The sequence below is a fragment of the Streptomyces sp. NPDC047108 genome, from assembly GCF_040643575.1.
Classification (GTDB): Bacteria; Actinomycetota; Actinomycetes; order Streptomycetales; family Streptomycetaceae; genus Streptomyces.
On sequence record NZ_JBEYUP010000004.1, the window covers coordinates 343,930 to 401,600 of the forward strand.

The following is a 57,671-nucleotide window of genomic DNA, read 5'->3' on the forward strand; positions in this document are numbered from 1 at the left end:
ACGCGGCGGCCCAGCTCACCGCGCCGCTCATCGAGGTGCACATCTCGAACCCGCACGCGCGCGAGGAGTTCCGGCACACCTCGGTCGTCGCCGCCGTGGCGACGGGCACGATCGCGGGTTTCGGCATCGGCTCGTACCGGCTGGCGCTGCGTGCGCTGGCGGACGAGTTGCAGCGCTGAGCCGCGCTGACGGGCTGATCCGGGAGCGGTGGATTCAGCCGGGGTGACGGGCTGAGGTCAACTCCGCACCGCTGCCGGGCACTTCTGCACGCTCCCGGCCGTTCCCCACGGGAGTGGCCGGGGTCCGGCACTCCGCTTCCACCGCTCGCCCCAGGCTCGTCCACGCGCCGGCGGCATTCGGCTGTGGAGCGGGGGAGTTGGGCCCCTGCGGGCGGCTCGGGGTCTGGCGCCCCCTCCCGGCGCGACCGGGATGGGCCCGCGCCCTCGGGGTAGCCGGGGTGGGGAGCGCTCGTCCCCTCGCCGCGAGCAGCCGGTGCCGGGGCGTGGCACCTCGCTGCGGCCGGGGGTGGGGGTACCTCCCGGCGGTGGCGGGGGATAGCGTTCGGGCCACCGGCCGCGACGGCCGTTCGGCCACACGCCGTTCGACCGGATGGGGTTCGGCCCCATGCAGTTCGACCTTGAGACGGAGAGGCAGCGGATGCAGCACGCAGTGGGAGCTCCGCTGCCACCGCCCCACGGGCCCGGGGGACGGCCCGGGCCGGGCTGGAATCCCGTACCGCCGCCGCATGCGCAGGGTGCTCCGCCGCCGCATCCCGGCCGGGGTCCGCACCCGGGCGCCCCGGTCCCCGCGGGCCCGCCGCCGGTACCGGCACCCGCAGGGCCGCCGCCCGGTCCGGCCCACGGCCCGCCGCCCGGAGCCGGTCATGGGCCCGGCTGGTCCGGGCCGCCGCCGCGGCACCCGTCCGCGCCGCCGACCGACACCGGCCACATCCGTCTGCCCCCGGGCGGCCTCGTACCGATGCCGGGCCCGCCCCCGGGCACGGCGGCACCCGACCCCACGCAGGCGACCATCGCGGTGCTCCTCATCGGGCCCGCCGGCGCCGGCAAGACGACCGTGGCCCGCCACTGGGCGGACACCCGCCGGGTGCCGACGGCGCACATCAGCCTGGACGACGTACGCGAGTGGGTGCGGTCCGGTTTCGCCGATCCGCAGTCGGGGTGGAACGACCACTCGGAGGCGCAGTACCGGCTCGCCCGCCGCACCTGCGGCTTCTCCGCCCGCAACTTCCTCGCCAACGGGATCTCCTGCATCCTCGACGACGCCGTCTTCCCGGACCGTCCCGTCGTCGGACTGGGCGGCTGGAAGCGCCATGTGGGACCGGGGCTGCTGCCGGTGGTGCTGCTGCCGGGCCTGGAGATCGTCCTGGAGCGCAACGCCGAGCGCTCGGGCAACCGCAGGCTGTCGGACGAGGAAGTGGCCCTGATCCACGGCAAGATGGCCGGGTGGTACGGCTCCGGGCTGCCGATCATCGACAACTCCCAGCTCGACGTCCCCACCACCGCCCGCATCCTCGACGACGTCCTGGCGCGCAGCATCGCGAGCCCGCCGAGCTGGTAGCCGTAGCGGCGGGCGGAGCTCCGCAGGCCGTGCCCCGACAAGCACCGTCCGCCCCCGCGCACCCGGCTGCCACTCGCGTACCCGCTGCCGCCGCGTGCCGCCTCCTCCCTTCCGCCCGTGTGTTCACGGCCCCGCCGCCCGTACGGCGGTGCTCACCGGGCCGGGTCCCGCCGCCGCTCGTAGGCTCGGAGGCATGGCAGAGGTGCACGCGGCCAGGCGTACGCGCCTGCGTGACATGTGTGCGGCGGCCGGACGGGCCGCCGTACTGGTGTCGCGACCGGCGAACGTCCGTTATCTGGCAGGTGCGGCGCCGCAGGGCGCGGCCCTGCTCCTCGGTCCCGCCGAGGACGTGCTGCTCAGTCTCGGCCCCCCGACCGGTGACCCGGCCGAGGGCCGTCTCGCCGAGGACCTGCGGGTCCTGGCCCTCTCCGAGCCCACCGCGGACGCGGCCGTCGCCGCCGCGGGACTCGCGGCGGACGCCGGAGCCGACTCCCTGGCCGTCGAGGAGCACCACCTCACCGTCTCCCGGCACCGGGCGCTGGGCGAGGCCGCCCCGCAGGTCCGGCTCGCCGACCTCGGCCGCGCCGTCGAGCAGCAGCGGCTGATCAAGGACGACGAGGAGATCGCCTGCCTGCGGATCGCCGCCGAGATCTCCGACCAGGCCCTGGGCGAGCTGCTGGAGTCGATCCTCGTCGGCCGTACGGAGCGGCATCTCGCGCTGGAGCTGGAGCGCCGCCTCGTCGACCACGGCGCGGACGGCCCGGCCTTCCCCACATCGGTCGCGACGGGGCCGAACGCCGGTGCCGACGGTCATCTGCCCACGGACCGCCGCGTCGAGGAGGGCGATTTCCTCAGCGTCCGGCTGGGTGCGAACTACCGCGGCTACCGCTGCGAACTGGGCCGTACGTTCGTCATCGGCACCTCGCCCGCGGGCTGGCAGATCGATCTCTACGAGCTGGTCTTCGCGGCGCAGCGGGCCGGGCGCGAGGCGCTCGCACCGGGCACCGCGTACTGCGAGGTGGACCGCGCGGCCCGTCACATCCTGGACTCGGCCGGCCATGGGGACGGCCTCGCGCCGTCGACGGGGCACGGTGTCGGACTGGAAATCGATGAGGAGCCTCAGCTCTCCCCGACCGCCATGGGTAAACTGGACGCTTGTGTGCCGGTCACCGTCGAACCCGGGGTTCACCTTCCGGGCCGGGGCGGTGTCAGGATCACCGACACGCTCGTCGTCCGTCCCGAGGCGGACGGCGGACCTGAGCTACTCACCATTACGACCAAGGAACTGCTCGCGCTCTAGCATGCGGGCGCGCATCCGAGGTCTACCGCCAGCCAGTCCAGGAGAATTACGCAACCGTGGCCAGCACGAACGACCTGAAGAACGGCATGGTGCTCAAGCTCGACGGGGGCCAGCTCTGGTCCGTCGTCGAGTTTCAGCACGTCAAGCCCGGCAAGGGCCCTGCCTTTGTCCGTACCAAGCTGAAGAACGTGCTTTCCGGCAAGGTGGTCGACAAGACCTTCAACGCCGGCGTGAAGGTCGAGACGGCCAACGTCGACAAGCGCGGCATGCAGTTCTCGTACAAGGACGGCAGCGACTTCGTGTTCATGGACATGGACACCTACGACCAGCTGCACATCCAGCCGGAGACCGTGGGTGACGCCGCCAACTTCCTGCTCGAGGGCTTCGAGGCCGTCGTCGCGATGTACGAGGGCAGCCCGCTCTACGTCGAGCTTCCCGCCGCCGTCGAGCTGGTGATCGAGTACACCGAGCCCGGCGTCCAGGGCGACCGCTCCACCGGTGGCTCCAAGCCGGCCCGTCTGGAGACCGGCTACGAGATCGGGGTCCCGCTCTTCATCACCACCGGAGAGAAGATCAAGGTCGACACCCGCTCCGGCGAGTACCTCGGCCGGGTGAACAAGTAATCGTGGCTGCCCGCAACAAGGCCCGGAAGCGCGCATTTCAGATCCTCTTCGAGTCCGATCAGCGCGATGTCGCTGTGAAGACGGTGCTCGCGGACTGGCTGCGCCTCGCCCGGACCGACGACCGGCAGCCGCCGGTAGGCGAATACACGATGCAGCTCGTCGAGGGGTACGAGGGGCGTGCGGAGCGTATCGACGAGCTGATCGCCACCTACGCGGTCGGCTGGACGATCGACCGGATGCCGGTGGTGGACCGCAACATCCTGCGGCTCGGCGCCTACGAGCTGATCTGGGAGGACGACGTCCCGGACGCAGTGGTGATCGACGAGGCGGTGCAGCTCGCCAAGGAGTTCTCCACGGACGAGTCGCCGGCCTTCGTGAACGGGCTGCTGGGGCGCCTCAAGGACCTCAAGCCCACTCTGCGCCGAGACTGATCCCGCGCGCGGGCTCGCTCCTCGCGAGCCCGCCGGGGAGCAGTGCGAGCGACCCGCACCCGTACGGCACCGGGCCCGGAACGGAAAGCATCGGCTTTCCGTTCCGGGCCCGGTTCGTTCGTCCCGGCGCCCTCGGCGGTGCCGAGGGCGGTCGGCGAAGGACGTGACGTTTCTGCTCCGGACCGGCGCTTCACCGGCTCCGGATCAGGCCGAGAACGAAGGTCAGGCGTCCTCGTGCTGCACGGCCCGGCGTGCGTCCGCGTCCAGCACGCCCCAGCTGATGAGCTGCTCGGTCAGGACCGAGGGCGACTGGTCGTAGATCACCGCGAGCGTGCGGAGGTCGTCCTGACGGATCGACAGGACCTTCCCGTTGTAGTCACCGCGCTGGCTCTGGATCGTCGCGGCATAGCGCTGCAGCGGACCCGCCTTCTCGGCCGGCACATGCGCCAGGCGCTCCAGGTCCAGTACCAGCTTCGGCGGCGGTTCGGCGGCACCGCCGGGGGTGGTCCCCGGCAGCAGCTCCTGAACCGGGACGCCGTAGAAGTCCGCGAGCTCTGCGAGACGCTGCACGGTCACGGCACGGTCGCCACGCTCGTACGAGCCGACGACGACGGCCTTCCAGCGCCCCTGCGACTTCTCTTCGACGCCGTGGAGGGAGAGCCCCTGCTGTGTACGGATGGCGCGAAGCTTGGCCCCGAGCTGTTTGGCGTATTCGCTGGACATATAGCTCCCCGGACGAAGGATGGTAACTCACTGTGAGGTTACGCAGCGTAATCCCACCTCGTCAAGCGGAACGGGTCCACACCTGTTGTCATGGGAGGTCAGAGGGGCTGAGGGGGTGCTGAGGGGGCTCCGGCAGCCTCCTGGTACCGTGGGCCCTGCACATCCCGACGTCCTTTAAGGTCCGTCCCGTGAGGCGGAGAAGGAGGTCCGTTTCGTATGGACACAACAGGCCCGGAAGGCCCGCTCTCCGCGCGCCCCGTGCTCGAGGCACCCGACATCGGCCGGGTCCTCACCCGCATCGCCCACGAGATCGTCGAACGCGCCAAGGGCGCCGACGACGTGGTGCTTCTCGGCATCCCCACCCGCGGCGTCTTCCTCGCCCGCCGGCTGGCCGCCAAGCTCGAGGAGATCACCGGGCGCCCCGCGCCCGTCGGCTCGCTCGACATCACCATGTACCGCGACGACCTGCGCCTGCGCCCCGCCCGCGCCCTCGCGCGCACGGAGATCCCCGGTGACGGCGTCGACGGCCGCCTGGTCGTCCTGGTCGACGACGTGCTCTTCTCCGGCCGCACGATCCGCGCCGCGCTCGACGCCCTGGGCGACATCGGCCGGCCCCGCGCCGTACAGCTCGCGGTCCTCGTGGACCGCGGCCACCGCGAACTGCCCATCCGCGCCGACTACGTCGGCAAGAACCTCCCGACGTCGTTGCGGGAGACGGTGAAGGTCCAGCTCACCGAGGAGGACGGGCGCGACAGCGTGCTTCTCGGCGAGCGAAGCCAGGCGGGGGTCCCCTCGGACGAGGTCCGGGGGAGCGAGCCCGCCTCCGCAGTCGAGCAGTAGCAACCTGCCCACGGACCCGGTGACCCCGGGTGCCGCGGTCACGCGCGCCCGCCCGCACACCTCAACTCCCACCACGGAGCCACCAGATGAAGCGTCACCTCATCTCGGCCGCCGACCTCACCCGCGACGACGCCGTCCTCATCCTCGACACCGCCGAGGAGATGGCCCGGGTCGCGGACCGGCCGATCAAGAAGCTGCCGACCCTCCGCGGCCGGACCGTCGTCAACCTCTTCTTCGAGGACTCGACCCGGACCCGTATCTCGTTCGAGGCGGCGGCCAAGCGCCTGTCGGCGGACGTGATCAACTTCTCCGCCAAGGGCTCCTCGGTCTCCAAGGGCGAGTCGCTGAAGGACACGGCGCTGACCCTGGAGGCGATGGGCGCCGACGCGGTCGTCATCCGCCACCACGCCTCCGGCGCCCCGCACCGCCTGGCCACCTCCGGCTGGATCAACGGCTCGGTCGTCAACGCCGGCGACGGTACGCACGAGCACCCCACGCAGGCGCTGCTGGACGCGTTCACCATGCGCCGCCACCTCGCGGGCGCACCGGACGGCGGCCCCACCCGCCACCAGGGGCCCGGCGACGGAACCGGGCGCGACCTCTCAGGCCGCCGCATCACCATCGTCGGCGACGTCCTGCACAGCCGCGTCGCCCGCTCCAACGTCCACCTGCTGCACACCCTCGGCGCCGAGGTCACCCTGATCGCGCCGCCCACCCTGCTGCCGATCGGCGTCGAGAACTGGCCCTGCGAGGTCGGCTACGACCTGGACGCCGTCCTGCCGAAGTCCGACGCCGTGATGATGCTGCGCGTCCAGCGCGAGCGCATGAACGCCGCCTTCTTCCCCACCGAGCGCGAGTACGCCCGCCGGTACGGGCTCGACGGCGAGCGGATGAGCCGTACGCCCGAGCACGCGATCGTCCTGCACCCCGGCCCCATGAACCGCGGCATGGAGATCACCGCCGAGGTCGCCGACTCGCCGCGCTGCACCGCCGTCGAGCAGGTCGCCAACGGCGTCAGCATCCGGATGGCCGTTCTCTACCTGCTGCTCGGCGGTGCCGAGCCCGCACCGTCGACCCCCCGCACCGAGGAGAGCAAGTGACCGTGAGCGAACCGAAGAAGACCCTCCTCCGCGGTGCGCGGATCCTCGGCGGCGAGCCTGGGGACGTCCTCATCACCGGTGAGACCATCACCGCGATCGGCGCCGATCCGGCGGTCTCCGGCGCCGAGGACGCCACCGTGATCGACGCGGACGGGCAGATCCTGCTGCCGGGCCTGGTCGACCTGCACACGCATCTGCGCGAGCCGGGGCGCGAGGACTCCGAGACCGTCCTGACCGGCACCCGCGCGGCCGCCGTCGGCGGGTTCACCGCCGTCCACGCCATGGCCAACACCTTCCCCGTGGCCGACACCGCCGGCGTCGTCGAGCAGGTCTTCCGGCTCGGCCGCGAGTCGGGCTACTGCGACGTCCAGCCCGTCGGCGCCGTCACCGTCGGCCTCGAGGGCAAGAAGCTCGCCGAGCTGGGCGCCATGCACGACTCCGCCGCCGGTGTCCGCGTCTTCTCCGACGACGGCAAGTGCGTCGACGACGCCGTGATCATGCGCAGGGCCCTGGAGTACGTGAAGGCCTTCGACGGCGTCATCGCCCAGCACGCCCAGGAGCCCCGCCTCACCGAGGGCGCCCAGATGAACGAGGGCGTCGTCTCCGCCGAGCTCGGCCTCGGCGGCTGGCCCGCCGTCGCCGAGGAGTCGATCATCTCCCGCGACGTGCTGCTGGCCGCCCACGTCGGCTCCCGCGTGCACATCTGCCACCTGTCCACCGCGGGCTCGGTCGAGATCGTCCGCTGGGCCAAGTCCAAGGGCTGGAACGTGACCGCCGAGGTCACCCCACACCACCTGCTGCTCACCGACGAGCTCGTACGGTCCTACGACCCCGTCTACAAGGTGAACCCGCCGCTGCGCACCGAGGCCGACGTCATGGCCCTGCGCGAGGCCCTCGCCGACGGCACCATCGACTGCGTCGCCACCGACCACGCCCCGCACCCGCACGAGGACAAGGACTGCGAGTGGGGCGCGGCGGCCATGGGCATGGTCGGCCTGGAGACCGCGCTCTCCGTCGTCCAGCACACGATGGTCGACACCGGCCTGCTCGACTGGGCCCAGGTCGCCGAGCGCATGTCCTTCCGCCCGGCCGCCATCGGCCGCCTGGAGGGTCACGGACGTCCCGTCTCGGTGGGTGAACCGGCCAACCTGACCCTCGTCGATCCGGCATACCGTGGTCTCGTGGACCCCGCGGGCTTCGCCTCCCGCAGCCGCAACACCCCGTACGAGGGCCGCGAGCTGCCGGGGCGCGTCACCCACACCTTCCTGCGGGGCCGGGCAACGGTCGTGGACGGGAAGCTGGCGTGACACCACACATCCGACTCGCCGCCGAGCTGGCCGCCGAGCAGAAGTCCCAGGACGTCACAGACCTCGCCGCACGCCTGGGCTGGGTCGTTGGCCTGCTGCTCTTCGTCGCGCTGCTCTACTGGCTGATGCGCGAGGGCTGGAAGTGGCGCGCCACGCTCCAGTCGGGCATCCCCGATCTGCCCGAGGCCCCGGAGACCGCCGGTGAGCCCCGGCTGACGATGACCGGCCGCTACCACGGCTCGACCACCGCCGGACAGTGGCTCGACCGGATCGTGGCCCACGGTCTCGGCACCCGCAGCCGCGCGGAGCTGACGCTCACCGACGAGGGCCTGTCGGTCCTGCGCCCCGGTGCCCGGGACTTCTTCGTGCCAGCCGGCGCCCTGCGCGGCGCCCGGCTCGACAAGGGCATCGCGGGCAAGGTCCTCACCGAGGGCGGTCTGCTGGTGATCACCTGGCAGCACGGCGACACCCTGATCGACTCCGGCTTCCGATCCGACCGCTCCGAGGAGCACCGGGCCTGGGTCACCACGCTCGACAGCACCACCACCCACCAGGAAGGCGCACGATGACGACCTCCACCCGGGGGGCCAGGACCCCCGCCGTACTCGTCCTGGAGGACGGCCGCATCTTCCGCGGCCGTGCCTACGGGGCCGTGGGGGAGACCTTCGGTGAGGCCGTCTTCTCCACCGGCATGACCGGCTACCAGGAGACGCTGACCGATCCCTCGTACCACCGCCAGGTCGTCGTCATGACCGCGCCCCACATCGGGAACACCGGCGTCAACGACGAGGATCCGGAGTCGAAGCGGATCTGGGTCGCCGGGTACGTGGTCCGTGACCCGGCCCGTCTGCCGTCCAACTGGCGCTCCGTGCGCGGCCTGGACGAGGAGCTGGCCGCTCAGGGCGTGGTCGGGATCAGCGGGATCGACACCCGCGCGCTGACGCGTCACCTGCGGGAGCGCGGGGCGATGCGCGTCGGGATCTTCTCCGGTGCGGCGATCGGCGACGATGCGGCCATGCTGGCGCGCGTCCAGGCGGCGCCGCAGATGAAGGGCGCGAACCTCAGCGCCGAGGTGGCCACCACCGAGACATATGTCGTCCCGGCCATCGGGGAGAAGAAGTTCACCGTGGCCGCGGTCGACCTCGGCATCAAGGGCATGACGCCGCACCGCATGGCCCAGCGCGGCATCGAGGTGCACGTCCTGCCCGCGACCGCGTCGGTGGAGGACATCTACGCGGTGAACCCGGACGGGGTGTTCTTCTCCAACGGTCCGGGCGACCCGGCCACCGCCGACCACCCCGTCTCGCTCATGCGCGGCGTGCTGGAGCGCAGGACGCCGCTGTTCGGCATCTGCTTCGGCAACCAGATCCTCGGCCGCGCGCTCGGCTTCGGCACGTTCAAGCTGAAGTACGGCCACCGCGGTATCAACCAGCCGGTCCAGGACCGCGCCAGCGGCAAGGTCGAGGTCACCGCGCACAACCACGGTTTCGCCGTCGACGCGCCGCTCGACCGCGACTCCGAAACCCCCTTCGGGCGCGCCCAGGTCTCCCACGTCTGCCTCAACGACGGCGTGGTCGAGGGTCTGCGGTGCCTCGATGTCCCGGCCTTCAGCGTCCAGTACCACCCCGAGGCGGCCGCGGGTCCGCACGACGCCGCGTACCTGTTCGACCGCTTCGTCTCCCTCATGGAGGACCAGCGTGCCCAAGCGCACTGACATCCACTCCGTCCTGGTCATCGGATCAGGACCGATCGTCATCGGCCAGGCCGCCGAATTCGACTACTCCGGCACCCAGGCCTGCCGTGTCCTCAAGGCCGAGGGCATGCGCGTGATCCTGGTCAACTCCAACCCGGCCACGATCATGACCGACCCGGAGATCGCCGACGCCACGTACGTCGAGCCGATCACCCCGGACATCGTCGAGAAGATCATCGCCAAGGAGCGCCCCGACGCGCTGCTGCCCACCCTCGGCGGCCAGACCGCGCTCAACACCGCGATCTCCCTGCACGAGTCGGGCACGCTCCAGGAGTACGGCGTCGAGCTGATCGGCGCCAACGTCGAGGCCATCCACAAGGGCGAGGACCGCGACCAGTTCAAGCACGTCGTCGAGGCCGTCCGCGCGCAGACCGGTCACGGTGAGTCCGCCCGCTCGGTCATCTGCCACTCCATGGACGAGGTCCTCGCGGGCGTCGAGGAGCTGGGCGGCTACCCCGTCGTCGTCCGGCCGTCCTTCACCATGGGAGGCGCGGGCTCCGGCTTCGCGCACGACGAGGAGGAGCTGCGCCGTATCGCCGGCCAGGGCCTCACGCTCTCCCCGACCACCGAGGTGCTCCTGGAGGAGTCGATCCTCGGCTGGAAGGAGTACGAGCTGGAGCTGATGCGCGACAAGCACGACAACGTCGTGGTCGTCTGCTCCATCGAGAACTTCGATCCGATGGGCGTGCACACCGGTGACTCGATCACGGTCGCCCCGGCGATGACGCTGACCGACCGCGAGTACCAGATCCTGCGGGACATCGGCATCGCCGTCATCCGCGAGGTCGGCGTGGACACCGGCGGCTGCAACATCCAGTTCGCGGTCAACCCGGCGGACGGCCGGGTGATCGTCATCGAGATGAACCCGCGGGTCTCCCGCTCCTCGGCGCTCGCGTCGAAGGCGACCGGCTTCCCGATCGCGAAGATCGCGGCCAAGCTCGCCGTCGGATACACCCTCGACGAGATCCCCAACGACATCACTCGCGAGACCCCGGCGTCGTTCGAGCCCACGCTCGACTACGTGGTCGTGAAGGTGCCGCGGTTCGCGTTCGAGAAGTTCCCCGCCGCCGACGCCACCCTCACCACCACCATGAAGTCGGTCGGCGAGGCCATGGCCATCGGCCGCAACTTCCCCGAGGCGCTGCAGAAGGCGCTGCGCTCCCTGGAGAAGAAGGGCAGCCAGTTCGCCTTCACCGGCGACCCGGGGGAGCGGGGTGTCCTGCTGGAGACCGCCTCCGTCCCGACCGACGGCCGGATCAACACCGTGATGCGGGCCATCCGCGCCGGCGCCACCCCGGACGAGGTCTTCTCCTCCACCAAGATCGACCCCTGGTTCACCGACCAGCTCTTCCTGATCAAGGAGATCGCGGACGAGATCGCCGAGGCCGACGAACTCGGCCCCGAGCTGCTCGCCGAGGCCAAGCGCTACGGCTTCTCCGACGCCCAGATCGCCGAGATCCGGGGGCTGCGCGAGGACGTCGTCCGCGAGGTGCGGCACGCGCTCGGTATCCGCCCGGTCTACAAGACCGTCGACACCTGCGCCGCCGAATTCGCCGCCCGTACGCCGTACTTCTACTCCTCCTACGACGAGGAGACCGAGGTCGCGGCGCGCGAGAAGCCCGCGGTGATCATTCTCGGCTCCGGCCCGAACCGCATCGGCCAGGGCATCGAGTTCGACTACTCCTGTGTGCACGCCTCCTTCGCGCTGCACGACGCGGGCTACGAGACCGTCATGGTCAACTGCAACCCGGAGACCGTCTCCACGGACTACGACACCTCCGACCGGCTCTACTTCGAGCCGCTCACCCTGGAGGACGTCCTGGAGATCGTCCACGCCGAGACCCAGGCCGGCCCGGTCGCGGGCGTCGTCGTCCAGCTCGGAGGGCAGACCCCGCTGGGACTGGCCCAGGCGCTGAAGGACAACGGCGTGCCGATCGTCGGCACCTCGCCCGAGGCGATCCACGCCGCCGAGGACCGCGGCGCGTTCGGCCGGGTCCTCACGGAGGCCGGGCTGCCCGCGCCGAAGTACGGCACCGCCTTCTCCTTCGGCGAGGCCGGGCGCATCGCCGCCGAGATCGGCTACCCGGTCATGGTCCGCCCCTCGTACGTCCTGGGCGGCCGCGGCATGGAGATCGTCTACGACGAGCCCTCGCTGGCTGAGTACCTCACCCGCCACGCCGGCCTCATCTCCGAGCACCCGGTCCTCATCGACCGCTTCCTCGACGACGCCATCGAGATCGACGTCGACGCGCTCTACGACGGCCAGGAGCTCTACCTCGGCGGCGTCATGGAGCACATCGAGGAAGCCGGCATCCACTCCGGCGACTCCGCCTGCGCGCTGCCCCCGATCACCCTCGGCGGCTTCGACATCAAGCGCCTGCGCACCTCCACCGAGGCCATCGCCAAGGGCGTCGGCGTCCGCGGACTGATCAACATCCAGTTCGCCATGGCCGGGGACATCCTCTACGTCCTGGAGGCCAATCCGCGCGCCTCCCGCACGGTCCCCTTCACCTCCAAGGCCACCGCCGTACCGCTGGCCAAGGCCGCGGCCCGGATCTCGCTCGGCGCGACGATCGCCGAGCTGCGGTCGGAGGGTCTGCTCCCGGCCGCCGGGGACGGCGGCACGCTCCCGTTGGACGCGCCGATCTCCGTCAAGGAGGCCGTGATGCCCTGGAGCCGCTTCCGGGACGCCTCGGGGCGCGGCGTGGACACCATCCTCGGCCCGGAGATGCGGTCCACCGGCGAGGTCATGGGCATCGACTCCGTCTTCGGCACCGCGTACGCCAAGTCGCAGGCCGGGGCGTACGGCGCGCTGCCCACCAAGGGCCGCGCCTTCGTCTCCGTCGCCAACCGCGACAAGCGCTCGATGATCTTCCCGGCCCGCGAACTGGTCGGCATGGGCTTCGAACTCCTCGCCACCTCCGGCACCGCCGAGGTCCTCAAGCGCAACGGCATCAACGCCACCGTCGTACGCAAGAACAGCGAGGGCGAGGGCCCTCACGGCGAGAAGACCATCGTGCAGCTCATCCACGAAGGTCACGTCGACCTGATCGTCAACACCCCGTACGGCACCGGCGGCCGTCTCGACGGCTACGACATCCGAACGGCCGCGGTCGCCCGCGGTGTCCCCTGCCTGACGACGGTCCAGGCGCTCGCCGCCGCCGTCCAGGGCATCGAGGCGCTGAGCCGGGGCGACGTCGGGGTCCGCTCCCTCCAGGAGCACGCGGAGCATCTGACCGCGGCCCGTACGGCCTAGGCCCTCCTCCGCCCACCCGCCCCCGCCGGCGGGTGGGCGGACTTCCGGTCACCCCGGTCCCCGGACATCCCTGCTCGCCGCGGAAGGCCCCGCCCACCATGTACTCCCTCCTGTTCCGACTGATCTTCCGGCGGATGGACCCCGAGCGGGCCCACCACCTGGCGTTCTCCTGGATCCGGCTCGCTGCCCGCGTCCCCGTCCTGCGGACCCTCGTCGCGGCCGTCCTGGCACCGCGGCAGCGGGCGCTGCGGACCGAGGCCCTGGGTCTGCGCATGCCCGGGCCCTTCGGTCTCGCCGCCGGCTTCGACAAGAACGCGACCGGGATCGACGGGCTGTCCATGCTCGGATTCGGCCACGTCGAGATCGGCACGGTGACCGCGCAGCCGCAGCCGGGCAACCCCAGGCAGCGGCTGTTCCGGCTGGTCCCGGACCGCGCCCTGATCAACCGCATGGGCTTCAACAACGACGGTTCGGCCGCCGTCGCCGCCCGGCTCACCGCGCGCCGGGCGGTCTTCCCGGCCGTCGTCGGCGTCAATATCGGCAAGACGAAGGTCGTCCCGGAGGCTGAAGCCGTCGGCGACTATGTGACGTCGACCGAACGCCTCGCGCCCCACGCCGACTACCTCGTCGTCAACGTCAGCTCACCGAACACACCCGGACTGAGGAATCTGCAGGCCGTCGAGCACCTGCGTCCGCTGCTCGCGGCAGTCCGCGAGGCCGCCGACCGTACGGTGACCTCCCGCCGCGTCCCGCTGCTCGTCAAGATCGCCCCGGATCTCGCCGACGAGGACGTCGACGGCGTCGCCGATCTCGCGGTCGAGCTGGGCCTCGACGGCATCATCGCCACCAACACCACCATCGCCCGCGACGGCCTGGGCCTGGCCACCGGGAAGCCCGAGATCGAGGCCATCGGCGCCGGAGGGCTCTCCGGCGCCCCGCTGAAGGCCCGTTCCCTGGAGGTCCTGCGCCGGCTCTACGCGCGCGTGGGCGACCGGATCACGCTCGTCGGCGTGGGCGGGATCGAGACCGCCGACGACGCCTGGGAGCGCATCCTCGCCGGCGCAACGCTCGTCCAGGGCTACAGCGCCTTCGTCTACGCCGGCCCCTGGTGGTGCCGCACGATCAACGCCGGGCTCGCCGACCGCCTCGCCCGGAGCCCGTACGCCACCCTCGCCGACGCCGTCGGCGCCGAGACCCGGAAGGCTGCCGCCTGATGACCGAACCGGAGCCCTTCGGCGCGCGTCTGCGCCGCGCCATGGACACCCGCGGCCCGCTGTGCGTCGGGATCGACCCGCACGCCTCGCTGCTCACCGGCTGGGGGCTGGCCGACGACGTCGCGGGTCTGGAGCGGTTCACCCGTACGGTCGTCGAGGCCCTGGCCGATCGTGTGGCCGTCCTCAAGCCGCAGTCCGCGTTCTTCGAGCGCTTCGGCTCCCGCGGCATCGCCGTCCTGGAGCAGGCGGTCGCCGAGGCCCGCTCGGCCGGGGCCCTGGTGCTCATGGACGCCAAGCGCGGCGACATCGGCTCCACCATGGGCGCGTACGCCGCCACCTATCTGCACCAGGACAGCCCGCTGTTCTCCGACGCGGTGACGGTCAGCCCGTACCTCGGCTTCGGCTCGCTGCGACCGGCGCTGGACGCGGCGTCCGCGGCCGGCTGCGGGGTCTTCGTCCTCGCGCTCACCTCCAACCCCGAGGGGGCCGAGGTGCAGCGGGCCGCCGCCGCGGACGGCCGGTCCCTCGCGCAGGTGATGCTCGACCACATGGCGGCCGAGAACGCGGGCGCGGCTCCGCTGGGATCCGTCGGCGCGGTCGTCGGCGCCACCCTCGGCGACGCGGACGCCGACCTCGCGATCAACGGCCCGCTGCTCGCGCCCGGGATCGGTGCGCAGGGCGCGACGCCGGCGGATCTGCCGGGTGTCTTCGGCGCGGCGGTGGGCAACGTGGTGCCCAGCGTCAGCCGCGGGGTGCTCCGCCACGGTCCCGACGCGGCGGGGCTGCGGGACGCGGCGTCCCGGCTCGCCGACGAGGTACGGGCGGCCGTGCGGGGAAGCTGACGGGACCGGTTCCCGCCGCGGGTCGCTCAGGGAATTCCCTACAGATCGGGTGCGGGCGGAACCGGTGCGGGAGCCCGGACGCGCCCTGCGGGGCCGTCTTTCCGCGGTCGTGCAGGTCACGCTGTTGAACAATTTCGAGGGAAACCAGGGGCTATTTGTCCTAAATGTCCCAGTCAAGCGAGGCTGACCAGGACTTTTCCGCCGTTCTCGCTGACTCAGGCGCCCTTGGCCGCTAGTCTCCGTCGCAGAGCCAACGTGCAAGCGCGTTGCTCGTTGCTCCGCAGGTGTGGGGCGACTAGGTTCCTCACCGGTCCGTATCCGACAGTTCGACATCCGAGGTGACGTAGGCGTGGCTCTTCCGCCCCTTACCCCTGAACAGCGCGCAGCCGCGCTCGAAAAGGCCGCCGCGGCTCGCCGGGAGCGGGCCGAGGTCAAGAATCGACTCAAGCACTCCGGTGCCTCGCTGCACGAGGTCATCAAGCAGGGTCAGGAGAACGACGTCATCGGCAAGATGAAGGTCTCCGCTCTCCTGGAGTCCCTTCCCGGCGTCGGCAAGGTCCGCGCCAAGCAGATCATGGAGCGGCTCGGCATCTCCGAGAGCCGTCGTGTGCGCGGTCTCGGGTCCAACCAGATCGCGTCCCTCGAGCGCGAGTTCGGCGGCGCCACCTCCTGATGTTCCCGGGGACTCCCGGGAACCTGGATAATCGCCCCATGGCCGCTACATCCCGGGGGACGCACCGTCCCCTCGAGACGCCGGGGGAAACCCCGGCCCCTCCGGACGCACGTCCGCGACTGACCGTGCTCTCCGGCCCCTCCGGGGTCGGGAAGAGCACGGTCGTCGCCCATCTGCGCAAGGCTCATCCCGAGGTCTGGCTCTCCGTCTCGGCGACCACCCGCAAGCCCCGCCCAGGGGAGCGGCACGGCGTCCAGTACTTCTTCGTGGAGGACGAGGAGTTCGACAAGCTCATCGCCAACGGTGAGCTGCTGGAGTGGGCCGAGTTCGCAGGGAACCGCTACGGCACGCCCCGAAGAGCCGTCCTCGATCACCTCGACGCCGGTGAACCGGTGCTGCTGGAGATCGACCTCCAGGGCGCGCGGCTGGTCCGCGAGTCCATGCCGGACGCGCAGCTCGTCTTCCTCGCCCCGCCGAGCTGGGACGAGCTGGTCCGCCGGCTCACGGGCCGGGGCACCGAGCCGCCGGAGGTCATCGAGCGCCGGCTCCAGGCCGCGACGACGGAGCTCGCGGCCGAGTCCGAGTTCGATACCACCCTGGTCAACACCTCCGTCGAGGACGTGGCCCGCGAGCTGCTATCTTTGATGCGAGTTTCCTGATCTTCTCCCCTTTCGGAAGGTAGAGCGTGTCCTCTTCCATCACCGCGCCCGAGGGCATCATCAACCCGCCGATCGACGAGCTTCTCGAGGCCACGGACTCGAAGTACAGCCTCGTGATCTACGCGGCCAAGCGCGCGCGCCAGATCAACGCGTACTACTCCCAGCTCGGCGAGGGTCTGCTCGAGTACGTCGGCCCTCTCGTGGACACCCACGTGCACGAGAAGCCGCTCTCGATCGCTCTTCGTGAGATCAACGCGGGTCTGCTGACCTCCGAGGCCGTCGAGGGCCCCGCGCAGTAGCAGCAACCAGCAGTACCGGATCGTTTCGACCCAGGCCCGGCGGCGCGTCCGCCGGGCCTGTGGTGTGTCATGGGTGGGTACAGGCCCGTACGAGGTCACGGTGTGGGGAGAGCGATGGACAAGCCCAAGGTCGTTCTGGGGGTCAGCGGCGGGATCGCCGCCTACAAGGCATGCGAGCTGCTGCGCCGTCTGACCGAGTCCGGCCATGACGTACGCGTCGTTCCGACTGACTCCGCGCTCCACTTCGTCGGTGAGGCGACCTGGTCGGCGCTGTCCGGCAACCCCGTGTCGACCGAGGTGTGGGAGTCCGTCCACGAGGTGCCGCACGTCCGAATCGGGCAGGAGGCCGACCTCGTGGTGGTCGCCCCCGCCACCGCCGACCTGCTCGCCAAGGCCGCCCACGGCCTCGCCGGCGACCTGCTCACCAACACCCTCCTCACGGCGCGATGTCCGGTGGTCTTCGCGCCCGCCATGCACACCGAGATGTGGGAACACCCGGCCACACAGGAGAACGTGGCGACGCTGCGCCGCCGCGGCGCCGTCGTCGTCGAGCCGGCCGTGGGGCGTCTGACCGGCGTGGACACCGGCAAGGGCCGGCTCCCCGAGCCCGCCGAGATCTTCGACGTCTGCCGCCGCGTCCTGGCCCGCGGGGCCGCGGCCCAGCAGCAGGACCTCGCGGGGCTCCACGTCGTCGTCAGCGCGGGCGGCACCCGCGAGCCGCTGGACCCCGTCCGCTTCCTCGGCAACCGCTCGTCGGGCAAGCAGGGCTACGCCCTCGCCCGTACGGCCGTGGCCCGCGGCGCGCGGGTGACGCTCGTCGCCGCCAACACCACCGGCCTGCCGGACCCCGCGGGCGTCGACGTGGTGCCGGTCGGCACCGCCGTGCAGCTCCGTGAGGCCGTGCTGAAGGCAGCCGCCGACGCGGACGCGGTGGTCATGGCCGCCGCGGTCGCCGACTTCCGGCCCGCCCGGTACGCCGAGGGCAAGATCAAGAAGAAGGACGGCGCGGAGCCCGAGCCCATCGCCCTGGTGCGGAACCCCGATGTGCTCGCCGAGATCTCGGCCGAGCGGGCGCGGTCCGGCCAGGTGATCGTCGGCTTCGCCGCCGAGACCGACGACGTGCTCGCCAACGGCCGCGCGAAGCTGGAGCGCAAGGGCTGTGACCTGCTCGTCGTCAACGAGGTGGGGGAGCGCAAGACCTTCGGTTCGGAGGCGAACGAGGCGGTCGTGCTCGGCGCCGACGGTACCGAGACACCCGTGCCGTACGGGCCCAAGGAAGCCCTGGCCGAGATCGTCTGGGATCTGGTGGGGCAGCGCGTCCGCTGATATTTTCCGATCGTTCCGCGTTGGTCCGGAAGCGGACGACACGCCCGACTCATGGAGGGGGAACGGAGGACGAACGACCCGTGAACGGTCGGTTCCGCAGGTCATAGCGCTCCCACAGAGCGAGATGCCCTGTCCGTTCGCCGGAAGTGACCGATAAACTGGTGCCGGATCCGCGTCGGGCGCAGCCCCCGCACGGGTCCAGCCATGATCAGCCAGCAGCCGCTGCAACCCCAGGGAGCGATGTGTCCCGCCGCCTGTTCACCTCGGAGTCCGTGACCGAGGGCCACCCCGACAAGATCGCTGACCAGATCAGCGACACGATTCTCGACGCGCTGCTCCAGGAGGACCCCACGTCGCGGGTCGCCGTGGAGACCCTGATCACCACGGGCCTGGTGCACGTGGCAGGTGAGGTGACGACCAAGGCGTACGCGCCGATCGCCACCCTCGTCCGCAACAAGATCCTCGAGATCGGCTACGACTCCTCCAAGAAGGGCTTCGACGGCGCCTCCTGTGGCGTCTCGGTGTCCATCGGTGCGCAGTCGCCGGACATCGCGCAGGGCGTCGACGCCGCGTACGAGAAGCGTGTCGAGGGCGATGAGGACGAGCTGGACCGGCAGGGCGCCGGCGACCAGGGCCTGATGTTCGGGTACGCCTGCGACGAGACGCCCGAGCTGATGCCGCTGCCGATCAACCTGGCGCACCGGCTCTCGCGCCGGCTCTCGGAGGTGCGGAAGAACGGGACCATCCCGTACCTGCGCCCCGACGGCAAGACCCAGGTCACCGTCGAGTACGACGGCGACAAGGCCGTCCGCCTCGACACCGTCGTGGTCTCCTCGCAGCACGCCTCCGACATCGACCTGGACTCGCTGCTGGCGCCCGACATCCGGGAGTTCGTCGTCGAGCACGTCATCAACCAGCTCACCGATGACGGCATCAAGCTCGACACCAGCGGCTACCGCCTCCTGGTGAACCCCACCGGGCGCTTCGAGATCGGCGGCCCGATGGGCGACGCCGGGCTCACCGGCCGGAAGATCATCATCGACACCTACGGCGGCATGTCCCGCCACGGCGGCGGCGCCTTCTCCGGCAAGGACCCGTCCAAGGTCGACCGCTCGGCGGCGTACGCGATGCGCTGGGTCGCGAAGAACGTCGTGGCGGCCGGGCTGGCCTCCCGCTGCGAGGTGCAGGTGGCGTACGCGATCGGCAAGGCCGAGCCCGTCGGTCTCTTCATCGAGACCTTCGGCACCGCGACGGTCGACGTGGAGAAGATCGAGAAGGCCATCTCCAAGGTCTTCGACCTCCGCCCGGCCGCGATCATCCGCGACCTGGACCTGCTGCGCCCGATCTACGCCCAGACCGCGGCCTACGGTCACTTCGGCCGCGAACTCCCGGACTTCACCTGGGAGAGGACGGACCGCGTCGACGCGCTCCGCGCCGAGGTGGGGCTGTAGCCTCAGGCAGATCACGGCGGCGGCCCCGGACCGAGCGGTCCGGGGCCGCCGCCGTCGCGCGGGCGTGCGCCCGTACGGCGTCCGGGCCGTGAGGTGTCGGTCCCGTCTGGTAGGACGGTGGGTGTGAGCAGCGAGAACGGGCCGCCGGGCGAGGACCCGCGGCAGAAGTCCCCCGGCGCGGACGCGCAGGGCGGCGAGCAGCTCGCGCTCATCCGCGAGACCGTGCGCACGGCGAAAGTGCCGAGGGCCAAGCCCCGCACCTGGCGCGGCGCGGCGCTCGCCGAACACCACCCCGTGGCGCGGGTGCTCGTCGACAAGGGCCTGATCCACCTCGACCAGTTCTTCGACTACGCCGTGCCCGCCGCGATGGACGCCGAGGCCGTGCCGGGCGCCCGGGTCCGCGTCCGGTTCGGCGCCCGCGTCGTCAAGGGCCGCCGCGAGGGCGGTGAACTGCACGACGGGTTCATCGTCGAGCGGCGCGCGGAGAGCGACTACAGCGGGCCGCTGGCCCCGATCGCCCAGGTCCTCTCCCCGGAACCGGTCCTCGGACCCGCCCTCCTCGCCCTGTGCCGGGCGGTCGCCGACCGGTACGCCGGTGCGCTCGCCGATGTCGTCCAACTCGCCGTCCCCCCGCGCCGCGTACGCCCCGAGGGCGAGCCCTTCACGGACCCGCTGCCGTCGCCCCCGCCGCCCGGGCCCGGCCCGTGGACGCGTTACGCCAACGGCCCTGGTTACCTCCAGGCCCTCGCGCGGGGCGACGCACCCCGGGCCGTCTGGGCCGCTCTGCCCGGACCGCACTGGGCGGACGAACTCGCCCGCGCCGCCGCTGCCACGCTCGCCTCCGGGAGGGGCGCGCTCGTCGTCGTGCCGGACGGACGCACGGCCGCGCGCGTCGATGCCGCGCTCACCGCCCTTGTCGGCACCGGCCGCCATGTGCTGCTCACCGCGGACAGCGGCCCCGAGGAGCGCTACCGCCGGTGGCTCGCGGTGAACCGGGGCAGCGTGCGTGCCGTGATCGGGACCCGGGCCGCCATGTTCGCCCCCGTACGGGACCTCGGTCTCGCGGCGATCTGGGACGACGGGGACTCCAGCCACAGCGAGCAGCACGCGCCGCAGCCGCACGCCCGCGAGGTGCTGCTGCTGCGCGCCGCGCACGAGAAGGCCGCCTTCCTGCTCGGCGGGGTCGGCTGCACGGTCGAGGGCGCCCAACTCGTCGAAACGGGCTGGGCGTTGCCGCTCGCGGCACCGCGTGAGCAGGTCCGGTCGGCCGCGCCGCTGATCCGTACCGTCGGTGACGCCGACCAGGCCCGCGACGAGGCCGCGCGCGTCGCCCGGCTGCCCACCATCGCCTGGCAGGTGGTGCGCGAGGGTCTGCGGAGCGGGCCGGTCCTCATCCAGGTACCGCGCCGGGGGTATGTGCCACGGCTCTCCTGCGAGCGGTGCCGGACCCCGGCGCGCTGCCGGCAGTGCTCGGGGCCGCTCGAAGGGCAGGACGAGGGCGGGCTGCGGTGCGGCTGGTGCGGGCGTACGGAATCGGACTGGCACTGCGCGGAGTGCGGGGGAGCGCGGTTGCGCGCGCAGGTCGTGGGGGCGCGGCGCACGGCTGAGGAACTGGGTCGCGCCTTTCCCTCCGTCCCGGTGCGGACCTCGGGGCGCGACCACGTCCTGGACACCGTGCCCGGCGGGCCCGCCCTGATCGTCAGTACCCCCGGCGCGGAGCCGGTCGCCGACGGCGGCTACGCGGCGGCGCTGCTGCTCGACGGCTGGGCCATGCTCGGCCGCCCCGACCTGCGGGCGGGGGAGGAGGCGCTGCGGCGCTGGCTGGGCGCGGCGGCACTGGTGCGGGGCCAGGACGACGGCGGCACGGTCGTGGTCGTCGCCGAGCCGACGCTGCGGCCCGTACAGGCCCTGGTCCGCTGGGACCCCGCAGGTCACGCGGTGCGCGAACTCGCGGAACGGGCCGAACTCGGCTTCCCCCCGGTCTCCCGGATGGCGGCGCTCGTCGGCCGCCCGGACGATGTGACGGATCTGCTCGACGCGGCTCAACTGCCGGAAGGGACCGAAGTGTTGGGGCCGGTACCGCTGCCCGCCCCGCCTCCGGGCCGACCGCGGCGGGCGGGCGATCCGCCGCCGGCCGCGCAGGGCGGATCGCGGACGGGGGAGAACTGGGAGCGCACGCTGTTGCGCGTCCGCCCGGGGAACGGCGCGGCGCTGGCGTCGGCGCTGAAGACCGCGCAGGCGGGGCGTGCGGTGAGGCGCGAGGGGGAGCCGGTGCGCGTCCGGATCGACCCGCCGGATCTGGGCTGAGCCGGCCGCACTCCTGCGGAGGGAGGAGCAAGGGTGCCGGTCCGGCCGTCGCCCATCCGCGGGTTCGGGGTGCTCGTGGGTGCGGAGATGCGCTGTCCCTCGCCCCGTTGAGAGGCGCCGCTGATGGTGTGGCCGTTGACGGAGGCTGTTGACGAAGGGCCTGTCGGGCCGTGTCCAGGCGTCGCGTCGTACGCACCCCCGACACGCAGCGCGGGCCGCCGATCTGCACCAGGTGCAGTGGCGGCCCGATGGCGCGTGACGCGGCGGGATCGGCGTCGAACGGCCAGGCGCCGACGCGGACCGAATCCGAGGTGACGGACGACGTCAGCCGTGGCGTGGGCCCGGCAGGGCGGTGGTGCGGGAGTCCTCGCGCACCGGGGTCCCGGAGGCGGTGTGGGGCGCCACGGACCGGGCCGCGGGCACGGCCGGCTGGGCTGCGCCGTGCCGGAGCGCGGACGGCGAGGGCGTGACGGGCAGCGCGGGGCTGTCGGTCGTACGGACCGGGGTCTCGCTGCCTTCGCCGGTGCTGGTGGCGGTCGTGCGGCGGGATCCGTAACGGCGGTGCACCGCCTGCTTGGTGACCCCGAGGGCGGAGCCCACCGCGTCCCAGGAGAAGCCCAGGGAGCGGTCGAAGTCGACGGCGGCGGTGACGAGGGTCTCGACGCTGTCGCGCAGTTCCTGGGCGAGCCGCACGGTCGGCGCGGGTGCCCTTCCGTAGACGACGAAGCCCGCGGACGGGCCGCTGCGCCGCGGGCGGTAGACGTTGCCCAACTGGGCGGTGAGGGTGCGCAGTGCGTCCACCTGCCGGCGGACCCGCTCGATGTCCCGCACGAGGAGGTGCAGACTGGCACGAGCCTGGGCGTCGTGGGTTGCGTGGTCGGCCATGAAGAAGCCTCTCGAACCGGCGTTGAATAGGATCGGGCCGCAACTGCGGCCCGATTTCGGTCAATCTCTCTTGACCGGACCAACGCGTCATCTGCCGAAGTGGTCACGGTCCGGTGAGCGTGAGCCTGTTGCCAAGGGGCGCGCGGGAGTGCGCGTCGCGCCGCCGACGCGGGCCCCGCGGTGAGTCCACGGGGTCATAGACTGAAGTGCTCCGCCGCGGCCGGCGGCCCCGATGCCGTCGATCCCGCCGGTACCGGACCGAGCACCACCCGAGCACCGCCCGAGTTCCGCGCCGAGTCCCGTCCGAGCCCGCCCGAGAACCGCCTGAGAGGCTGCGCATCACCGATGAAGCTCGTCTTCGCCGGCACCCCCGAGGTCGCCGTACCCGCACTTGACGCCCTGATCGCCTCGGAGCGCCACGAGGTCGCCGCCGTCGTCACCCGGCCCGACGCGGCCGCGGGGCGCGGGCGCCATCTGGTGGCCAGCCCCGTCGCGCAGCGCGCGGAGGAGGCGGGCATCGAGGTGCTCAAGCCGGCGCGGCCGCGCGAGGAGGACTTCCTCGCCCGCCTCAGGGAGATCGCCCCCGACTGCTGCCCGGTGGTCGCCTACGGCGCGCTGCTGCCCGGGACCGCGCTCGGGATCCCCGCCCATGGCTGGGTGAACCTGCACTTCTCGCTGCTGCCCGCCTGGCGCGGCGCCGCCCCCGTGCAGCACGCCGTGCTCGCGGGCGACGAGGTCACGGGCGCGACGACGTTCCAGATCGAGGAGTCCCTCGACTCCGGTCCGGTGTACGGCGTGGTGACCGAGAACGTACGGCCCACCGACACCAGCGGTGATCTGCTGACCCGCCTCGCCTTCGCCGGCGCGGGCCTCCTCGCCGCGACGATGGACGGCATCGAGGACGGCACGCTCAAGGCCGTGCCGCAGGCCACCGAGGGCATCACCTACGCGTCGAAGATCAATGTCGAGGACGCGGAGATCGACTGGTCGGCGCCCGCGCTGCGCGTCGACCGGCTCGTCCGCGCCTGCGCACCCGCGCCGGGCGCCTGGACGGTCTTCCGCGGGGAGCGCCTGAAGGTCATGTCGTTGACCCCGGCCGCGGACCGTACGGACCTGGCGCCCGGCGACCTCGCCGCCGCCAAGAAGACCGTCCACGCCGGGACCGGTTCGCACGCCGTCGAGCTGCAGTGGGTGCAGCCTCAGGGCAAGAAGCCGATGCGGGCTGCCGATTGGGCGCGCGGGGTGCGTATCGCGGGCGCGGAGAAGCTGGGCGGCTAGCGGAGCCCCGCGCCCTGGGCCGGTGCGGATCCGCGTCCGTTCCGGTCCGGATCCGCGTCCGATCCGGTCGCGCTCGAGCTCCGATCCGGTCCTGATCCGGCCAGATGCCGGGGCGCGGTCCACGGGACGTAGGCTGGTGGGCACGAGTCCCCATGCATACCCGGAGCACATTTCCCGTGAGCGACCAGCGCCGTCGTGGCCGTCCCGGCAAGCCGTACCGCCGCCCCAAGAAGGACCCCGTCCGCGTCCTCGCCTTCGAAGCGCTGCGGGCGGTCGACGAGCGCGACGCGTACGCCAACCTCGTCCTGCCGCCGCTGCTGCGCAAGGCGCGGGAGAGCGAGGGGTTCGACGCCCGCGACGCGGCGCTGGCGACCGAGCTGGTCTACGGCACGCTGCGCCGCCAGGGCACGTACGACGCGATCGTCGCCGCGTGCGTGGACCGGCCGCTGCGCGAGGTCGACCCGCCCGTCCTCGACGTCCTCAGCCTCGGCGCGCACCAGCTCCTCGGCACCCGTATCCCGACGCACGCGGCCGTCTCCGCGACCGTCGAACTCGCGCGGGTCGTGCTGGGCGACGGGCGGGCGAAGTTCGTCAACGCCGTGCTGCGCAGGATCGCGGACGACGACCTGGACGGCTGGCTCGACCGCGTGGCGCCGCCCTACGACGACGACCCCGAGGAGCACCTGGCCGTCGTCCACTCGCATCCGCGCTGGATCGTCTCGGCGCTGTGGGACGCGCTCGGAGGCGGGAGTGCCGGGATCGAGGACCTGCTGGAGGCCGACAACGAGCGGCCCGAGGTGACACTCGTCGCCCGGCCCGGCAGGTCGACGACCGATGAGCTGCTGGAGACCGTCGGCGAGGAGGCCGGACTGCCGGGCCGCTGGTCCCCGTACGCCGTGCGGCTGGCGGACGGCGGTGAGCCCGGCGCTCTCGACGCCGTACGCGAGGGACGTGCCGGTGTGCAGGACGAGGGCAGTCAGCTCGTCGCCCTCGCGCTGGCCGAAGCACCCGTGGACGGGGAGGACGCCCGCTGGCTGGACGGCTGCGCGGGGCCGGGCGGCAAGGCCGCACTGCTCGCGGCGCTGGCCGCCGAGCGGGGCGCGGCGCTGGTCGCGGCCGAGAAGCAGCCGCACCGGGCGCGCCTGGTCGACCGGGCGCTGGAGGGGAACCCCGGCCCGTACCAGGTGATCACCGCGGACGGCACCCGGCCTCCGTGGCGGGCCGGGACGTTCGACCGGGTGCTGATGGACGTGCCGTGCACCGGTCTCGGGGCGCTCCGCCGCCGGCCGGAGGCCCGCTGGCGCCGCCGCCCCGAGGACCTCGACGGCTTCGCGCCCCTGCAGCGGGCGCTGCTGCGGGAGGCCCTGGCGGCCGTGCGCGTCGGCGGCGTGGTCGGGTACGCGACGTGCTCGCCTCACCTGGCCGAGACCCGCGCCGTCGTCGACGACGTGCTGAAGGGCCGCGGCGGGAGCGCCCCGGAGGCGGAGTGGATCGACGCCCGCCCGCTGATGTCCGGCGTACCTGCTCTGGGTGAGGGCCCGGACGTCCAGCTCTGGCCGCATCTGCACGGCACGGACGCGATGTACCTGGCGCTGCTGCGGCGCACGGGCTGAGGCCCGGGAGCCGTCGCGTCCCGGATGGGCGTGCCCCGTTCTCATGTCGGGTTCTCACGTCGGTCGGCCACTGCGATTTCTCACGTCGGCCACTGCGGTTTCTCACGTCGATCGGCCACTGTCCGGCCCCATGGCCACGGACGTGGGACGGGTGTTCGTTCGCCGCCTCGCCGACATGGGTGGGCACTCGGGTGCGCTCCGCCCGCGACCTACGGGAGCCCACGTCCGATGGGGCGGCCGGGGCGGTCCTGTCGTGGAACAGTGGAGGGAAGGAGCCCTGCGGAGGTGCGTACCGGGCGAAGGTGAGGACGCAGTGAGCCAGCCTGTGGTCGTCGGCATCGACGGGTCCGAACGCAGTTCGGCGGCAGCCGACTGGGCGGCGCGGGAAGCGGCGTCGCGGGGTGTTCCGCTGCACCTGCTCCATGCCACTCCACCGCTTCCGGACGGCGGCGCCGTGCCGCGTTCGGCAGTGGAGCGGCTGCACGCGATGGGTGAGTGGATGCTCGGGCGGGTGGTTGCCGACCTCGGCGAGCGGCACCCGGACATCGAAGTGCGGGCCGAGCAGGCCGATGACGCCCCCGCCTCGGCTCTCCTCGCCTCGGCCCGCGACGCCGGGCTCCTCGTCGTCGGTACCCGCGGGGCAGGCGGCTTCGCCGGTCTCGCGGTCGGCTCGGTGGCTCTGCGGCTGGCGGCAGCAGCCTCCTGCCCTGTCGTCCTGGTGCCCCAACCGCCCGGCGCCCTCGAGGAAGGGATACGCGAGGCACATGGCAGCGCCCGGATCGTGGTCGGGTTCGACGCGCGTCACCCGGTCCGTGAGGTGGCGGAATTCGCGTTCTCGGCCGCCGAAGCACGCGGTACGCGGCTGCGGGTGGTCCAGGCATGGGCACTTCCTGCCGAGGCGGTCTCCGCGCGGACGCTGGTGGTGACGGAGGAGGACCGCGCCATGTGGGAGGACCAGGAAGTCCTGCGGCTCTCCGACGCGGTGCGCGCCTGGCGGGAGAAGTACCCCCGTGTGCCGGTCCGCACCGGTGTCGTGCTGCTCCATCCCGCGGAAGGGCTCTTGAACACCTCCGGCGACGCGGCCCTGATCGTGGTGGGCCGCCGCACCGATCCGTATGCGGCCGAGGGGCGGCTGGGCCCGGTCACGCACGCCGTACTGCACCACGCCCGCTGCCCGGTGGCGGTCGTACCGCATGCCGGTTCCGACGGATGACGGTCCGTCGCGCGGCGGACCGGCAGGCCCGGTGTGCACCAGGCGAACTCCGGGGCAGTCAGCCGTAGAAGACCTCGAACTCGTCGTACAGTCGCGCGTCGACCGTCTTGGTCTGCGCCGTGGCGTCGGCGAGAGGTCGGCGGACGATCTCGGTGCCCTGCAGGGCGACCATGACGCCGAAGTCACCCTCCTTGACGGCGTCGATGGCGTGCAGTCCGAAGCGCGTGGCCAGCCACCGGTCGAAGGCGCTCGGGGTGCCTCCGCGCTGGATGTGGCCCAGAACCGTGGTGCGGGCGTCCTTGCCGGTGCGTTCCTCGATTTCCTGGGCCAGCCATTCTCCGATGCCTGACAGGCGCACATGGCCGTACTCGTCCAGCGTCTGGTCCTTGAGGACCATCTGCCCCTCCTCGGGGGCCGCTCCTTCGGCGACCACGACGATGGGAGCGTAGTTGATCTTGAATCGGCTCTTCACCTGCTCACAGACCTGATCGATGTCGAACGGTCGCTCCGGGATGAGGATCACGTTGGCACCGCCCGCGATGCCGGCGCGCAGGGCGATCCATCCGGAGTGCCGCCCCATCACCTCGACCACCAGGGTGCGCATATGGGACTCGGCGGTGGTGTGGAGCCGGTCGATGGCCTCGGAGGCGATGCCGACGGCGGTGTCGAAGCCGAAGGTGTAGTCGGTACCGGACACGTCGTTGTCGATGGTCTTCGGCACGCCGACGAGATGGATCCCCTCCCGGCTCAGCTCGGTGGCCATTCCGAGCGTGTCCTCGCCGCCGATCACGACGAGCGCGTCCACGTCGTGTGCGGCGAGGGTGTCCTTCACGCGCTGCACCCCGTCCTGGTGCTTGAACGGGTTGGTGCGGGAGGAGCCGAGGATGGTGCCGCCGCGGGGGAGAATCCCTCGCACGCTGGGGATGTCCAGCGGGATGACCGTGTCCTGGAGCAGACCGAGCCAGCCGTCCCGCACGCCGACGAACTCGTATCCGTACTCCTGGACGCCTTTGCGGACGACGCTGCGGATCACGGCGTTGAGGCCCGGACAGTCACCGCCGCCGGTCAGTACTCCGACCTTCATGGGCTCCTCCCATCCGCTGGTCACCCCGCCTGGTCGCGGCCTTCAGGTGATCGGGAACCGCTGTCGGGGCGCATCGGGTCACCTCCTCCAGCGTCCCTCGGTTCGAGCAGCAGTGACCACTTCAGGCGCGCCGGGTCGGCCGGATCAGGGCGGATCGGCCGGGTCGGCCGGATCAGCCGGGTGGGCCGGATCAGGGCGGATCGCTCGCGGGGGTTCCCGTCTCGCTCGCCAGGGTTTCCGTCCGGCCTGCTGGTCGTCCGGGAGTCCGCTGGGCAGGAGCGCACACGGCAGACCCGTGGGGACGCCCTGTGGCTCGGCCCGGTGCTCATGCCGCAGCGCCCCGAGTACGGCTTCCCCCTCCCCTCGGAGCGCAGATCCGGCCCTCGAACGGTCGCCCAACTCGGCTGGGATCCCTGGTGCTTACCGAGCTCTTAGGTACACCCCGTAGGGTGGCGCCCCATGGCTACTGAGAGCACCAAGATCACTGAGACCACTGACAGCAACACCGAGGGTGAGCAGGACGAGACGCGGGATCCGAAGCAGCTGCGGGAATCCCCCGTCGACGAGGCCGTCGAAGGGGAGGGAGAGGACGCTGACGCCTCCGGCGAGGCAGCCGACGACGACGTCCTGGACACCTCGGTCGACACCGCCCCTGCCGGGGGCTTCGCGGCCGGGGCGGTCGCCGTCGTCAGCGCCGGGCTGGGGCTCTGTTCCCTCACCGGCACCCCCCTCGGCGACATGCTGCGCGCCCGCAAGGAGCTGATCGGTCAGATCGAGGCCAACACCGGTGGTGCCGGTGGTGCCGGTGGTGACCAGATCGATGCCTTCTACGGCGCTCCCTGGCACACCGCGGCCTTCATGAACGGCGTCTTCGCCCTCGCCGCCGTCGTCATCGGCGGTGTGCTGCTGGCTCTGCACGCCGGGCGGGCCGACACCCGGCCGTGGGTGAAGGCCGTAGCCCTGGGCGGCCTCGTGCTCGGCGCGATCGGCCTGCTCGTAGCGGGCGGTATGTACTTCGACCTCTTCGCGAGCAAGCCCGAGCTGCCCCAACGGACCGGCTGAGTACCCTTCCTGCGCCGCCAGTTGAGCCACGTGCTTCCCGGACGTGGAAGGCCCACGCTCATCCCTCGAGTGGGGCGAGATCGCCGGCCGGATCGTCGACCGTATCTGCCGACACCGCGCACGCGTCTCCGAACCGGCTCACTGGCGGGCCGTGGGGGCGTCGCCGCAGCCCATGGTGACCACGGGCCCCGCTCAGCCATGGCATTGATTCGACATATGTCAAACTTCAAGTGTGGCGACGACCGTGAAGACCCTCCCCCTGGCAGCGCCGGATGCGGTGCCCTGCTGCCCTCCGATCACGTCGGCCGAGCTCTCCGAGGCCGATGCCGTGCGCATGGCGGCGATGTTCAAGGCGCTGTCCGACCCGGTCCGCCTGCGGCTCTTCTCCAGGGTCGCCGCCCACGAGAACGGGGAGGCGTGCGTCTGCGACATCGCCGACGTCGGTGTCTCCCAGCCCACGGTCAGCCACCACCTGAAGAAGCTCAAGGACGCGGGACTGCTCACGTCCGAGCGGCGCGGCACGTGGGTCTACTACCGCGTCGAACCCTCGGTGCTGGCCGCGATGGGGCAGATGCTCGCCACCGGGCCCTGATCGTCGTGTCCTGCCAGGCGCAGGGGCATGGCTGCCTGCCGTGACCTGTTCCGCGACGGTCCCGGCCTCCCGATGACGTCACCCCGAAGCGACGACATCGGCAGCTGGTGAAGTCTCCCCGGCAGGGCCCGCACGCGGGCAACTTCCTGCACGCCGGCAGCCGACGCCGCACTCGTGAACGCGATCAGCGGGCCTTGCGGCCCACGAGGCGAACGCGATCACGGGTACGACGAACATCGAACGGACGGCGGTGGCGGTAGGTGCCCCCCCCCGCGTCCAGCCTCCGCCGACCCCCGCCCGTCGTACGGTCGCCCGGTGGCGCCACCACGGTCCGGTGGCCACCGCCGCGATGGCGGCCGTCGCCGCAGCGCTCCGCCGGGCCGGATCGGCATCGGGTACGCCGTCCGGGTCCAGTGCCGTCGAGCCGGTCGAGCGCACGCTCAGAGGGTGCGCTCTCGCCTGTGTCCCGAGCCGAACCGGGCACATCGGCACGGGACTTGAGGTAGCCGCTCCCGCGCCCCGCCCACGGGGCCGTCCCGCACATGCGAGTCCGCCGCTGCGGGCCCACGTCTGTTCCATGAATCATGCAGGATGTGTGATTGATGTCATCGCGAGGCTCGTTTCATACGTCATGTGTGATACACCTGAAAGGGCAATCACACGTACTGGATGATTCGGGTGACCTGGCTGGCCCGAGGCCCCGTGCCCTGACCTCCTGAACAGCGAACCACCGAGAGGAACATGACATGAAGGCCGCTCAGATCACCGCCTTCGGCGCACCGGACGTCCTGCGGATCAACGACGTCGCCCGTCCCGCCCCCGGAGCCGGCGAGGTCGTGGTGACGGTGGAGGCGTCCAGCGTGAACGGACTCGACACGATCGTGCGCGCGGGCGGCCTGCGGATCGTGACCGGACGCCGGTTCCCGATCGGTGTGGGACTGGACTTCGCCGGTGTCGTCGCCGCGACCGGAACCGACGTCCGTCAGCACCGCGTCGGCGACCGGGTCTGGGGCACGGTGCATCCCATGAAGCGGCACACCGTCGCCGGAGCCGCCGAGTGCGTCACGGTCCCCGCGGACCGCATCGGACCGGCACCGGAAGCCCTCTCATCGGTGGAGGCGGCCTCACTGGTCGTCGCGGGGACGACGGCCCTGACCGCACTGCGGGACACGCTCCGCCTCACGAGCGGCGAACGTCTCCTCGTACGGGGCGCCGCCGGCGGAGTCGGCACGGCCGCCGTGCAACTCGCCCGTGCGACGGGCGCGCACGTCACCGCCCTGTCCCGCGGCCGTCACGCCGAGGCGCTGCGCGAGCTGGGGGCTGACGAGGTCTTCGACTACGGCACGACCACGCCGGAGCGCATAGGGCCGTTCGATGTCGTTCTGGACACCGTCGGTTCGGACATGAACGGTTTCCGGCGCCGGCTGGCCCGTCACGGCAGGATGGCCACCATCGCCCTGTCGGCGTCCTCCGTGGCCGCGATCGCCGCGTCGAGCGTGCACGGCGGGCGCCGCATCCGCGCGCTGAACTCCAATCCCGACACCGCGCTGCTGCGTGACCTCGCCGGCCATGTGACGTCCGGCGGGCTGCGGCCCGTCATCGACAGTGTGTTCCCGCTGGCGGACATCGCCTCGGCGCATCGGGCGTTCGAGCGGGGCGGTGTGGTGGGCAAGCAGGTGGTCGCCGTGTCCGATGCGTAACCGGGGACGTGCCCTCTCCGGCCCGGCGGCAGTCTGCGGCGTCCCGTCTCCGGCCCGGGACACAGTGCGATGCGCGCGCATGACAGGGTGAATCCCATGACGCCGCTGCACCAGGACACCTCCGGCCACCCCCCTGCGTCCGCCGGGCCGTGGCCGGACGGCGTCCCGGTGCACGGAGCACTCCTCGCGGCGAGGAGGCGCGTCTACGACCCCTGCGGATTCCGCTGCACGCTGCCGGTGCCCGAGGCCGAGAGCGCCGAGTACGCGGCGCACGTCTTCACCCTCGACGGTCGCTCCGTCCGGTTCCGCGCCGCCAGGACGACCCCGACGAAGGTGGGCCAGTTCGTCACCGTATGGAAGCGGACCCCGGGCGGCGGGCCGATTCAGCCCTTCGACGCCGCGGACCCGGTCGACCTCTTCGTGATCGCCTGCGGAGACGCGGACCACTCCGGGCAGTTCGTCTTCACGACGGACACGCTCCGGCGGCAGGGCGTCGTATCGGTCGGCGGTTCCGGCGGGAAGCGGGCCGTCCGCGTGTACCCGCCGTGGGTGACCACCACGAGCCGACAGGCCGGTCGTACGCAGGCGTGGCAGCTCGAACACTTCCTGCCGCTGCTGGAGGGCGCCCCGGTCGACCTCGATCGTGCGCGGGAGCTGTACCTCCGGTAGGCGGGCGGCGGCACACCCGGCACACCCGGCACACCCGGCACGCCCGGCACGCCCGGCGCGCCCACCGGCGCGGCTGAGGTCAGGACATCGAGGCGTCCGACGCCGTCTCCTGTACGTCCCCCCAGCCCAGCGGATACGTCTGCGTGCCGTCCGCATCGAGCGGCGATTCCCCGCCCGCCTCACTGAAGGCTGTCAGCGCCTCGATCAGGGCCGCCCGCTGCTCCGGGGCGAGACGCGCCACGATCGAGGCGATCTCGCGCCGGCGCCTGACCATGACGTCGTCGACGAGGCTGCGCCCCTCGTCGGTCAGCCGCAGAAGGGTCTCGCGGCGGTTGTCGGGGTTGGTTCGGCGGTCCGCGAGGCCCGCAGTGATCAGACGGTCGATCATCCGCATCGCCGTCGACGGATTCACCCCGAGCCGGTCGGCGAGCGTCACGAGCTTCGCCGAACCGTGCGTGGACAGCACCACGAGCAACCGGAACTGAGCGAGGGTCACGCGGTCCTCGACGGCCGCCAAGGACCGTGCCGACACCCCGACCAGCAGCCGCGACGCAGCGAGTACCGCACGCGTCACCGCGTCGACGTCGTCGGTCTCCGGCGAAGGCGGCGAAGGCTCGGTCATACCTCCTTTCTATCGCGCCCCGGTGCGCTCCCCGTCCGCCGCGGCCCCTACCCGCGGCGCCGGTCCCCGCACCCCCCCCGCGGCCGCGCGGGCCCCCGCCGCTTCCGGCGGGTACGTTCGATCAGCTCGCCGTGTGGACGCCGAGATCCTCGGCATGGGATTCCGGACGAAGCGATCGGTGAACAGCGGGGCTGGGTAGGACAGTTGGAGAACGCGTTCGGGCCCGAGCTCGACCGGCTACGCCGACCTGCCGCACCGCGCGACGAGGCCGTGGCGCCGACGAGCAGGGGCCGAAGCGGCGGAACCGGGCGAGGAGGGCGGCGCCACGCGCCTCAGCCCCTGGACCTGACCTTTGCACTGTGCAATCCTCTCCTGCGAGGAGGGCCCGGCCGTCCGGCACCGGCCCATGCCCGGGATCGCGGCACCGTCACGGTGACGCGACTCGCCACGGCACGCGACCGGACCGTCGACCGGAGTTCTCCTCGGCGCTCGGGTAGGCGCCGGCGCGAGCCGTCCGGCACGTCGGGGGAGTCGGGTGGCGCGCCCCGGCGCCGCGTCGCCCCCGGCCGCCAGTGCCGCCGGTCCGCCGTCTCCCGTACGAGGCGCGCAGTCGGACGAGGCCCCGCGTGCCGTGCGACCTTCAGTGCCGCCGGTGGGAGGCCGCCCTCACGAGCCGCCGTCGACCTCGCGCCAGAACGCGTCGACCCGGGCGTTGAACGCCTCCGGGGCCTCCTGGAAGGGCTGGTGCGCCTCCTCCTCCATCACCTCGAAGCGGGCGCCGGGAATGGCGTCGGCGACGGCGCGTCCCAGGCGTGGAGGGGCGGAGATGTCGACCCCGCCGGCCAGGACGAGCGTCGGCACGGCGATGTCCGGCAGACGGTCCGTGGTGTCGTGCACCGCGAAGGCGTCGATCATCCCCTGTACCGCCTCGAGCGACGGCTGGTACGGGAAGGCGAGCACCTCGTCGATGATCCGGTCCACGGTCCCGTCGGCGTGCGCGCGCGGTGTGTAGATCCACGCGTAGAACGCCTCCAGGAAGGCCCGTTCGCTCGGGGCCAGCTCTGCCATCCAGCGCCAGGAGGTGACCATGGCGCGGGCCAGCGCGTCGCACCGGGCCCAGGTGCTGACCAGGACGAGGCTCCGTACGAACTCCGGGTGACGCAGCGTCAGCTCCTGGGCGATGATGCTGCCGCCGGAGAACCCCGCGACATGAGCGGACGGGATGTCCAGCGCCCGCAGCAGCCCTGCCGCGTCGTCGGCCAGAGCGGACACCGTGACGGGCTCGGGGCGCATCGGGGAGCGTCCCATGCCGCGGTTGTCGAAGGCCGTGAGGTGGTACCGGTCGGAGAGGCCGTCGAGCTGGGCCCCCCACGCCTCGACGGGGTCGCCGAGGCCGGCGATCAGCAGCACTTCGGGGCCCGTCCCGCGCCGGTCGGTCCAGAGGTCGATGTCGGCGGTGCGTACGCGTTCCCCCATGGCGCATTCCTCGTCCCGTAGGGGCAGTCATGACCATTCTCCGCCCCCGCGCCGGATCGGCACGTCCGCGGCGAGGGTCAGGGCGCAACGGGTCGGGACGCGGTGGGGATCAGGGTGCGGTGGGCGTTCCCGGCGGGGGTGTGCTGCCCGGGCCCGGCGGGGGTGTGCCGCCCGGCGCCTGCGGCGGCCCGGGTGGCGCAGGTTCTTCGTGGGCCAGCCGGTTCGGCCACCACATCCGCGGCCCGATGTCCAGGAACAGCGCGGTGACCAGCACGGACCGTACGACGAAGGTGTCCAGCAGGACGCCCAGCGCCACCGCGAAGCCGATCTCGGCGAAGCCCACCAGCGGCAGCGTGCCCAGGGCGGCGAAGGTGCCCGCCAGCACCAGGCCGGCCGAGGTGATGACGGCACCGGTCGCGGCCAGGGCCGTACGGGCCCCAGGCCGCGTGCCCTGCCTGCGGGCCTCCTCGCGGACACGTGTGGTCAGGAAGATGTTGTAGTCGATGCCCAGGGCGACCAGGAACACGAAGACGAACAGCGGGAACGCGGGGTCCTCGCCGGCGTAGTCGAAGACGTACCGGAACGCGAGGGCGCTGATGCCGAGGGCCGCCGCATAGGACAGCACCACCGTGGCGATCAGGACCAGCGGGGCGATCAGGGCACGCAGCAGCGCGCACAGGATGATCAGCACCACGACCAGGATGAGCGGGATGACGACCTCGTTGTCCCGGGCGGAGGCGTTCTCGGCGTCGAGCAGCGTGGCCGTGGTGCCGCCCACCTTGGCGTCGGCGTCCGGGACGGCGTGGACCGCGTCCCGTACCCGTTCGACGGTGTTCTTCGCCGACGTGCTGTCCGAGGGATCGGTCATCGTCGCCTCGAAGAGGACCTTGCCGTCCTTCTCCGGCGCGGCGCCCACCGGCACGGCGATCGACCGCGGCACCACGCCGGGCGTGGTCGCGACCGTACGGCCGACCTCCCGGGCCTGGTCGGCGTTGGTGACGACGACGAGCGGGTCGCCGCTGCCCGCGGGGAAGTACCGGGCCGAGATCTCCTGGCCCTTGATCGAGTCCTGCTCGTCGGTGAACGCGTCCGCGTTGCTGATCCCCTCCGCCCGCAGCACGAGGATGCCGAAGGACAGCGCCGCCAGGATCACTGCGGTCGTCGTCCACACGGCACGCGGCCGGTGCGAGATACGGGTTCCCGTACGCGCCCACATCCCGCGCTCGGTCGGCTCGGCCGAACCCTCGTGAGGGATGAGCGGCCAGAAGATCCAGCGCCCGCAGATCACGAGCAGGGCGGGGAACAGCGTGACCATCGCGATCAGGGCGACCAGCACGCCGACCGCACAGACCGGCCCGAGCCCGCTCGTGGAGTTCATCTCCGCGACCAGCAGCACCAGCATGCCCGCGCAGACCGTGGCACCACTGGCGATGACGGCCGGGCCCGCCCGGTGCAGAGCCAGGGCCATCGCCTCGTGCCGGTCCGTATGGCGGCGCAGCTCCTCGCGGTACCGGGCGGTCAGCAGCAGCGCGTAGTCCGTGCCCGCGCCGAAGACGAGGACGGTGAGGATGCCGGCGCTCTGCCCGTTCACCGTCAGGTCGGCGTAGCGGGCGAGGAGGTAGATGATCGCCTGGGCGGTGAGCAGGGACGCGATGGCCGCGACCACCGGCACGAGCAGCAGGGTGGGGCTGCGGTAGGTGATGAGCAGGGCGACGATCACGACGCCGAGCGCCGCCACCAGCAGCGTGGAGTCGATGCCCTCGAAGACCTCCGCGAAGTCGGCGTTGGTGCCGGCGGGGCCGGTCACGTACACCGAGAGACCGCCGCCGCCTTCGCCGACCTCGGCGCGGATGTCGTCGACGGCGTCCGACAGCCGCTCCCAGCCCTCCTCGTCGACCGTGACCGGGACGAAGATCTCCGCGGCACGCGGATCGTCCGGCCGGTCGAAGACCGGGCCGCGCGTCTCATCGCCCCGGATCCCGTTGGAGGTCAGGTCCTTGAGCTGGGCCGCGTCCTGTTCGATGGTGGCGCGGTCCTGCGTGGTGAGCCCGCTGTCACGGGCGTAGACGACCACCGCCGGGATGGTCTCGGGCCGGAAGTCCTCGGACAGATTCAGGACCTGGGTGGATTCGGCGTTGCCGGGGAGCCAGGACGTCGCGTCGTTGTCCTGGGCGGACATGAGCTTCCCGGCCAGCGGACCCAGCAGGAAGATCGCGATCACCCACAGGACCAGGACCAGCCACTTCGTACGGCGTCCGCAGACCAGCCACGCCACTCCCTGGCGCTGTCCATCCGGCATGGGGCTCCTCGGATTGTGTCCACCACGGTCCGTCAGCAGCCGTCGGCCATGGCAGGCTTGTGCCATGGCCGTTCAGATCAGCCCCAGTATCCTGTCCTCCGACTTCTCGCGCCTCGCGGACGAGGCCCGCGCGGTGGAGGGAGCCGACTGGCTCCACGTCGACGTGATGGACAACCACTTCGTGCCCAACCTGACGCTCGGCGTGCCGGTCGTCGAGTCGCTCGCGCGGGCCGCGGACACGCCCCTGGACTGCCATCTGATGATCGAAAGCCCTGATCGCTGGGCTCCCGCGTACGTGGAGGCCGGCGCCGGATCGGTCACCTTCCACGCCGAGGCTGCCGCCGCGCCCGTACGCCTGGCGCGCGAGATCCGGGCCAAGGGGGCCCGCGCGTCCATGGCGCTCAAGCCGGCGACGCCGGTTGAGCCGTTCGAGGACCTGCTGCCCGAACTCGACATGATCCTGATCATGACCGTGGAGCCCGGCTTCGGCGGCCAGGACTTCCTCGACATCATGCTGCCCAAGATCCGCCGCACCCGTGAGCTGATCGCCAAGCACGGCCTGGAGATGTGGCTGCAGGTCGACGGAGGCGTCTCGGCCGACACCATCGAGCGGTGCGCCGAGGCGGGGGCGGACGTCTTCGTCGCGGGCTCCGCCGTCTACGGCACGGACGACCCCGCCGCGGCGGTGCGCTCGCTCCGCGCGCAGGCGCAGGAGACCACCGCGAGCGCGGCGTGGGCCTGCAACCACTGAGCGTCAGCTCGGTGAACGCGGAGGCAAGAGCTGATCGGCCACCGCCGCTTCTGACAGGATGAGCAAAGGGGACACCCCCAGCCGACCACGCCGGGGGCGCCCCGATGCGGGCTGGGGATTGCCCAGCAAGGTGCACTAGTGAAGGAGAATGCGGTGTCTGCTATGTCGGCGGGTCGGCCTGCCCTGCGGATGGGACCCGCGGAGCTGGTGCAGGCGGCGGCCATGGCCCGCCGCTTCTACCTCGAGGGCAAGTCCAAGATCCAGATCGCCGAGGAGTTCGGCGTCAGCCGCTTCAAGGTCGCGCGCGTGCTGGAGACGGCGCTCGAGCACGACCTCGTACGCATCGAGATCCGTGTCCCGGCCGAGCTGGACGCCGAGCGCTCCGACGCGCTCCGCGCCCGCTACGGGCTGCGCCACGCGGTCGTCGTCGAGTCCCCGGCGGACGCGGAGGCCGACGCGCCCGACCCGGAGAACCTCGGCGAGGTCGCGGCCGACCTGCTCGGCGAGCTCGTGACCGAGGGCGACGTCCTCGGCCTGGCCTGGGGGCGGTCCACCATCCATATGGCCGCGGCGCTCGACCGGCTGCCGCCGTGCACGGTCGTCCAGCTCACCGGTGTCTACGACGCCGGGACCGCCGAGCGCGGCTCCGTCGAGGCCGTACGCCGCGCCGCCCAGGTCTCCGGCGGCGAGGCGCATCCCATCTACGCGCCGATGCTCCTGCCCGACTCCGCAACGGCCGACGCGCTGCGCGGCCAGACGGGGATCGCCCGCGCCTTCGAGTACTTCGACAAGGTGACCGTCGCCTGTGTCTCCATCGGTTCCTGGGAGGCGGGCATCTCCACGGTCTACGACATGCTCAGCGAGGAGGAGCGGGAGCACTACGCCTCGCTGGGCGCCGCGGCCGAGATGTCCGCGCACCTCTTCAACGCCGAGGGCCGCCGCATCGGCCGCGACCTGGGCGAGCGCTGCATCACCGTCGAGGCCGACCGGCTGCGCCGCATCCCGGAGGTCGTGGCCATCGCGGGCGGCGGCCGCAAGGCCGAGGCGATCGGCGCAGTCCTGCGCTCCGGGCTGGTCACGAGTCTGGTCACCGACACCGCGGCCGCCGACCATCTGCTGCACGAGGCGACGCCCGGGCTGCGCCCGGCGCTGGAGCGTACGGACCCCGACGGAGCCTGAGCCGGAGCGTTCCCGGACGGCGCGTTCTACGCCCCTGCGCCCCTGCGCCCATGTCGGGCGCCGGGATGGCGGCCCTGCGCGCACCGGTCCTGCGCCCCTGCGCGCACCGGGGTCGCCGCGCGGCCGGGCTCGGTCGGCAGAGCAGCCGGATGGCTAGGGAAAACATCCGCGTGAGGCCGTTCCGGCAGGTGCGGTTTCCATGGCAGAGTGCCCCGAAACGATCGTGGGCCGGGCACGGTTCGCGCGGCGCACGGGCGGCGGGAGGCGGACCGGGCGCCCCCTTCGGAAGGGCCTCATCCGGAAGTCGGAGGGGGCCGCCGTCAGAGATCAGACCACCGGCGGACTCCATGGAAACCCCGGTCGGACGCAAGGGAACGGCGCCGACCGCCACCCTGGTGCGCCACGGGAAGCCCATCACCAGGTGACGGAGATGACCACGTGAGTCTCGGGGAGCCACAGAGCGCGTGCGGCAGGGACTGGCCCCTGGTCGGCCGGGACGGCGCGACAGCCCAACTGGACGAGGTGGCAGCACAGGTCCTCGTCGGCCGCTCCACCGTCGTACAGATCGAAGGGCCGGCCGGGATCGGCAAATCGGCCCTGCTCAGCAGCTGGTGCGGCCGTGCGGATTCCTTCCGCGTGCTGCGCGCCCGGTGCCATCCCCTGGAGAGCGAGTTCGCCTTCGGCGCCGTACGGCAGCTCTTCAAGCCGCTCGTCGACCCGGCAGGAGAGGCCGGGCAGGAGGCGTTGCGGGACGGGACGGCCGCGGCCGCGCTGCGCGTCCTCGACGACCGGGCCGCCGGCGGTCCGCCCGAGGGCGCCGACGTCGTGGCCGCGGCGCTCAGCGGTCTGGACGGCCTGGCCCTGGCCGTCTCCGCCCGCCGGCCCCTGGTGCTGGCGATCGACGACCTCCAGTGGATCGACGCGCCCTCCCTGCGCTGGCTGACGCACTTCGTCCGCCGGGCCGGCCGGCGCTCCGTCCTCGTCGTCGTCACCAACCGGACCACCGAACTGCGCAAGCCCGATCCCCTGGTCGCCGAACTCGTCCACCCGACGAACTGTCACACGGTGACCCTGGAGCCCCTCGACGCCGCCGCCGTACGGGAGTTGGCGCAGGCGGTCTGGGGCGAGGGCGAACCCGAGGCGTCCTTCTGCGCCACCTGCCACGCGGCCACCGGAGGGCACCCGCTGTTCGTCCGCGCCCTGCTCCACCAGGCACGGATCCGCGGGGTACGGCCGACGGCGGAGTACGAGGAGCGCATCCCCACGGTCAATCTCTCCGTCCTCGGCCGGGAGATCATGCACCGTCTCTCCCAGGCCGGCGAACCCGCCGTGCAGCTCGCCCGCGCCCTCGCCGTCCTCGGTGACCGCAAACCGCCCCAACTCCTCGCCGCCTACTGCGAGAAGGGGGAGGCCGTGGTGCAGGCGGCCGCCTCCGACCTCCGCGCGCTGGGCCTGCTGCGCGCGGAGGGGCAGCGCTTCGTCCACCAGGCCGTGCGCGACACCGTGCTGGCCACCCTCTCGCCCGAGGAGCTGGGGCGCGAACACGCCCGCGCCGCGCAGGTGTCCTACCTCGGCGGGCGGCCCGACGAAGAGGTGGCCGCCCATCTCCTCGCCGCGGGACCGGTGGAGGGCGAGTGGGTGCTGCTGGTGCTGCGAAGAGCCGCCGACGCCGCGCTCGTCCGGGGCGCGCCGGAGGTCGCCGTCACCTATCTGCGCTCCGCCCTCAACCAGCCGCTGCAGTCCGCCGAACGCGGTTCGGTGCTCTTCCAGCTCGGCATCGCGGCCGGGCACTACGACGCGGCGCTGGCCCTGTCGTACATCACGAACGCGCTGGAGACCCTGACCGACGAGAGGTCCCGGCAGGAGGCCCTCGGGGTGCTCACCTACTCGCTGCTCTTCTCGCACCAGTCGCCCACGATGGTCTCGAACATGGACCGCGTCATCGCTGAGCTCAGCAGCCAGGCGGACCTCGGCTGCGGATCCGACCGCGAAGTCATCCTGCGGGTACGGGCGTTGCGTGCCTGGATGGAGTACGAGCGGCCTTCCGCCCGCACCCTGGAACCGCTGTCCGACGCCGCCGATCTGGCCGGACGGTCCTCCGGGGAGCGCCAGCTCCTCGCCCTGCACGCCTTCCACGCCCTGCGGCAGGCCCTTCCGGCCCCGTACGTCCGCGAGTTGGTGAACCTCGCGTCCGTCAGCCTGCCCGTTTTCTCCTACGACCTGTATCCGCTGCACTACTTCGTCGTCCAGACGCTCTTCTATCTGGACGACCTCACGGCGGCCGAGGCCCTGCACGAGGAACTGGCCCAGGAGACCAGCGACAAGGGCATGGACATCGTCGTCTCCGCCCTGACGGTCTATCAGTCGGCGTTGTCGCTGCGGCGAGGCAACGTCCCCGACGCGCTCGCCGCCGCGAACCGCGTGGTCTCCGCCCCGGGCAACGGCGCGGTGCCGTACGGGACGGCGCTGGACATCATCAGGATCGACTCGCTGCTCGAACAGGGCCGGGTCGACGAGGCCGATCGGATCGCCCTCGCGCACACGGCGGGAGGGCCCACGGGCGCCGCGTGGGAGCGGCCGCTGTTCCACATGTGCCTGGGCGGACTGAGGCTCGCGCAGGGCGACCTCCGAGCCGGGCTCTCGCTCATCCGGGAGTGCGGTCAGGAGGTGCAGGAGGCGGGCACGGTCAACCCGGCCATCGTTCCCTGGCGTTCGAAGGCCGCCGCGGCTCATCTCCGTCTCGGCGAGCGGTCGGTGGCGCAGGAACTGATCGAGCAGGAACTCGACCTGGCGCAGCGCTGCGCGATTCCCCGTGCCCTCGGTGTGGCCCTTCGGACGGCGGGCAGTGTGACCGGCGGCGCGGCCGGCCTCGACCAGCTCGCGCAGTCGGTGGATGTGCTCTCCGGCACCCCCGCCCGCCTCGAACTCGCCCATGCCCTGCACGACTTCGGCACCGCGTCGCTGCGGCGGGAGGACCGGACGGGGGCGCGCCAGGTGCTCCGGCGCGGGCTGCGGGTGGCCGGTGAGTGCGGCGCGACCGCGCTCGCCGACCGGCTGCGGGACCGGCTGCACGAGGCGGGCGGACGCGTCACCCGGTCGAGCCTGAACGAGGGGCCCGCGCTGACGCCGGGTGAGGAGCGGGTGAGCACCCTGGCCGCCCAGGGGTACCGCAACAAGGAGATCGCCGAACGGCTCTTCGTCTCGCTGCGGACCGTGGAGACCCATCTCACCGGCGCCTACCGGAAGTTGGGCATCGAGGGGCGCAGCGGCCTGGCCGCCGCCATGACGCAGCGGACGGCACCGCGGAACGGCGGAGGACCGGGTGACGCGTCCTGAAGGACGGGCACTGTTCGGCTGTGTGACGGACGGTGCTGCCGCGGAGGTGCCGGTGCGGCCGGAATCATGAAAGAAAGGACTCCGTTCGAACGGCAGCGGAGAACCAGTGGGTAGCGGATGCGGGACACACCTCAGGCGGCGTACGCGACCGATGGAAGCGACTTCCGGGGCGCGGTGAAGCACCGCTACGGGATCGCGGTGAGAAGATTCCTGGCGTTCTTTCCGGCCTTCCTGGTCATGTGGGTCCAGTTGTTCGTGTGGCAGATCGATTCCTTGCTGCCCTTGGCCATCCTCGGATTCATCGGCGGCATATGGACGTTGATGCTGTTCTGGGGCCGGATGGGCCGGGTCCGGAGGTGCTCGCGCGTCCTCCGCACCTACCCCCTCGCGCTCCGCGCCCCCGTGGAGAGGGTGGGCGAAGAGGGTTCTCTCACCGTCTTCCTGCGTCTGGGAGCACAGGACGGCGGCTCATCGACGATGCGCGCGCAGGACACCGTGGGGTCGAAGCGCCGGCCCGTCGACGTCACGTCCGGATTGTGGTTCGCGGGGGACGATCCCTTCGGTGGTGCGGCGATCGTGCCGGGCAGCGGCGAGTTGCTGTTCCTGCAGCCCAAGGACTGGGCGGTCAGGGCCGGGGAGCGGAGCAACGCCGGGGAGGAACGGCTCTGCGCGGCGAGGAGGGCGGGCATCACACGGCCCGCCCGCTTCCGGTAGCGCGCGACAACACGCCACGACCGGTCACGGCCGGTCACGACCATGCACCGGTGGAGCGGCCCCGGAGCGGCCCGCGTATCCGTTGAGTAGCCCTTGAACAGCCGTTGAGCAGCCCTTGCCCTGGAACGGTCCCGGACCGGTCCTGGAGCGGTCCAGGGGCGGCGCTCCGCCGGGCCCGCCGCGGGTCGGTGCGGAACGGGAGGGCCAGTCATGGCTCCTCCCTGCGGGCCACCACCCGGTAGGCGTTGGAGAGGCCCCACCGGTGTGCCACCGGCCTCAGCAGCAGGTCGAGGAGATGGGCGACGACCACGAACGGCACCCCCGCGCCCAGGACCGCACCGCGGAGCACCCGGCGGAGCGTGCCGGGCGCCTCGGCGTACCAGGGTTCGTCCCGGCGCGGTGCCACGCGGTTGACGGCCAGACACGTGGCGGCCACCAGGTCCACGGGATCGTGTGCCGCGGCGTGCTCCTCGGCGACCACCGTGAACCCGTGGTCGGCCAGCCGCCGGCGCAGATTGCCCACGGGGAAGAGGTGGAGATGCTGGGGCTGCAGCCAGGGCAGCCACCAGCGTCCCAGCAGCCGGGCGAACCGGGACGCCGGATCCGGCACCTCGACGACCAGCAGCCCGCCCGAGTGCAACACCCGCCGGGCGGCGTCCAGTTCGGCGTCCGGATCGGCGCTGTGCTCCAGGTAGTGGAACATGCTGATCACGTCGTACCCGTCGGTGGCCAGCTGCGGAGCGAGGCCGGTGAAGCTGCCGCGGTATCCGCGGCGCAGCAGGCCGCGCCGCTCCGCCGATCCGACACCCGCTCCGATGTCCAGCCCGTCGAAGACCGTCCCGGGCAGCACGGTGCGCGCGGCCTCGCAGAAGTGCCCATGGCCCGTCCCCACGTCCAGCCAGGTCTTCGGTGCGCGGGTGAAGGGCAGGACGGACTCGGCCCGGGGGCGGTGGAAGCGGCCGTGCGAGCGGAAGAGGCCCGCGAGGTTCTCCTCGCCCAGCCCGTCGTAGAAGTCCCGGTAGTAGAAAGCGAGTCCGTTCTCGTTGAGCTGCGGGTTCTGGAAGACATGGCCGCAGGTGTCGCAGGCGTCCAGGACGAACTGTCCGGGCTTGTGCTGGAGCAGGTCAGTGGTCCGCAGCCGTACGCGCAGCCGCCTCGACCCGCACCACGGGCAGTCCTCCCGCCTGGGAGCGAAGAACCGCTCGGTCCCGGCGGCCAGTTCGGCCTGGTACTGGTGGCGGCACGCCGCCACCAGCGCTTCCCGGGAGCCGGGCGCCGCTGCCTGCGGTGACCCGGGCCCGGGGTCGGGCGCCTGCCGTGGCCCGGGCCAAGGACCCGGCACCTGCTCCGCCTGCCGGGTCCTGCTCCCGCGCTGCCGGTTCGGTGCCACCGTCAGAACCTCCCCGAGAGCGCGCGCGACCGTACGAGCTGTTCCAGGTGGACCGCCGCGACCGCCGGGCCCCCGGACGCCCGCAGCGAACGGCCGACCCGTACGGCGGCGGCCCGGAAGCCCGGCTCGTCGAGGACGGTGTCCAAGGCCGTGCCCAGATGGTCCGCGGTCGCGCGGTTGAACCGGACCCGTACGCCGGCGCCCGCGTCGACGACCTGGCCGGCGATGGTGGGCTGGTCGTCCCGGATGGGGGCGACGACCAGGGGCCGGCCGTGCCACAGCGCCTCGCACACCGTGTTGTGCCCGGCGTGGCAGATCACGGCGTCGCACCGCTCCAGCAGGGCGAGTTGGGGCACGCCGCGCCGCACCAGCACACGCTCTCCCGTCCCGCTCACCGTGCCGGACGGGTCCACGACCACGGCCTGCATCCGGTCCGACCGGGCCCCGACCGCTTCGGCGCAACGGGTGAGGAAATCCCCGCCGGCCTCCCCGTTGGCCGTGCCGAGTGTCACCAGGACGGTCGCGAGTCCCGGGTCCAGCCACTCCCACGGAAAGCCGGACGTGACGGGCCGGGAGGAGACCGACGGGCCGACGAACCGCACCTGGCCGCCGAAGTTCCCCGGCCCCACCAGCTCACGGGAGCTGAAGGTGAGCACCAGGCGGTCGGACAGCCGGGGATCCACCGTCCCGGCCGGGTCGCCGATCCGCCGCCGCAGGCCCTGCAGCACCTCGGCGATCCACTCCTCCACTTTCGGCAGATCGGCCAGCGCGGTGAACCCCGCCGACGTGGTGGCCGATGTCGCCCACGCGACCCCGAGCTGCTCGGCGACCAGCCCGCCGGCGACGGCCTGCTGATCGGCGATCAGGACATCGGGCCTGAACTCCCGTACCGCCGAACGGATTCCGGGAGCCATCGCCTCCGCCAGCGGTACGAGGAACCGTTCCCAGAGGAACTTGAGTGCCGCAGGACCGCGGAGCGAGGGCGGTCGCAGCAGCGCCGGGTCGTTCAGCGGGGGAGCGGCGCACCGGTGGACGGCCGCCTGCTCGCCCACGAGGGGTTCCACGACCTCCGGCACGCCCGCCCAGGCCACCTGGTGGCCCCGCCGCGTCAGCTCCGCCGCCACGCCCACCGTCGGATTGATGTGCCCGACCAGAGGCGGCACCACGAAAAGGAACCTGCTCATCGCCCGTCGACCTCCGCTTCCGGTGCGCGGTCGTGCTCGCGGATCCACTCCAGGACCAGATCGCTCACCAGCGCCGTCGCACCCATCAGCACCCAGTGCTCCTGGTCGGGCACCACGACCGTACGGCAGTGCGCGAGCAGCGACTTCAGCCACGGCTCCTGGGCCGCGAGGTCCGACTCGCTGCCGTAGATGGCCAGCACGGGGCAGCGCAGCGACCGGAGCTGCTCCTCGTCCATCAGACGGCTGGCCGGGACGTCGCGGGCCATGGTGCTGGACTCCAGCAGCCGCGACGCCGATCTGACGCGCTTGGTCACATGCGGCCCGTGCTCCTCGGCGAGCCGGCGGTGGAGGTCCGGGCGGGCGAACTCGGTGGCCGCGCGCTCCAGATTGGCCGCCATCTTGCGCGACCAGGCGTCGGTGGCCGGCTCGGACTCGATGACCGAGATGCTGGCCACCCGGTCCGGACGCAGGGCCGCGTAGCCGAACGCGACCGTCCCGCCGTAGGAGTTGCCGACGAGGTGGACCGGGCCGGGCACCTCCAGTCCGTCGAGCAGCGCGTCGAGGTCCCCGAGGAAGTCCTCCACGGTGTATCCGGTCGGCAGCCGCTGACTGCGGCCGTGCCCGCGCAGGTCGTACATGATCACGTCCATGCCCGAGGCGGCGAACACCGGGGCCAGGGTGAAGTAGTAGCTGATGAGGCTGTCCACGAGCATGCCGTGCACGAAGACCACGGTGGGCGGGGTCGCCCCCTGGGCCGTGTTCCGGGCGGGCATCCGCTCCACGTGCAGTTCCACGCCTCCGGCGTCGACGACTCCCACCGGTCAGCCCTCCCCGGCGTCGCGCAGGCATCCGGCCACGTACGCGGCGAGTCGGCCGACCCTGAGGTAGATGATCTCCTCCAGTTCGAGCCCGGCCAGGAACTCGGCGAAGTTGACGCGTTCGCCGTAACACGCCGTCAGATGCCCGCCCAGGGTGACCAGATCGATGCTCTCCAGGTCCAGGTCGTCATGGAAACGGGTGTCCATGGTGATCTCGATGTCGTCCAGCCCTTGCTCGTCCAGGACGACGTGGAGCATCGCCACGATCTGGCCGAACACCACCGCCTCGTCCGCGGCGGCCGGCGGCACGGTCTCGCTGCTGTTCACTGCTTCGACTCCCGTTCCTTCTCGGTCGTTCCCGCCGTCCACGCGACGACGTAGTCCCGTACGGGCAGGCCGTCCGGGTTGCTGATCCGGCGGCACCGCACCCGGTGCTCGCGCCCTCCCGCGGACACCAGCAGCTCATCGGGCGCCGCCCCCACCACGGCGAAGTCCCGTGGCCGTCCCCGCAGTCCGGTCCCGGCCGCCTTGGCGACGGCCTCCTTCGCCGCCCAGAAGCGGGTGAACCACACCGCCTCCGGCTCGCCGGAGGCGGCGCATTGCTCGGCGAGCAGGTCGCGCTCGGCGGGGCCGAGCGCCACCTCCCGTGTCTCCGGCGGCCGTTCGGCGATCTGCTCGATGTCGATACCGGTGCCGCTCGGGGCGCCCGATGCGCCCGGGCGGTGCGGGCGCACCAGCGCCACCCCGGCCTCCGCGCTGTGCGCCAGCGTCACCTCCAGGGGCGGGAGGCTCCGGCCGTGCACCCCGGTGACGCGCGGCGCGCCGCTCTCGTCGTTGCTCACCCGGATCTCGGCGGGGAAGACCGGCCCTTCGCCCAGGTCCCACAGCAGGCGGCGTACGGCGTCCTTGACGGCGATACGGCCCAGGAGCCACTGGCGGCGGCGCCGGGGCGGGCAGCGTTCGTAGTCGTCCCGTTCCGCGCTGCCGAGGTGGTTGCGCATGACCAGGTCGCGGGACGCCAGGTCCGGCCAGCGGTCGTGCACGAGGCTCCAGCCGCCCGGCTGCGGGCGGGAGAGGGTGTTCCGCTCGGGGAACCGCTCCTGCGCCCGCGTCTCGGGGTGGTTGTCGAAGCGCCGGTCCCGCCAGCCGGTGATCTCCGCCCAGACCCGGCCGTCGGCGACCAGCTGCACATCGGCCTCGACGGCGGCCTCGGTGACGGCTGTGACCCTGATGAGGCAGTCCAGTTGGGTCCCGGCCGCCGGGTGGGGGCCGAAGAAGCGGATCTCCCGCATGGCGACGGGAAAGACCACGTTCCGTTCGGGGAGGGTGGTGATGATCCAGTAGCCGAAGAGCTGGCCCACGTTGTCCAGGAGTGCCCCAGGCGCGGCGGGCGCCGTCAGGATCCCGCGTACATGGGACGGGCCGATCGCGGTCAGCTCCGTGACCCCTTGGAACCGCGGACCGTGGAACATCCAGCGTTCGGTGTAGAGCTGATCGGCGGTCAGATGAGGGGCGCGCTCGAAGGCGGGGTCGAAGCGCCATGGGCTCGGGGCTCCGGCCGGGTACCGCGGCGCCAGGTCGACGTGTGCCTCGGCGTACGGGCCGAAGGCCACCTGGGCCGCACCGGGACCGGCCGGTGTCACGGTCACGGGCACGTCGACCGGCGGGGTGGCGGCCACCCACCGGTTCAGCCGCACCTCGCGCACGGCCACGGCCGTCGTACCGGGCGTGCCCTCCTCGGCGTACCGCATCATGTGGTGGACCACCGTCGTGGCCGGGACGACCGGCCGGCGGTCCGACTCGTCGGGCCAGCCGGGCCGTTGAGCGAAGAAGCAGTGGTCCAGCAGGTACGGCATCGCCGCCGTGGACACCCGGAGGACGCTGCTGTGTCCGTCCGGGCCGGCCGGGGGCGCGGGGGAGGGCGACGGGGACTCGGGCGCTGCGGGCACCCAAGTGGACGCGGTCCGGGGCGGGTCGGCGGATGCGGGGGTGTGCGGCGTACCCGTGGGGTGGGTACTCGGGGCGAGAGGCATACCCGTGGGGTGGGTACTCGGGGCGAGAGGAGTGTCCGGGGTGGCCGTCGCGCCCGACGTGGCCGCGTCGATCAGCGCGACGGCCGTGTCCGCGGTGTCCCTCAGCAACGCGGACAGCTCACCGGCGAACGGGAACCGGGCCGCTGCCCGCTCCAGTTCGGCCGCTCTCCCCGGCACACCGCCGGGCGCGGCCTCGGCGGCGGCCGCAGGCGCTCCGCCAGGCCTCTCGCCGAGCGCCGTACGGAGACCGTTCAGTGTGTCCCGGTCCAGGGAGACCAGGCGCCCGCCCAGGTCCAGCCGGACCGCCGGATGGCGGCGACCGTTCCCGGAGCCGGTTCCCTTCCCGGCACCGCTGCCCTTCCCGGCGCCGGTGGCGTTCCCGGCGCCGTACGCGCTCCGGCGGGCCCTCTCCAGCACCTCCGCGGCGGGTTCCCCGCCCTCCGCCCAGAGCGCGGTTGCGACGCGGCGGAGCTGCGCCAGCCCGCCGCGGTGGGGCGAGTCGGCGGCCACCGTCAGATGCGGGCGGTCCTGCAGGGTGTTGCCGATCAGTGCGCCGAGCTGCCCCGGCCCCACCTGGACGAACACCCGGATCCCGTCGGCGTGCATCGCCTCGACGAGCGGCCGGAACCGTACGGGCTCCAGCAGATGCCGTACGAACAGCTCCCGCACCCGTGCCTCCTCGCGCGGGTAGAGCGTGGCGGTGGTCGCCGACCACACCGGCACCGTGGGCGGATGCAGGTCGAAGCGTTCGGACGCCTGCCGGATCGGCTCCAGATAGGGCGCCAGCATCGGTGTGTGGAAGCCGGACCGGAACGGCAGCACCTGGCCGACGACACGGCGCGCGCGGAACCACCGCACCAGCTCGTCCACCGCATCCGGGGGCCCGCACACCATCGACTGGTCCGGTGCGTTGTCGTGGGACAGGACGACTCCGGGCCGGTCCTCGACGGCGGCCGCGACCTGGTCGGCGGGCGCGCCCAGGACGGCGAAGGACAGCCCCGGCACCCGGAGTTCGTCCGGGTCGAACGTCTCCAGGAACGCATCCGCCGCGGCTCCGGAGAACAGCCCCCCGGCGACCATCGCGGTCCACTCGCCCACGCTGTGGCCCGCCACCGCATCCGGCACGATGCCCATCCGGCGCAACGCCGCGTCCAGCACCCGGCCCGCGCCGACCACATGGGCGCCGAGCCTCCCGACATGCCCGCTCCCGGCCACGTCGTCGTCTCCACTCCCTTCGCCGCCGCCGCCGCCGTCCGGCCGGTCGTCGTCACCGAGCGCGAGCGGCGCCGTGGACAGCCCGAAGTGCTCGGCCACATCGGCGACGCGCGGCTCGGCTCCGGCTTCGAGACCGGGGAACATGAACGCCGTTCGGCCCCCGTCCGGCTCCGCCAGCAGTGGCTCCTCGGTGAACCACACATCGCCGCGTCCGCGCCAGGGCCGTCCGCGGGCCAGCGCCTTCCGGGCCAGTGCGAGCCTCTTGGCGGTCGGGTCGACGATGCCGAGCCGGGCGGGCCGCCCCTCCCGCGCCCCGGGCCGCAGGGCCCCCGACTCCTCCTGGCGGAGGCCGGCGGCGAGTACGGCGGAATCGTCGGTGTCCAGCAGGGCGGCCAGTTCCCGGGCGCTGCCGGCGGCCAGCCGCAGGACCCGCTCCGGCTCCCGTACGGTCGTGGCGGGCCGTCCTTGTCCGGCGGCCGCGCCGGGCCGCGGCCGCCTGCGCACCTCGGCGCCGGGATCCGCTTCGAGGACCACGTGCGCGTTGATGCCGCCGAAGCCGAAGGCGTTCACCGCGGCGCGGCGCACCCCGCCCCCGCCACCCTCACGCGACTCCCAGGGCCGGGCCGAGGCGAGCGGGCGGAACCGGGTGCCCTCCAGCGCCGGGTGCGGATCCTCGCAGTGCAGGGTCGGCGGCAGGACGCCGTGGTGCACGGCGAGTGCGGCCTTGACGAGTCCGGCGGCCCCGGCCGCGGGCATCGTATGGCCGATCATCGACTTCACCGAGCCGATCGCCGCCCGGTCCTGACCCCGGGAGGGCCCGAACACCTCGGCCACGGTGGCGAGTTCGGCGGCGTCCCCGGACGGCGCCGCGGTGCCGTGCGCCTCCAGGAGGCCGATCGATCCGGGCTCGGCGGGGTCGAGGCCCGCCGCCCGCCACGCCTGCCGCACCGCGCTCACCTGGCCCCGGGGGTCGGGGTTGACGAGGCTGCCGCTGCGGCCGTCGCTCGCCATGCCCGTACCGCGGACGACGGCGTAGATCCGGTCCCCGTCGCGCCGGGCGTCGGCGAGCCGCTTCAGCACCACGACCCCGGTGCCCTCCCCGATGAGCAGGCCGTCCGCGCCCCGGTCGAAGGGGCGGATGCGCTGGCTCGGCGACAGGGCCCGCAGCTGGGCGAACACGCTCCACAGCGTGATGTCGTGGCAGTGGTGCACGCCTCCGGCCAGCATCACGTCGCACTGTCCCGCCGACAGCCGGGCGACCGCGTGGTCGACGGCGACGAGCGAGGACGCGCACGCCGCGTCCACCGTGTACGCGGGGCCGCGCAGGTCGAGCCGGTTGGCGACCCGGGAGGCGGTGAGGTTGGGCACCAGGCCGATGGCCTGCTCCGGCTCGTCGGGCCCGAGCCGCTCGGTGAACGCCCTTCGCACGTCCTCCAGTTGACCCTCGCCCAGCGAGGGCATCAGCTCGCCGAGCGTCCGGACGAGCTGATTGGCCGTCCGTACACGCTGGGAGCCGCGGGACAGACCCGGCGTCAGATAGCCCCCGCGGCCCAGGATCACGCCGATCCGCTCGCGGTCCGGCAACCGGTCCTCGCCACCGGCGTCGGCGATCGCGTCGGCCGCGACCTTCAGGGCGATGAGCTGGTCCGGCTCCGTGCCCGCGACGGAGTTCGGCATGATGCCGAACCGGGTCACCTCGACCTGCGCCAGATCGTCGACGAACCCGCCGCGGCGGCAGTAGACGCGGTCCGAACGCCCCACGGCCTGCGGGTCGTAGAAGAGCTCGTCCCAGCGCCCTGACGGGACGTCACTGATCGCGTCGACGCCGCCCACCAGATTCCGCCAGTAGGTGTCCAGGTCCGGAGCGCCCGGCAGCAGGACGGCCATACCGACGACGGCGATCCCCGGACGGTGTGTGTCCTCGGCCATCGTGCGTCACCAGCCCGACGCCGTGTAGAGGACCGCGTCGTCGCCACCGTCGCCCCAGGCCAGTTCCCGCAGCAGCGCGAGTACGCCCTCCTCGGGGTCGATCAGCCCGATGCCGTGGCGGGCGTACTCGCGCGCCAGCTCCGGGGTCACCATGCCGGAGTGTTCCCCGGAGGGTGCCCACGGGCCCCAGTGCACGGTGAGCGCGCGGCGCGCGCCCGGCGTCGCCCCGCGGCGTGCCCACCGGCTGCCCAGGCTCTCCAGCGCGTCGTTGGCCGCCGCGTAGTCCACCTGGCCGCGGTTGCCGAGGACCGCGGCGATGCTGCCGAACAGGACGGCGAAACGCGGGCCGTTGGGCACGTTCTCCACCGCGTCCAGCAGCGCCCGCGCGCCGTCCACCTTCGTCCCGAACACCCGCCGGAAGGACTCGATGTCCTTCTCCGGCACCAGCCGGTCCTCGATCACGCCCGCGGCGTGCACGACACCGTCCAGCCTTCCGTACTCGGCGTGGATCTCCTTGACCAGACCGTGGACGGCCTCGGTGTCGCGCACGTCGGCCGCGTGGTACCGCACCGGGCTGCCGAGGTCCCGCAGCCGCCCGGCCGTTGCGGCTATCTCGCGCTGCGCCAGAAGGTGCCCCACGGCGCGCTCGATGGCGGCGGGCGACCGGTCGCCGTCACGCGCGGACGCCAGCGCGGTGCGCAGGGCGGCGGGGTCCGACACCGTACGGGCGGTGGCAGGGTCCTCGGGGCCGGTCGACTCGGCGGTTCTGCCGACCAGTTCGATACGGCAGCGGGAAGCGGCCGCGAGCGCTACGGCGAACCGTGCCGTGATCCCGCGCGCGCCGCCGACGAGGAGGACCACCGAATCGTGGTCCAGGCCCATCGCCCGGGCCTCGGCCGTGCCGTCGCCTCCCGGCCCCGCGCCCCTCGAAGCCGACGGGCCGAGGCCGCGCTCGGCCGTCCGCAGGCCGTGGCGGACGCCCCCGGACCGCAGGACGACCGGGGCCGCCGCGGAACACAGCAACTCGTCCGCCAGCGCGGCCGCGACGACCGGGGGCGTCTCGTCGGCCCCGGTCACGACGGTGCGGGCGATCGCGTCCGGGTACTCCCGCGCGAGCGTGCGGAACAGGCCGCGCAGACCGTCCGTACGCCCGTCGTCCGCGGCGGTGGCGGGCGCGGCTGCGATCAGCCACCGGGTGCCCAGGCCGAGCGCCGCGCGGAAGACGGGGAACGCCTCGGGCAGCACGGGTCCCTCGCCGCGGGCGAACGCCTCCAGATGGAAGACGCCGTCCACCGGTCCGTCCTGGTCGGTGAGGACGTGGCCGGGGCCCAGGACGATCGACTCCGCGCCGCGGTCGGCGAGTTCGGCCGACAGGGCACGGACGACCGGGTCGGTGCCGTCGCCGAGCAGGGCGAACCGCAGCCCGGCGGGAAGTGCCGGGGGCCCCTCGGCGGAACCGTGCGACGACTCGGCCGCACCGGGCCCGGGGAGGGCGACGCGCTCCAGGACGAAGCGTGCCGGGGCCGTGCCGGTCACAGGGGCGGCGGCCGCTTCGGGGACGGTCTCCGCGGCGGGCGCGCGGGCGTCGTGGTCGGCCGGTGGCGGTGCGGTTACGGGCGTCGGTGCCGATCCCGGTCCCGGCGGTTCGGGTGCGGCCGGGCGCGGATCGGCGTGCGGGTTCGGAGGCGAGGACGGGGTGGACTCGCCCTGCGGCGCGGCCGGTTCGCCCAGCTTCGCCGTCAGCGCATCGGCGATGCCGGAGGCCGTACGTGCCTTGGACAGGACCTCCAACTCGTCCTCGCCCAGCGCCCGTTCACCGGCGGCGCCCTGCGGCCCGGCACCGACACGGGAGGCCAGCTCCCCGGCGATCTCGATCCGCTTGATCGAGTCGATGCTCAGATCGGCCTCCAGATCGAGATCGGGCTCGATCATGTCGACCGGGTAGCCGGTGCGTTCGCTGATGATGTCCAGGACGGTGCCGAGCACGTCGGCCTCGCCCGTCGCCGCCGGCACGCCGTCCGGTACCGCCTCACCGATCGGCGGTGGCGGGTCCGCGGGCGGGGAGCCGAGCGCGGGCAGTGAGGTGGCCGGATCCGCCGCAGCCGGAGCGGCAGTCGGTACCGGCGCGGTGGCCGCAGGCGACGGCATCGGACCCGCGGCACCCGCGGCACCCGCCGCGCCCGCCGTCGTGCCGAAGTACGTGAGCAGCACGTCGCGCTGCGCGGCCATCATCTCCCGGCTCGTGCGCAGGAATTCGGAGACCATCCGGTCGCGGTCGGGAACGCCGTGGTCGTGTGAGGGGTGGTCGGTCACCGCGGACTCCTGGATTCGTACGGCCGGTGCGAGCGAACCGGGCAGGGGGTTGCCGTCACGGGTGCGGACCAGATGCCCGTCGACGGTCCAGCCGGGTGCCTCGGGCGAGGCCCCGGCCTCCGCCCCGAAGACGTCCCGGCCGTTGAACATCCAGCCGGTGCGCACCCGCGCACCGGCGACGGCCAGCCGGGCCAGGGCGGCGAGGAAACCGGGCAGCCCGCGGCGCTCCGGCGTCTCGCACGTCACCGTGGTGTGCGGCCGGTCGCCCAGGGTCGCGGACACCAGGGACGTGAGCACCGAGCCGGGCCCGGCCTCCACGAACACCCGGGCACCGGCCTCGTACATCGCCTCGATCTGCTCGCTGAACCGCACGGGGGCGCCGATGTGAGCGGCCAGTTCGGCACGGATCTCGTCTGGGCGTACACCGTGGACCGCGGCGGTGCGGTTCGACCACACCGGCACCTCGGGCGTCCGCACCGGGTGGCCGGCGAGGACCTCGGCGAACCGTGGCCCGGCGCCGGCGACCACGGGACTGTGGAAGGCGCAGGCGACGGGGATCGCCCGGGCGCCGAAGCCGCTCTCGCGGAGCCGGTCCACGGCGGCGGCGACCGCCCGCTCCGGGCCGGAGACGACGGTCTGCCCCGGGCTGTTGTGGTTCGCCACGACGACGTCGTCCGCGAGTCCGGCGGCGGCCAGCTCCCGCGCGACGTCCTCACCGCCGGCCGACACCGCGGCCATCGTGCCCGGCTCGGAGCCCGCGGCCGAGAGGATCGCATCGGCCCGTTCGGCGCTGAGCGTCAGCAGGGTCGCCGGGTCGAACGCCCCGGCGGCGCAGAGCGCGACGAGTTCGCCGTAGCTGTGACCCGCGAGCATGGCGGGGGCGACTCCGGCCCGGCCGAGCATCTCGTGCACCGCCAGCCCGACCATGCCCAGTGCGGGCTGGGCGACCCGGGTGTCGGTGACACGGGCCCGCTGCCGGTCCGCGACGCCGGGACCGAACGCCGCCGGGGGATAGAGCGCGCCGGCCCACTCCCGCCCGAGGTGGAGATAGCGCTGGGTCTCCGGGAAGGCGACGAACAACTCGGCCATCATGCCCGGCCGTTGGCTCGCCTGACCGGGGAAGAGGAACGCCACGTCGCCGCCGTCCGCGCCCGTACGGTCGAGGAATGCCACGCCGCCGTCCGCGCCCGTAGGGTCGAGGAATGCCGCGCCGCCGCCGCCCGGGTCCGGTTCGTCGAGGAACACCCCCGCGGACGGGTCGTGTTCACCGGCGAGCGCCCGCCGCAGCAGGACGGGCAGCTCGTCGAGGTCCCTCGCCACCACCGCCGCGCGTACCGGCTTCGCGGAGGCGTCGGCGCGCCGCGAGGCGGTCAGGGCGAGCTCCGCGAGCCGCCACCGGCGTCCGTGAGGGGCGTCCGCCTCGGCGAGGTCCAGCAGGTGTTCGATGGCTCGTGCCGTGTCCGCCCGGTCCGTGCCCCGGAAAAGGAACAGCTCGGCGGGCCACACCCCGAGCCCCTGCGCCGGCGGAGGCCCCGCGTCGTACGCGCCCAGCACCACGTGGAAGTTGGTGCCGCCGAACCCGAAGGCGCTGACGCCGGCGATTCGTTCGGCGGGCGGAGCGGGCCACGGTTGCGCCGTGGTGTGGAAGACGAACGGGCTCTCGCCCTCCTGCCAGGCCGGGTTCGGCTCCTCCAGCAGTCCGGTCGGTGGTGTGACGCCGGTGTGCAGGGCCATGGCCGCCTTGATCAGCCCGGCCAGTCCGGCCGCGCACTTGGTGTGGCCGATCTGCGACTTCACCGATCCGAGCGCACAACTCCCCGGCGCCGCACCGGACTCGGTGAACAGCTCGGTGAGAGCGCCGAGTTCGGTACGGTCGCCCACGACCGTCCCCGTCCCGTGCGCCTCGATCATCCCGACATCGGCGGGCGAGATCCCCGCGTTGCGGTACGCCCGCTCCAGGGCGGACCGCTGACCTTCGGGTCGGGGCGCGGTCAGCCCGCGCGACCTGCCGTCGCTGGAACTGCCGACGCCCTTGATGACCGCGTAGACCCGGTCGCCGTCGCGATCCGCGTCGGCCAGCCGCTTGAGCACCAGGCACGCGACGCCCTCGCCGAGTGCGATGCCGTCCGCGCCGCGGTCGAAGGTACGGGAGCGGCCGGTCGGGGACAGCGCGTGCACCGAGGAGAAGAGCAGGTAGTCGTTGATCCCGTTGTGCAGGTCGGCGCCGCCGCACAGCACCAGGTCGCTGGTACCGCCGGAAAGTTCCTTGCAGGCCACGTCGACCGCGGCGAGCGAGGACGCACAGGCGGCGTCCACCGTGTAGTTGGCGCCGCGCAGATCGAGCCGGTTGGCGATGCGCCCGGAGATGACATTGGCCAGCATCCCGGGGAAGGAGTCCTCGGTCAGCCGCGGCAGTTGGGCGTCCAGGCCGGGCGGCAGCTCCCCGAGGTAGGCGGGCAGCAGGGTCCGCAGTGTGGCCGCGTTCGACAGATCGCTGCCCGCTTCCGCGCCGAAGACCACCGACGCCCGGGAGCGGTCGAACTCCCGCCGCCCGTAGCCGGCGTCCTCCAGCGCCCGCCGTGCGGCCTCCAGCGACAGCAGCTGCACCGGCTCGATGCTGCCCAGCGACGAGGGCGGAATGCCGTAGCGCAGCGGGTCGAACGGGATGCGCGGCAGGAAGCCGCCCCACTTGGACTCGGTGCGGTCGCCGCCGGCGCCGGGCGCGTAGTAGAGGGCCGGGTCCCACCGGCCGGGCGGTACCTCGGTGACCGTGTCGGTGCCCGCGACGACGTTCGCCCAGTACGCGTCCAGGTCCGGGGCGTCCGGGAACATGCACGCCATGCCCACGACGGCGATGTCGAGCGGCTCCGGTGCCTCATCGCCGCGCTGCTCCTCGTCCGCGCCCAGGCCCGCGCGCTCGCGGACCGCGGCGGCACGGTCGGAGAGGAACACGGCTGCCCCGGTGGTGACGGCGGTGTGCAACGCGTCCATCGTCGTGACCTCGGACCGCAGGACGGCCACGTCCCCGGCCATGAACATGCCCTTGGCCAGCTGCTCGTCCTCGTCGCGCAGGGCCAGTTCCTCACCGACCCGCTCCACGCCCTTGCTGGCGATCCGCAGCCGCCCGACGTTCAGCCGCTCCAGCTGCTCCCACACCTCGCGGTCCGGTACGCCGCGGCCCCTCAACTCATCCTTCAGGGCACGGTAGTTCTCGGTGTACGGGCTGGGGACGCAGCGCGTGGCATGGCCCGGCGCGGTCTCCAGCAGCTCGGTCCGCCGCGCCTGGAGGACCTGCCGCTGGAAGACGGGCCGGACCGCCCCGCTGCCGACGGCTTCCTCCGTGAACAGATAAGCGGTGCCCATGAGGAGGCCGACGGCGACACCGCGCGCCGTCAGGGGCGCGGCGAGCGCCGCGACCATGGCCGACGACCGTTCGTCGTGCACGCCCCCCGCGAAGAACACCCGGAAGCCGGCCGGGTCGGGGCGGTCCGCGGTGTCCAGGAAGTCGGTGAGGACCGCGATCTGCGCCTCCCACAGGGCGAAGCTGCTCCGCGGTCCGACGTGGCCCCCGCACTCCGAGCCCTCGAAGACGAACTTGCGGGCTCCCGCACCGAGGAACTGCCGGAACAGGCCGGGGGAGGGGACGTGCAGATACGTCTCGACGCCGGCTTCCTCCAGTGACGCCGCCTGCGAGGGCCGGCCCCCGGCCACGATCGCGCAGGACGGCCGGAGTTCGCGGACGATCTCCAGCTGAGCGCTTCGGATCCGATCGGGAGCGAATCCGAGCACGCCCACCCCCCAGGGCCGTTCCCCCAGCCGCTCACGGGTCTCCTCCAGGAGAGCCCGCGTCCGGTCGGGGCCGGCGAGGGCGAGGGCGAGGAACGGCAGTCCGCCGTGTCCGGCGACGGCCTCGGCGAACCCGGCCTGGTCGCTGACCCTGGTCATCGGCCCCTGCGCGAGCGGCAGCGACGTCCCCAGCGCCCGGCTCATCTCCGAACCGGGCAGCAGGGCGTCCGCAGGCGTACGGTCGCGCGCCGTATCCCGTACGACATCCCGTACGGCATCGGTCACCGCGCGTACGGCACCGCCGACATCGCCCCACCGCTCCGCGAAGTGGGCCGCCAGAAAGCCGTCCTGACCCACCGGCAGCAACCGCGTCCGCGGGTCCTCCGCGCCGAGCAGCGCGGCGACGTCGGCGGGGTCCTCCGGGTACGGCGGCGCGTCCGGGCCCCGGCGGCGCAGGACCCGGTGGCCCGCGACCACCACGGTCTCCGAGCCGTCCATCGTGCGGACGGCCGCGGCCACCTCCTCGGGCGGACACGCCTCCGCGAGCAGCGCGAGCTGGGTGTCGAGGACGACCCCGGCCGCGCCACCGAGCAGGGAGGCCGCCGCGGTGCGCGGGCCGATGCCGCCGCACGCCCAGACGGGCACCCCGGCCAGGTCCGGGTCGGCGAGGAGCTGCTGGAGGAGGACGAAAGTGCTCAACTCCCCGACGCGGCCGCCGCTTTCGTTGCCGCGAGCGACCAGGCCGTGCGCCCCCGCGCCGACGGCGGCCGCGGCCTCGTCCCGGTCGGTGACCTCGACGAGTACGCGGTGGGCGGCGGCGAGAGTGCTCGGGGCCAGGGGGGCTCCGG

Annotated in this window: 42 protein-coding genes (2 of these 42 only partly in view); 30 read left to right on the top strand and 12 right to left on the bottom strand. The window is 72.8% G+C overall.

The annotated features are described in order from the left end of the window. The 5 genes from aroQ to nusB form a co-directional block, all read left to right on the top strand. On the top strand, positions 1–179 hold the 3' portion of the coding sequence (aroQ, locus tag ABZ822_RS12775; protein ID WP_360851284.1) for a type II 3-dehydroquinate dehydratase. Its footprint begins 262 nt before the window's first position; the window shows 179 of its 441 coding nt (coding positions 263–441); its start codon lies beyond the left edge, outside the window; the stop codon is at positions 177–179. Positions 180–657: 478 nt separating this feature from the next. Then, the gene (locus tag ABZ822_RS12780; protein ID WP_360851287.1) at positions 658–1,578 is read left to right on the top strand and encodes an AAA family ATPase; all 921 of its coding nucleotides are present in this window, start codon (positions 658–660) and stop codon (positions 1,576–1,578) included. A gap of 193 nt (positions 1,579–1,771) precedes the next feature. Continuing rightward, a complete protein-coding gene (locus ABZ822_RS12785; protein WP_360851290.1) occupies positions 1,772–2,878 on the top strand; it encodes an aminopeptidase P family protein in 1,107 nt (368 codons plus the stop codon). Between the two features lie 56 nt (positions 2,879–2,934). Next, entirely contained in the window at positions 2,935–3,501 is a 567-nt protein-coding gene (gene efp / locus ABZ822_RS12790) for an elongation factor P (protein ID WP_360851292.1), read from the top strand. A 2-nt stretch (positions 3,502–3,503) separates the two neighbouring features. Next, positions 3,504–3,932, top strand: coding sequence for a transcription antitermination factor NusB (gene nusB / locus ABZ822_RS12795; RefSeq protein ID WP_360851295.1), 429 nt, complete (start codon positions 3,504–3,506; stop codon positions 3,930–3,932). A 222-nt stretch (positions 3,933–4,154) separates the two neighbouring features. Here nusB and bldD read toward each other — a convergent pair whose 3' ends face one another. Then, on the bottom strand, positions 4,155–4,655 hold the full coding sequence (gene bldD, locus ABZ822_RS12800) for a transcriptional regulator BldD (RefSeq protein WP_004948690.1): 501 nt from the start codon (positions 4,653–4,655) through the stop codon (positions 4,155–4,157). 216 nt (positions 4,656–4,871) lie between these two features. On the opposite strand from bldD, the gene pyrR reads away from it, so the two are divergent. The 14 genes from pyrR to ABZ822_RS12870 all read left to right on the top strand — a co-directional run bounded on the left by pyrR (position 4,872) and on the right by ABZ822_RS12870 (position 21,682). After that, complete coding sequence (gene pyrR, locus ABZ822_RS12805) at positions 4,872–5,495, top strand: bifunctional pyr operon transcriptional regulator/uracil phosphoribosyltransferase PyrR (protein WP_360851298.1); 624 nt, start codon at positions 4,872–4,874, stop codon at positions 5,493–5,495. Positions 5,496–5,581: 86 nt separating this feature from the next. Next, on the top strand, positions 5,582–6,595 hold the full coding sequence (locus ABZ822_RS12810; protein ID WP_360851301.1) for an aspartate carbamoyltransferase catalytic subunit: 1,014 nt from the start codon (positions 5,582–5,584) through the stop codon (positions 6,593–6,595). A gap of 2 nt (positions 6,596–6,597) precedes the next feature. Continuing rightward, entirely contained in the window at positions 6,598–7,902 is a 1,305-nt protein-coding gene (locus ABZ822_RS12815) for a dihydroorotase (RefSeq protein WP_360851303.1), read from the top strand. Continuing rightward, the gene (locus tag ABZ822_RS12820) at positions 7,899–8,471 is read left to right on the top strand and encodes a hypothetical protein (protein ID WP_360851306.1); all 573 of its coding nucleotides are present in this window, start codon (positions 7,899–7,901) and stop codon (positions 8,469–8,471) included. Before ABZ822_RS12815 ends, ABZ822_RS12820 begins: the two co-directional genes overlap by 4 nt. Beyond that, positions 8,468–9,616 carry a glutamine-hydrolyzing carbamoyl-phosphate synthase small subunit gene (gene carA / locus ABZ822_RS12825; RefSeq protein ID WP_360851309.1) on the top strand — a complete coding sequence of 383 codons (1,149 nt, stop codon included), beginning with the start codon at positions 8,468–8,470 and terminating at the stop codon, positions 9,614–9,616. Before ABZ822_RS12820 ends, carA begins: the two co-directional genes overlap by 4 nt. Next, a complete protein-coding gene (gene carB, locus ABZ822_RS12830) occupies positions 9,600–12,911 on the top strand; it encodes a carbamoyl-phosphate synthase large subunit (protein ID WP_360851312.1) in 3,312 nt (1,103 codons plus the stop codon). The genes carA and carB overlap by 17 nt, the downstream gene beginning before the upstream one ends. A 98-nt stretch (positions 12,912–13,009) precedes the next feature. Continuing rightward, positions 13,010–14,125: a quinone-dependent dihydroorotate dehydrogenase gene (locus ABZ822_RS12835; protein ID WP_360851315.1), complete on the top strand. Its 1,116-nt coding sequence runs from the start codon at positions 13,010–13,012 to the stop codon at positions 14,123–14,125. Continuing rightward, a complete protein-coding gene (gene pyrF / locus ABZ822_RS12840) occupies positions 14,125–14,967 on the top strand; it encodes an orotidine-5'-phosphate decarboxylase (RefSeq protein ID WP_360851318.1) in 843 nt (280 codons plus the stop codon). Before ABZ822_RS12835 ends, pyrF begins: the two co-directional genes overlap by 1 nt. Positions 14,968–15,316: 349 nt before the next feature. Next, positions 15,317–15,640, top strand: coding sequence for an integration host factor (locus tag ABZ822_RS12845; protein ID WP_059125536.1), 324 nt, complete (start codon positions 15,317–15,319; stop codon positions 15,638–15,640). Between the two features lie 38 nt (positions 15,641–15,678). Beyond that, complete coding sequence (gene gmk, locus ABZ822_RS12850; RefSeq protein WP_360851321.1) at positions 15,679–16,299, top strand: guanylate kinase; 621 nt, start codon at positions 15,679–15,681, stop codon at positions 16,297–16,299. A 26-nt stretch (positions 16,300–16,325) separates the two neighbouring features. Beyond that, entirely contained in the window at positions 16,326–16,598 is a 273-nt protein-coding gene (gene rpoZ, locus ABZ822_RS12855) for a DNA-directed RNA polymerase subunit omega (RefSeq protein WP_003982715.1), read from the top strand. 114 nt (positions 16,599–16,712) lie between these two features. Then, complete coding sequence (gene coaBC, locus ABZ822_RS12860; RefSeq protein WP_360851324.1) at positions 16,713–17,924, top strand: bifunctional phosphopantothenoylcysteine decarboxylase/phosphopantothenate--cysteine ligase CoaBC; 1,212 nt, start codon at positions 16,713–16,715, stop codon at positions 17,922–17,924. Positions 17,925–18,166: 242 nt separating this feature from the next. Further along, positions 18,167–19,375: a methionine adenosyltransferase gene (metK, locus tag ABZ822_RS12865; RefSeq protein WP_360851327.1), complete on the top strand. Its 1,209-nt coding sequence runs from the start codon at positions 18,167–18,169 to the stop codon at positions 19,373–19,375. A gap of 123 nt (positions 19,376–19,498) precedes the next feature. Then, positions 19,499–21,682, top strand: a complete 2,184-nt coding sequence (locus ABZ822_RS12870) for a primosomal protein N' (protein ID WP_360851330.1) — start codon at positions 19,499–19,501, stop codon at positions 21,680–21,682. A 324-nt stretch (positions 21,683–22,006) separates the two neighbouring features. Here ABZ822_RS12870 and ABZ822_RS12875 read toward each other — a convergent pair whose 3' ends face one another. Beyond that, the gene (locus ABZ822_RS12875; protein ID WP_360851332.1) at positions 22,007–22,567 is read right to left on the bottom strand and encodes a hypothetical protein; all 561 of its coding nucleotides are present in this window, start codon (positions 22,565–22,567) and stop codon (positions 22,007–22,009) included. A 345-nt stretch (positions 22,568–22,912) separates the two neighbouring features. Here ABZ822_RS12875 and fmt point away from each other — a divergent pair, with 345 nt between their 5' ends. The 3 genes from fmt (at position 22,913) to ABZ822_RS12890 (ending at position 26,671) form a co-directional block, all read left to right on the top strand. Continuing rightward, positions 22,913–23,845: a methionyl-tRNA formyltransferase gene (gene fmt, locus ABZ822_RS12880; protein WP_360851335.1), complete on the top strand. Its 933-nt coding sequence runs from the start codon at positions 22,913–22,915 to the stop codon at positions 23,843–23,845. A 176-nt stretch (positions 23,846–24,021) separates the two neighbouring features. Then, positions 24,022–25,458 (top strand): transcription antitermination factor NusB, encoded by a 1,437-nt coding sequence (locus ABZ822_RS12885; RefSeq protein WP_360851338.1) that lies wholly within the window; start codon positions 24,022–24,024, stop codon positions 25,456–25,458. Positions 25,459–25,771: 313 nt separating this feature from the next. After that, positions 25,772–26,671, top strand: coding sequence for a universal stress protein (locus tag ABZ822_RS12890; RefSeq protein WP_360851341.1), 900 nt, complete (start codon positions 25,772–25,774; stop codon positions 26,669–26,671). A 58-nt stretch (positions 26,672–26,729) separates the two neighbouring features. On the opposite strand, the gene ABZ822_RS12895 is transcribed toward ABZ822_RS12890, so the two are convergent. After that, positions 26,730–27,755: a 6-phosphofructokinase gene (locus ABZ822_RS12895; protein WP_360851344.1), complete on the bottom strand. Its 1,026-nt coding sequence runs from the start codon at positions 27,753–27,755 to the stop codon at positions 26,730–26,732. Positions 27,756–28,214: 459 nt separating this feature from the next. On the opposite strand from ABZ822_RS12895, the gene ABZ822_RS12900 reads away from it, so the two are divergent. From ABZ822_RS12900 to ABZ822_RS12915, 4 genes are all read left to right on the top strand, one after another. Further along, positions 28,215–28,817 carry a hypothetical protein gene (locus ABZ822_RS12900; RefSeq protein ID WP_360851347.1) on the top strand — a complete coding sequence of 201 codons (603 nt, stop codon included), beginning with the start codon at positions 28,215–28,217 and terminating at the stop codon, positions 28,815–28,817. Between the two features lie 232 nt (positions 28,818–29,049). Continuing rightward, a complete protein-coding gene (locus ABZ822_RS12905; RefSeq protein WP_360851350.1) occupies positions 29,050–29,409 on the top strand; it encodes a metalloregulator ArsR/SmtB family transcription factor in 360 nt (119 codons plus the stop codon). Positions 29,410–30,155: 746 nt separating this feature from the next. Next, positions 30,156–31,109 (top strand): NAD(P)-dependent alcohol dehydrogenase, encoded by a 954-nt coding sequence (locus tag ABZ822_RS12910; protein ID WP_360851353.1) that lies wholly within the window; start codon positions 30,156–30,158, stop codon positions 31,107–31,109. Positions 31,110–31,205: 96 nt separating this feature from the next. Beyond that, a complete protein-coding gene (locus ABZ822_RS12915) occupies positions 31,206–31,778 on the top strand; it encodes a MepB family protein (RefSeq protein ID WP_360851356.1) in 573 nt (190 codons plus the stop codon). Between the two features lie 79 nt (positions 31,779–31,857). Here ABZ822_RS12915 and ABZ822_RS12920 read toward each other — a convergent pair whose 3' ends face one another. The 3 genes from ABZ822_RS12920 to ABZ822_RS12930 form a co-directional block, all read right to left on the bottom strand. Then, positions 31,858–32,400, bottom strand: coding sequence for a MarR family transcriptional regulator (locus tag ABZ822_RS12920; RefSeq protein WP_360851359.1), 543 nt, complete (start codon positions 32,398–32,400; stop codon positions 31,858–31,860). 666 nt (positions 32,401–33,066) lie between these two features. Then, positions 33,067–33,876: an alpha/beta fold hydrolase gene (locus ABZ822_RS12925; protein ID WP_360851362.1), complete on the bottom strand. Its 810-nt coding sequence runs from the start codon at positions 33,874–33,876 to the stop codon at positions 33,067–33,069. A 109-nt stretch (positions 33,877–33,985) separates the two neighbouring features. Beyond that, on the bottom strand, positions 33,986–36,175 hold the full coding sequence (locus tag ABZ822_RS12930; RefSeq protein ID WP_360851364.1) for an MMPL family transporter: 2,190 nt from the start codon (positions 36,173–36,175) through the stop codon (positions 33,986–33,988). 64 nt (positions 36,176–36,239) lie between these two features. Here ABZ822_RS12930 and rpe point away from each other — a divergent pair, with 64 nt between their 5' ends. From rpe to ABZ822_RS12950, 4 genes are all read left to right on the top strand, one after another. Next, a complete protein-coding gene (rpe, locus tag ABZ822_RS12935; RefSeq protein ID WP_360851367.1) occupies positions 36,240–36,926 on the top strand; it encodes a ribulose-phosphate 3-epimerase in 687 nt (228 codons plus the stop codon). Between the two features lie 162 nt (positions 36,927–37,088). After that, entirely contained in the window at positions 37,089–38,105 is a 1,017-nt protein-coding gene (locus ABZ822_RS12940) for a sugar-binding domain-containing protein (protein ID WP_360851484.1), read from the top strand. Between the two features lie 438 nt (positions 38,106–38,543). Next, entirely contained in the window at positions 38,544–41,441 is a 2,898-nt protein-coding gene (locus ABZ822_RS12945; RefSeq protein ID WP_360851370.1) for an AAA family ATPase, read from the top strand. 117 nt (positions 41,442–41,558) lie between these two features. After that, complete coding sequence (locus tag ABZ822_RS12950) at positions 41,559–42,155, top strand: hypothetical protein (protein WP_360851373.1); 597 nt, start codon at positions 41,559–41,561, stop codon at positions 42,153–42,155. 208 nt (positions 42,156–42,363) lie between these two features. On the opposite strand, the gene ABZ822_RS12955 is transcribed toward ABZ822_RS12950, so the two are convergent. From ABZ822_RS12955 to ABZ822_RS12980, 6 genes are all read right to left on the bottom strand, one after another. Next, positions 42,364–43,407: a class I SAM-dependent methyltransferase gene (locus ABZ822_RS12955; protein ID WP_360851487.1), complete on the bottom strand. Its 1,044-nt coding sequence runs from the start codon at positions 43,405–43,407 to the stop codon at positions 42,364–42,366. A gap of 140 nt (positions 43,408–43,547) precedes the next feature. Further along, the gene (locus ABZ822_RS12960; protein WP_360851375.1) at positions 43,548–44,729 is read right to left on the bottom strand and encodes a glycosyltransferase; all 1,182 of its coding nucleotides are present in this window, start codon (positions 44,727–44,729) and stop codon (positions 43,548–43,550) included. Then, positions 44,726–45,547, bottom strand: coding sequence for an alpha/beta hydrolase (locus ABZ822_RS12965; protein ID WP_360851377.1), 822 nt, complete (start codon positions 45,545–45,547; stop codon positions 44,726–44,728). The genes ABZ822_RS12960 and ABZ822_RS12965 overlap by 4 nt, the downstream gene beginning before the upstream one ends. A gap of 3 nt (positions 45,548–45,550) precedes the next feature. Then, entirely contained in the window at positions 45,551–45,805 is a 255-nt protein-coding gene (locus ABZ822_RS12970; RefSeq protein ID WP_360851490.1) for a phosphopantetheine-binding protein, read from the bottom strand. A 65-nt stretch (positions 45,806–45,870) separates the two neighbouring features. Further along, positions 45,871–50,724, bottom strand: coding sequence for a beta-ketoacyl synthase N-terminal-like domain-containing protein (locus ABZ822_RS12975; RefSeq protein ID WP_360851380.1), 4,854 nt, complete (start codon positions 50,722–50,724; stop codon positions 45,871–45,873). 6 nt (positions 50,725–50,730) lie between these two features. Then, positions 50,731–57,671, bottom strand: partial view of an SDR family oxidoreductase gene (locus ABZ822_RS12980; RefSeq protein ID WP_360851383.1) — the 3' portion only. Its footprint extends 262 nt past the window's final position; the window shows 6,941 of its 7,203 coding nt (coding positions 263–7,203); its start codon lies off the right edge, out of view; its stop codon occupies positions 50,731–50,733.

Coding starts and splice junctions, on each gene's coding strand:
- ABZ822_RS12780 (WP_360851287.1), top strand. CDS start 658: ATGCAGCACGCAGTGGGAGCTCCGCTGCCACCGCCCCACGGGCCCGGG.
- ABZ822_RS12785 (WP_360851290.1), top strand. CDS start 1,772: ATGGCAGAGGTGCACGCGGCCAGGCGTACGCGCCTGCGTGACATGTGT.
- bldD (WP_004948690.1), bottom strand. CDS start 4,655: ATGTCCAGCGAATACGCCAAACAGCTCGGGGCCAAGCTTCGCGCCATC.
- pyrR (WP_360851298.1), top strand. CDS start 4,872: ATGGACACAACAGGCCCGGAAGGCCCGCTCTCCGCGCGCCCCGTGCTC.
- ABZ822_RS12810 (WP_360851301.1), top strand. CDS start 5,582: ATGAAGCGTCACCTCATCTCGGCCGCCGACCTCACCCGCGACGACGCC.
- carA (WP_360851309.1), top strand. CDS start 8,468: ATGACGACCTCCACCCGGGGGGCCAGGACCCCCGCCGTACTCGTCCTG.
- ABZ822_RS12835 (WP_360851315.1), top strand. CDS start 13,010: ATGTACTCCCTCCTGTTCCGACTGATCTTCCGGCGGATGGACCCCGAG.
- pyrF (WP_360851318.1), top strand. CDS start 14,125: ATGACCGAACCGGAGCCCTTCGGCGCGCGTCTGCGCCGCGCCATGGAC.
- gmk (WP_360851321.1), top strand. CDS start 15,679: ATGGCCGCTACATCCCGGGGGACGCACCGTCCCCTCGAGACGCCGGGG.
- coaBC (WP_360851324.1), top strand. CDS start 16,713: ATGGACAAGCCCAAGGTCGTTCTGGGGGTCAGCGGCGGGATCGCCGCC.
- ABZ822_RS12875 (WP_360851332.1), bottom strand. CDS start 22,567: ATGGCCGACCACGCAACCCACGACGCCCAGGCTCGTGCCAGTCTGCAC.
- fmt (WP_360851335.1), top strand. CDS start 22,913: ATGAAGCTCGTCTTCGCCGGCACCCCCGAGGTCGCCGTACCCGCACTT.
- ABZ822_RS12895 (WP_360851344.1), bottom strand. CDS start 27,755: ATGAAGGTCGGAGTACTGACCGGCGGCGGTGACTGTCCGGGCCTCAAC.
- ABZ822_RS12900 (WP_360851347.1), top strand. CDS start 28,215: ATGGCTACTGAGAGCACCAAGATCACTGAGACCACTGACAGCAACACC.
- ABZ822_RS12910 (WP_360851353.1), top strand. CDS start 30,156: ATGAAGGCCGCTCAGATCACCGCCTTCGGCGCACCGGACGTCCTGCGG.
- ABZ822_RS12915 (WP_360851356.1), top strand. CDS start 31,206: ATGACGCCGCTGCACCAGGACACCTCCGGCCACCCCCCTGCGTCCGCC.
- ABZ822_RS12920 (WP_360851359.1), bottom strand. CDS start 32,400: ATGACCGAGCCTTCGCCGCCTTCGCCGGAGACCGACGACGTCGACGCG.
- ABZ822_RS12925 (WP_360851362.1), bottom strand. CDS start 33,876: ATGGGGGAACGCGTACGCACCGCCGACATCGACCTCTGGACCGACCGG.
- ABZ822_RS12930 (WP_360851364.1), bottom strand. CDS start 36,175: ATGCCGGATGGACAGCGCCAGGGAGTGGCGTGGCTGGTCTGCGGACGC.
- rpe (WP_360851367.1), top strand. CDS start 36,240: ATGGCCGTTCAGATCAGCCCCAGTATCCTGTCCTCCGACTTCTCGCGC.
- ABZ822_RS12940 (WP_360851484.1), top strand. CDS start 37,089: ATGTCGGCGGGTCGGCCTGCCCTGCGGATGGGACCCGCGGAGCTGGTG.
- ABZ822_RS12950 (WP_360851373.1), top strand. CDS start 41,559: ATGCGGGACACACCTCAGGCGGCGTACGCGACCGATGGAAGCGACTTC.
- ABZ822_RS12960 (WP_360851375.1), bottom strand. CDS start 44,729: ATGAGCAGGTTCCTTTTCGTGGTGCCGCCTCTGGTCGGGCACATCAAT.
- ABZ822_RS12970 (WP_360851490.1), bottom strand. CDS start 45,805: ATGCTCCACGTCGTCCTGGACGAGCAAGGGCTGGACGACATCGAGATC.
- ABZ822_RS12975 (WP_360851380.1), bottom strand. CDS start 50,724: ATGGCCGAGGACACACACCGTCCGGGGATCGCCGTCGTCGGTATGGCC.